Source organism: Mesorhizobium sp. M7A.F.Ca.US.011.01.1.1 (assembly GCF_003998295.1).
GTDB lineage: Bacteria > Pseudomonadota > Alphaproteobacteria > Rhizobiales > Rhizobiaceae > Mesorhizobium.
In genome coordinates this window covers 115344-161398 of sequence record NZ_RZRT01000008.1, presented here as the reverse complement: position 1 = coordinate 161398, position 46055 = coordinate 115344, and the positions used below count along the sequence as shown (strand labels likewise).

The 46055-nt window shown below is 62.3% G+C and carries 45 protein-coding genes and 2 pseudogenes (1 of these 47 only partly in view); 15 read left to right on the top strand and 32 right to left on the bottom strand.

The window, feature by feature from the left end; translation table 11 throughout:
* A pseudogene (locus EOA13_RS12375) lies at nt 1-835 on the top strand (IS630 family transposase); the annotation flags it as partial.
* Between the two features lie 10 nt (nt 836-845).
* On the opposite strand, the pseudogene EOA13_RS39355 reads toward EOA13_RS12375, so the two are convergent.
* Both EOA13_RS39355 and EOA13_RS38645 read right to left on the bottom strand, forming a co-directional pair.
* Nucleotides 846-1469 (bottom strand): annotated as a pseudogene (locus EOA13_RS39355) (hypothetical protein); the annotation flags it as partial.
* Nucleotides 1470-1495: 26 nt separating this feature from the next.
* Nucleotides 1496-1810 (bottom strand): hypothetical protein, encoded by a 315-nt coding sequence (locus EOA13_RS38645; RefSeq protein WP_127293013.1) that lies wholly within the window; start codon nt 1808-1810, stop codon nt 1496-1498.
* 630 nt (nt 1811-2440) lie between these two features.
* On the opposite strand from EOA13_RS38645, the gene EOA13_RS12360 reads away from it, so the two are divergent.
* Complete coding sequence (locus EOA13_RS12360; protein WP_127293011.1) at nt 2441-3787, top strand: FAD-binding oxidoreductase; 1347 nt, start codon at nt 2441-2443, stop codon at nt 3785-3787.
* A 57-nt stretch (nt 3788-3844) separates the two neighbouring features.
* Here the strand turns inward: EOA13_RS12360 and EOA13_RS12355 are convergent, their stop codons facing one another.
* From EOA13_RS12355 to EOA13_RS12305, 11 genes are all read right to left on the bottom strand, one after another.
* Nucleotides 3845-5113, bottom strand: coding sequence for a D-tagatose-bisphosphate aldolase, class II, non-catalytic subunit (locus EOA13_RS12355; RefSeq protein WP_127293009.1), 1269 nt, complete (start codon nt 5111-5113; stop codon nt 3845-3847).
* A complete protein-coding gene (locus EOA13_RS12350; protein ID WP_127293021.1) occupies nt 5113-6099 on the bottom strand; it encodes a sugar kinase in 987 nt (328 codons plus the stop codon). Before EOA13_RS12350 ends, EOA13_RS12355 begins: the two co-directional genes overlap by 1 nt.
* A gap of 37 nt (nt 6100-6136) precedes the next feature.
* On the bottom strand, nt 6137-7234 hold the full coding sequence (locus tag EOA13_RS12345; RefSeq protein WP_348629755.1) for an ROK family protein: 1098 nt from the start codon (nt 7232-7234) through the stop codon (nt 6137-6139).
* A gap of 287 nt (nt 7235-7521) precedes the next feature.
* Entirely contained in the window at nt 7522-8535 is a 1014-nt protein-coding gene (locus EOA13_RS12340) for a substrate-binding domain-containing protein (RefSeq protein ID WP_127293005.1), read from the bottom strand.
* 44 nt (nt 8536-8579) lie between these two features.
* Nucleotides 8580-9548, bottom strand: coding sequence for an ABC transporter permease (locus EOA13_RS12335; RefSeq protein WP_127293003.1), 969 nt, complete (start codon nt 9546-9548; stop codon nt 8580-8582).
* A 31-nt stretch (nt 9549-9579) separates the two neighbouring features.
* Nucleotides 9580-11103: a sugar ABC transporter ATP-binding protein gene (locus tag EOA13_RS12330; RefSeq protein ID WP_127293001.1), complete on the bottom strand. Its 1524-nt coding sequence runs from the start codon at nt 11101-11103 to the stop codon at nt 9580-9582.
* 61 nt (nt 11104-11164) lie between these two features.
* A complete protein-coding gene (locus EOA13_RS12325) occupies nt 11165-12052 on the bottom strand; it encodes a sugar phosphate isomerase/epimerase (RefSeq protein ID WP_127292999.1) in 888 nt (295 codons plus the stop codon).
* Nucleotides 12053-12460: 408 nt separating this feature from the next.
* Nucleotides 12461-13090: an HAD family phosphatase gene (locus EOA13_RS12320; RefSeq protein WP_127292997.1), complete on the bottom strand. Its 630-nt coding sequence runs from the start codon at nt 13088-13090 to the stop codon at nt 12461-12463.
* Nucleotides 13090-14610 carry an FGGY-family carbohydrate kinase gene (locus EOA13_RS12315; RefSeq protein WP_127292995.1) on the bottom strand — a complete coding sequence of 507 codons (1521 nt, stop codon included), beginning with the start codon at nt 14608-14610 and terminating at the stop codon, nt 13090-13092. The genes EOA13_RS12320 and EOA13_RS12315 overlap by 1 nt, the downstream gene beginning before the upstream one ends.
* Before the next feature lie 162 nt (nt 14611-14772).
* Nucleotides 14773-15573 (bottom strand): BtpA/SgcQ family protein, encoded by an 801-nt coding sequence (locus EOA13_RS12310; RefSeq protein ID WP_127292993.1) that lies wholly within the window; start codon nt 15571-15573, stop codon nt 14773-14775.
* 39 nt (nt 15574-15612) lie between these two features.
* Nucleotides 15613-16473 carry a DeoR/GlpR family DNA-binding transcription regulator gene (locus tag EOA13_RS12305; protein ID WP_127292991.1) on the bottom strand — a complete coding sequence of 287 codons (861 nt, stop codon included), beginning with the start codon at nt 16471-16473 and terminating at the stop codon, nt 15613-15615.
* Nucleotides 16474-16638: 165 nt separating this feature from the next.
* Here EOA13_RS12305 and EOA13_RS12300 point away from each other — a divergent pair, with 165 nt between their 5' ends.
* From EOA13_RS12300 to EOA13_RS12275, 6 genes are all read left to right on the top strand, one after another.
* Nucleotides 16639-17439 carry an SDR family NAD(P)-dependent oxidoreductase gene (locus tag EOA13_RS12300; RefSeq protein ID WP_127292989.1) on the top strand — a complete coding sequence of 267 codons (801 nt, stop codon included), beginning with the start codon at nt 16639-16641 and terminating at the stop codon, nt 17437-17439.
* A gap of 174 nt (nt 17440-17613) precedes the next feature.
* Nucleotides 17614-18789 (top strand): ABC transporter ATP-binding protein, encoded by a 1176-nt coding sequence (locus EOA13_RS12295; RefSeq protein WP_127292987.1) that lies wholly within the window; start codon nt 17614-17616, stop codon nt 18787-18789.
* The gene (locus EOA13_RS12290) at nt 18786-19616 is read left to right on the top strand and encodes a carbohydrate ABC transporter permease (protein WP_127292985.1); all 831 of its coding nucleotides are present in this window, start codon (nt 18786-18788) and stop codon (nt 19614-19616) included. Before EOA13_RS12295 ends, EOA13_RS12290 begins: the two co-directional genes overlap by 4 nt.
* Before the next feature lie 95 nt (nt 19617-19711).
* A complete protein-coding gene (locus tag EOA13_RS12285; RefSeq protein ID WP_127292983.1) occupies nt 19712-21007 on the top strand; it encodes a sugar ABC transporter substrate-binding protein in 1296 nt (431 codons plus the stop codon).
* Nucleotides 21008-21113: 106 nt separating this feature from the next.
* On the top strand, nt 21114-22028 hold the full coding sequence (locus EOA13_RS12280) for a sugar ABC transporter permease (protein WP_023809125.1): 915 nt from the start codon (nt 21114-21116) through the stop codon (nt 22026-22028).
* A gap of 59 nt (nt 22029-22087) precedes the next feature.
* Nucleotides 22088-22621 (top strand): hypothetical protein, encoded by a 534-nt coding sequence (locus tag EOA13_RS12275; protein WP_127292981.1) that lies wholly within the window; start codon nt 22088-22090, stop codon nt 22619-22621.
* 15 nt (nt 22622-22636) lie between these two features.
* Here the strand turns inward: EOA13_RS12275 and EOA13_RS12270 are convergent, their stop codons facing one another.
* The 10 genes from EOA13_RS12270 to EOA13_RS12225 all read right to left on the bottom strand — a co-directional run bounded on the left by EOA13_RS12270 (nt 22637) and on the right by EOA13_RS12225 (nt 30798).
* The gene (locus tag EOA13_RS12270) at nt 22637-23230 is read right to left on the bottom strand and encodes a hypothetical protein (RefSeq protein WP_127292979.1); all 594 of its coding nucleotides are present in this window, start codon (nt 23228-23230) and stop codon (nt 22637-22639) included.
* Nucleotides 23227-23817, bottom strand: coding sequence for a L,D-transpeptidase (locus EOA13_RS12265; protein ID WP_127292977.1), 591 nt, complete (start codon nt 23815-23817; stop codon nt 23227-23229). Before EOA13_RS12265 ends, EOA13_RS12270 begins: the two co-directional genes overlap by 4 nt.
* On the bottom strand, nt 23801-24964 hold the full coding sequence (locus EOA13_RS12260) for an AAA family ATPase (RefSeq protein ID WP_127292975.1): 1164 nt from the start codon (nt 24962-24964) through the stop codon (nt 23801-23803). The genes EOA13_RS12265 and EOA13_RS12260 overlap by 17 nt, the downstream gene beginning before the upstream one ends.
* Nucleotides 24961-25602, bottom strand: a complete 642-nt coding sequence (locus EOA13_RS12255) for a TadE/TadG family type IV pilus assembly protein (RefSeq protein ID WP_127292973.1) — start codon at nt 25600-25602, stop codon at nt 24961-24963. The genes EOA13_RS12260 and EOA13_RS12255 overlap by 4 nt, the downstream gene beginning before the upstream one ends.
* Before the next feature lies 1 nt (nt 25603).
* Complete coding sequence (locus tag EOA13_RS12250; protein ID WP_245490365.1) at nt 25604-26176, bottom strand: TadE/TadG family type IV pilus assembly protein; 573 nt, start codon at nt 26174-26176, stop codon at nt 25604-25606.
* Nucleotides 26136-27608, bottom strand: coding sequence for a pilus assembly protein TadG-related protein (locus EOA13_RS12245; RefSeq protein WP_127292971.1), 1473 nt, complete (start codon nt 27606-27608; stop codon nt 26136-26138). Before EOA13_RS12245 ends, EOA13_RS12250 begins: the two co-directional genes overlap by 41 nt.
* 71 nt (nt 27609-27679) lie before the next feature.
* Complete coding sequence (locus EOA13_RS12240) at nt 27680-27952, bottom strand: hypothetical protein (protein WP_245490364.1); 273 nt, start codon at nt 27950-27952, stop codon at nt 27680-27682.
* A 4-nt stretch (nt 27953-27956) separates the two neighbouring features.
* Nucleotides 27957-29402, bottom strand: coding sequence for a type II and III secretion system protein family protein (locus EOA13_RS12235; protein ID WP_127292966.1), 1446 nt, complete (start codon nt 29400-29402; stop codon nt 27957-27959).
* A gap of 54 nt (nt 29403-29456) precedes the next feature.
* Nucleotides 29457-30485 carry a Flp pilus assembly protein CpaB gene (gene cpaB / locus EOA13_RS12230; RefSeq protein WP_127292963.1) on the bottom strand — a complete coding sequence of 343 codons (1029 nt, stop codon included), beginning with the start codon at nt 30483-30485 and terminating at the stop codon, nt 29457-29459.
* Nucleotides 30486-30585: 100 nt separating this feature from the next.
* Nucleotides 30586-30798: a Flp family type IVb pilin gene (locus EOA13_RS12225; RefSeq protein WP_127292960.1), complete on the bottom strand. Its 213-nt coding sequence runs from the start codon at nt 30796-30798 to the stop codon at nt 30586-30588.
* 520 nt (nt 30799-31318) lie between these two features.
* Between EOA13_RS12225 and EOA13_RS12220 the strand changes: the two genes are divergently transcribed.
* From EOA13_RS12220 to EOA13_RS12200, 5 genes are read left to right on the top strand one after another with little or no spacing between them, the layout of a single operon-like run.
* A complete protein-coding gene (locus EOA13_RS12220) occupies nt 31319-32707 on the top strand; it encodes a CpaF family protein (RefSeq protein ID WP_127292957.1) in 1389 nt (462 codons plus the stop codon).
* On the top strand, nt 32707-33678 hold the full coding sequence (locus EOA13_RS12215) for a type II secretion system F family protein (RefSeq protein ID WP_127292954.1): 972 nt from the start codon (nt 32707-32709) through the stop codon (nt 33676-33678). Before EOA13_RS12220 ends, EOA13_RS12215 begins: the two co-directional genes overlap by 1 nt.
* 18 nt (nt 33679-33696) lie before the next feature.
* Nucleotides 33697-34647 carry a type II secretion system F family protein gene (locus EOA13_RS12210; RefSeq protein ID WP_127292951.1) on the top strand — a complete coding sequence of 317 codons (951 nt, stop codon included), beginning with the start codon at nt 33697-33699 and terminating at the stop codon, nt 34645-34647.
* 54 nt (nt 34648-34701) lie between these two features.
* Nucleotides 34702-35241: a tetratricopeptide repeat protein gene (locus EOA13_RS12205; protein ID WP_127292948.1), complete on the top strand. Its 540-nt coding sequence runs from the start codon at nt 34702-34704 to the stop codon at nt 35239-35241.
* Nucleotide 35242: 1 nt separating this feature from the next.
* The gene (locus tag EOA13_RS12200; protein WP_127292946.1) at nt 35243-35782 is read left to right on the top strand and encodes a prepilin peptidase; all 540 of its coding nucleotides are present in this window, start codon (nt 35243-35245) and stop codon (nt 35780-35782) included.
* A gap of 184 nt (nt 35783-35966) precedes the next feature.
* Here EOA13_RS12200 and EOA13_RS12195 read toward each other — a convergent pair whose 3' ends face one another.
* The 6 genes from EOA13_RS12195 to EOA13_RS12170 all read right to left on the bottom strand — a co-directional run bounded on the left by EOA13_RS12195 (nt 35967) and on the right by EOA13_RS12170 (nt 42617).
* Entirely contained in the window at nt 35967-36914 is a 948-nt protein-coding gene (locus EOA13_RS12195; protein WP_024502284.1) for a nucleoside hydrolase, read from the bottom strand.
* Nucleotides 36911-37924, bottom strand: a complete 1014-nt coding sequence (locus tag EOA13_RS12190) for a nucleoside hydrolase (RefSeq protein ID WP_127292944.1) — start codon at nt 37922-37924, stop codon at nt 36911-36913. Before EOA13_RS12190 ends, EOA13_RS12195 begins: the two co-directional genes overlap by 4 nt.
* A gap of 11 nt (nt 37925-37935) precedes the next feature.
* Nucleotides 37936-38922: an ABC transporter permease gene (locus EOA13_RS12185; RefSeq protein ID WP_127292941.1), complete on the bottom strand. Its 987-nt coding sequence runs from the start codon at nt 38920-38922 to the stop codon at nt 37936-37938.
* Nucleotides 38910-39950 (bottom strand): ABC transporter permease, encoded by a 1041-nt coding sequence (locus EOA13_RS12180; RefSeq protein ID WP_127292938.1) that lies wholly within the window; start codon nt 39948-39950, stop codon nt 38910-38912. The genes EOA13_RS12185 and EOA13_RS12180 overlap by 13 nt, the downstream gene beginning before the upstream one ends.
* Nucleotides 39947-41476 carry an ABC transporter ATP-binding protein gene (locus EOA13_RS12175; RefSeq protein ID WP_127292936.1) on the bottom strand — a complete coding sequence of 510 codons (1530 nt, stop codon included), beginning with the start codon at nt 41474-41476 and terminating at the stop codon, nt 39947-39949. Before EOA13_RS12175 ends, EOA13_RS12180 begins: the two co-directional genes overlap by 4 nt.
* A gap of 136 nt (nt 41477-41612) precedes the next feature.
* On the bottom strand, nt 41613-42617 hold the full coding sequence (locus tag EOA13_RS12170) for a BMP family ABC transporter substrate-binding protein (protein ID WP_127267638.1): 1005 nt from the start codon (nt 42615-42617) through the stop codon (nt 41613-41615).
* Nucleotides 42618-42870: 253 nt separating this feature from the next.
* Between EOA13_RS12170 and EOA13_RS12165 the strand changes: the two genes are divergently transcribed.
* Both EOA13_RS12165 and EOA13_RS12160 read left to right on the top strand, forming a co-directional pair.
* The gene (locus EOA13_RS12165) at nt 42871-43455 is read left to right on the top strand and encodes an amino acid synthesis family protein (protein ID WP_127292933.1); all 585 of its coding nucleotides are present in this window, start codon (nt 42871-42873) and stop codon (nt 43453-43455) included.
* Complete coding sequence (locus tag EOA13_RS12160) at nt 43452-44036, top strand: amino acid synthesis family protein (RefSeq protein ID WP_127292931.1); 585 nt, start codon at nt 43452-43454, stop codon at nt 44034-44036. The genes EOA13_RS12165 and EOA13_RS12160 overlap by 4 nt, the downstream gene beginning before the upstream one ends.
* Before the next feature lie 3 nt (nt 44037-44039).
* On the opposite strand, the gene EOA13_RS12155 is transcribed toward EOA13_RS12160, so the two are convergent.
* The 3 genes in view from EOA13_RS12155 to EOA13_RS12145 are tightly spaced (at most 49 nt apart) and all read right to left on the bottom strand, a layout consistent with a single transcriptional unit that may run on beyond the window.
* Nucleotides 44040-45233: an amidohydrolase family protein gene (locus EOA13_RS12155; protein WP_127292928.1), complete on the bottom strand. Its 1194-nt coding sequence runs from the start codon at nt 45231-45233 to the stop codon at nt 44040-44042.
* A gap of 44 nt (nt 45234-45277) precedes the next feature.
* Nucleotides 45278-45817: a MarR family winged helix-turn-helix transcriptional regulator gene (locus tag EOA13_RS12150; protein WP_127292926.1), complete on the bottom strand. Its 540-nt coding sequence runs from the start codon at nt 45815-45817 to the stop codon at nt 45278-45280.
* Between the two features lie 49 nt (nt 45818-45866).
* On the bottom strand, nt 45867-46055 hold the final stretch of the coding sequence (locus tag EOA13_RS12145; RefSeq protein WP_127292922.1) for an isochorismatase family cysteine hydrolase. The gene runs 456 nt beyond the window's last position; the window shows 189 of its 645 coding nt (coding positions 457-645); the start codon falls outside the window, past its right edge — the gene reads right to left on this strand; it ends in the stop codon at nt 45867-45869.

Below are 46055 nucleotides of genomic sequence, written 5' to 3'. Positions count from 1 at the left end.
GCCGGTTGCGCGAAACGAACAGTCTTGCGCCCGGCAAGATGGGTGGGCACAGGCCGAAGAAGATTGCCGGAGAGCATCGGGAGTGGCTGCTGCTGCGCTGCCGGGCCGCCGATTTTACGCTACGCGGACTTGTGGCCGAACTGGCCGAGCGCGGCCTTGCGGTCGATTACCGCTCGGTGTGGGAGTTCGTCCACGCCGAGAAGCTCAGTCACAAAAAAAGACGCTGATCGCGGCTGAGCAGGATCGCCCGGATGTGGCGCGCCGGCGGGCACAGTGGGCAAAGTATCAGGACCGCATCGATGCTTCCCGTCTGGTGTTCATCGACGAGACATGGACCAAAACCAACATGGCCCCGCTCAGGGGATGGGCGCCGCGCGGCGAGAGGATCAAAGCCAAGGTGCCACACGGCCATTGGAAGACAATGACCTTCCTGGCGGCGTTGCGCCATGACCGTGTCGATGCACCATGGCTCATCGACGGACCGATCAACGGCGAGCGTTTCCAGCTCTATGTCGACAAGGTTCTCGTCCCCACCCTCAAGCCAGGCGACATCGTCGTCATGGACAATCTCGGCTCACACAAGGGCAAGGCCGTGCGCCGCGCCATTCGCTCAGCCGGCGCCAGGCTGTTCTTGCTGCCGAAATACTCGCCCGACCTCAATCCTATCGAGAAGCTCTTCGCCAAGCTCAAGCACTGGCTGCGCAAGGCTGCCAAGCGAACAGTCGAAACCGTCTGTGACGCCATCGGCCAAATCCTCGGCACCGTCACGTCAACCGAATGCCGAAATTACTTCACAGAGGCAGGCTATGCCCAACCTAAATTCATCCCGCTCTAACTTGCCCGACGATGGCGTCGACCACCTCGAACGGGAAGCGCTCGCGGTTTTGGATCGATCCGCCATACTTGTCCGTGCGGTGGTTGCTTCCGGAGCGCAGGACCTGGTCGAGCAGATAGCCATTGGCGCCGTGGATCTCGACGCCGTCGAAGCCTGCGTCCTCGACGGCCGATTTGGCGGCGCGGCGAAAATCCTCGACGATGCCAGGCAATTCGTCCCGTTCGAGCGCGCGCGGCTCGGACGTTCGGCAAAAAATGCCGCTGCCGTACGGATTGATCAGGTAGGTCTTGGCGCGGATCGCTGACGGCACGACCGGCTTGCCGCCACCGGGCTGCAGCGAATTGTGCGAGATCCGGCCGACATGCCAGAGCTGCACCACAATCTTTCCTATCCCGGCGACGATCTGGTCGGCGCGCAGGACCGCCACGGCGACCGCCAGCGATGCGGCGGCTGCCACGCCGCAGGCCGCGCCGGCGGCGACAGCAGCTAGTGGCTGGCCGGTCCATTGCAGGCCAAGCACCGCGCCAAAGGCGGCGAGCAGCATGATACCTTCCAGTCCGATGTTGAACACGCCGGCACGTTCGGAGACCAGTTCGCCCAGCGAAGCAAGCATGATCGGCACACTCAACCGCACGGCCGACGCTATGAACAGGCTGATCGTTATCGCGTCGACATCCAAAGCGGTCTCCCCTTTAGAAGTCTGTATCCCTGCACGCAGGCCAGGATGACGATCGGCAGACTGCTGATGATCTCCGACAGGGCCGCCGGTACGCTGAGGTGACTTTGCAGCGCCAGCGTGCCGCTGTTGATGGCGCCGAAATAGATGGCCACCATGACGACGCCCACGGGCTCCAGGCTTCCAAGAAGGGCAATGGCAAGGCCGTCGAAGCCGAGGTTGGTGCTGAAGCCGTCGATCAGCCGGTATTGCACGCCGAGAACTTCCAAGGCGCCCGCAACAGGAATCCCGGCGGTCATCTACGGACCCGGCGAATTGCGGCATGCCCATGCCGTCACGAACAAGTATCCATCGAGCAGCTGAAGACGTACACAAAAGTACTGCTCTCTTTCATCCATAAGTGGTCGAACACGCGGAAATCCTGGAACGGAGCCAACTCTATTTCCTGACGTTCAGGTTGCTTCATGGGGCGGACGAGATCGATACAGTGCTGAACGCGCTCGCGACCGGAACCGGGGCTCATGACCATGGCCAGTCACCGAGGGCTTCGAGATCATCGCCCGCAAGTATGCTGAACAGCTGCTCAAATAGCTGCGACAAATATTCAGGTTGAACTGCGGGTATGTCGTCAGCAACCGGGGCATTCCGTTTCCATGTGCGGGTGCGCTGTTCACCCGTTGCGGAATGTCGCGGTAAAGCGCCTTTCTCGGGCACGGCTTGCAACACTCGCCAGGCCGGCGGTTTCACGACTCATTGTCCAGGGCTCTTCCAGCCCCGCGATCTGTCGCCGTCCTTGTCGGCAAGCAGTAGCTGACGATCAATCTCCTCGCGTGGTATCGACATTTCACGGCGGCCAGATATCGCTGCCCAGATCTCGCTGCCAGCGTGGACCGGATGTCGCCGCAGCATACCAAGAAGGACGGTGCTCTTTGACAATCTTCCCCTTCACCGAAGCCACCTCGATCCAGTTCCAGCAGCCCCTGCCGAAGACTTCGGACGTCGTGATCATCGGCGGCGGGGTCATTGGCGTGAGCACGGCACTGTTCCTGGCGCGACGGAACGTCTCGGTGACGCTGCTGGAAAAGGGCCGCATCGCCGCCGAGCAATCCTCGCGCAATTGGGGCTGGATCCGGCAGCAGGGCCGCGATGCCGACGAACTGCCGATCGTCATCGAAGCGCAACGCCTCTGGCGGCAACTGGCCGAGGAATGTGGCGAGGACATAGGACTGAAGCAGACGGGCGTTACCTACCTTGCGCGGACAGACAAGGAGATGGCCGGTTTCGCGAAGTTTCTCGAGATTGCCAAGGCTCATGGCGTCGACACGCGTCTCCTCGACCAAGGTGAGTTGGCAAGCCTGATCCCGGCCATGTCGCGACCGTTCAAAGGCGCAATGATCACCCCATCGGACATGCGGGCGGAACCTTGGGTCGCGGTGCCCGCGCTTGCTCGCCTGGCGTCCCGCGAAGGTGTGACGATCACCGAGAATTGCGCGGCACGTATGCTCGACATCTCCACGGGACGCATCAGTGGCGTCTGGACCGAGAAAGGGCGCATCGCGACCTCAAGCGTCGTCGTCGCCAGCGGCGCGTGGACGTCGCTCTTCCTGCGCGCCCACGGCATCTCGATTCCGCAGCTCAGCGTCAGGGCGACCGTCGCCGCGACAGCACCGATGCCGGAGATCCACGCCGGTGCCGCCGCGGATGAACGCATCGCTTTCCGGCGCAGGCAGGATGGGGGGTATACGCTCGCATCGGGAGGCAGCAGCCAACTCTACATAGGGCCGGACGCATTTCGCCATGCGGGCAAATATTTCAGCGCCCTGATGGCCAATCCCTTCGGCACGCGCTACCTGCCGGCCGCGCCGCGAGGATACCCGGATGGCTGGTCGACGCCGCGCAGATGGAACGCGGATGAAGAAAGCCCTTTCGAACGGATGCGGGTCCTCAATCCCGCTCCCGAGACGTCGGCGCTCCGCGCCATCGACCGCGGGTTCAGGGAGCTTTTCCCTCAGTTCACGACTGTACCGCTCAAGGCGAGCTGGGCGGGCATGATCGATGCGATGCCTGATGTCGTGCCCATCGTCGATCGCGCTGCTGCGATCCCGGGTCTCGTCATAGCGACCGGGATGAGCGGCCACGGCTTCGGCATAGGACCTGGAATCGGCCGTGTGTTGTCCGACCTCGTCCAAGGCAACGAGACCGGGCACAACCTCTACAGGTTCCGTCAATCCCGTTTCAGCGACGGCAGTCCGATCCGATTGGGGCCATCGCTGTAAGCGTTCCTGCCGCCCGCCAGCCCATCCGCTCTGGCCTTGAAGGACCGGACGAGGATCTCAGGTGCCGCATGCCCGGGCGTAGGCCTCGATGCTCCGCCGGACGTGACCGATCGCGATCTCCTCGACGTCGCAGGCCCGGTCAGCCCATGTGACTGCAGAAGGCAGGTGCTGGAGAAACAGCATCACCGGCACCTTGCGGCCGTTCAACGTATCGAAGAGACGGTTGCAGGCGGCACGGGCTTGCGGGATCGCCCAATAATATCGGATGCGATCGGAATAGGAGTAGTGGCGCAGCGTCCGCTTGTCGGCATCGCTTCCATGATAGTGGCTTGCCCAATTCTTGGGGGTGCCTTGCATCAGCTCTTCCATTGCGTGGTAAAGCGGCCGCTCGCCATAGTCAGGCACCAGGTCGGAAGCGATCAGGTCGAGCGCGTACAGCGCCTCGCGCAGCTTGAAGGTCAGCTCGGGTCCGACCTTGAGGACGGCGAAGCCGTCCTCGACGAGTTCACGCAACGGCCTCTCACCCTGATAGTCCGTCGAATGGGCTTCGAAAATGAGCGACCGCAATCTGTCGAGGGTTGCCGCCAGGTCGCGGGCCTTTGCCCGATCGTAGAAAATCACATTCTGCTTGCCGAACTCCACGCCCGGCTGCACCACAAGCCCGATGACGCGGGAAAATGCGCTTTCAAGCCCGGCTGTATGGAATGCTTGAGCGTGAATGGCATGTGTCTGGCGAGCGGCCTCCGGACTGGTCGGGGTGATCGCATCCAATGTGTGATCGGCGCCACCGGGCGGCGGCACCTCCGTCCCGATGATGTAGACCGGGCTTGCCCCGCCGCTCTGCGCTGCCGCCTGCTCCGCGACGCCCGCCAGCCTGGCCGCGCGCCCGGCCACCGTGTGGTCGTCTAGCGTCGCCGGCTCGCCCGCGCAGCCCATCGAGGCATCGAGGTGGATCTTGCGGAAGCCGGCGCGGACATAGGCATCGACCATCGTCCCGGCCTGCGCCATCGCCTCCTCGGCGGGCCGGTCTTTCCAGGGATTAGGGCCGAGATGATCCCCGCCAAGCACGATTAGCTCTTCCGGGCACTGCTCGACTGCCGCGAGCGCTTCCACCATCGCCGCGAAATCGGCCGGCGTCATACCCGTATAACCACCCAGATGATTGACCTGATTACACGTCGCCTCGATCAGCACGGTGGTGCCGGTTTCCCGGCCATGGCGCAGTGCGGCTTTCAGCACCAGCGGGTGCGCCGAACACACCGAGGTCACCCCGATTTTCTTGCCTTCCCTGTGCAGGGCCGGCACATCTTCGATCGCCACACGCATCAATTTCTTCTCGCCGTTCTTGCCATGAAATCTTCCAGCTCGGCCCGCGTGCCGGCTCCCTCCATGGGGCCGAGGCGTGTGACGTTGCGCGCGCCTGCCGCGTTGGCGAATTCGAGCGCCGTCTGTAGCGCCATGCCCAGCCGCCGGCACGCGACATAGGCTCCGCCGAAACAGTCGCCGGCCCCGGTGGGGTCCGTTTCCTCGACGATCAGGCCGGGGCAATCGGCGCGGGCTCCGGTGCTTTGACGGGCTGACGCGCCATGTTCGCCACGCTTCACGGCGATCTCCTTGACCCCTCGTCTGAACAGCGCCTCGATTGCGCGTTCCTCGCCGTCCATGCCGGCGGCCAGGAACAATTCGTTGCCCGACGGCAGCAGCAAGTCCGCTTCGTCCACCAGGCCGGCGAACTTCTCCTCGGTCTGGCCGTGCGCCAGCAATTCCTTGCGCAGGTTCGGATCGAGCGACATCGTGCCGCCGCGCGCCTTGATCAAGGGGATCGCGCGTTCGGTGATCGCCCAGGCGGCGGGGCTTGCGAACACCGTTCCCATGACGTGGATATGCCCGCAACGTGCGATCAGCGCCTCGACCTGCGGGGTCCATTCCAGCCGGGCGGCGGCGGATTTGGCGATGTTGTAGACGAAATCGCGACTTCCGTCCGTGCGGTAGCGAACAAAGGCGCTGCCCGTCGGATAATCCGCGGAAACAGCGATGGCGGAAGTGTCTACGCCGTCCCGCTTCAGGCGCTCCATGTTGATGACGCCGAAATCGTCGTCGCCCACCACACCCACCATCGCGGCCGCTCCGCCCATACGCGCGCATTGATCGATGAAGATGGCGGGCGCGCCGCTCGGAAAGGGGCCAATGAGGTCGATAGGTTCCCGGAAGCCGGTGCCTGTCTGCCTCGCGACGATCTCTACCAGGATTTCTCCAATCGTTACGGTTGGCCCGAGCGAGTCCGGTGCAAGCGTTTGGGGGAGGTCGTTTATCAAGCTTCCAATCCTGAATGTGGTGTCGTTTGCGGTTTCACGACGCCGAGGCGTCTGGACCGGAAACCGCGTCCTTGTTGAGCATCTGGTTGTCGAGCGACATGAAGCGCTGATGCATCATGCAAGCGGCTCCGAAGGCAGCTCCATAGATGGCGCTCTCGTTGAAAACGATCTCGGGGATGGGAAAGGTCGCGGCCTGGAGCTCGCGGATATACGCATCGACGCGTGCGGCGACCAATGGATACAATTCCGCGACGGACCCGCCCAGCACGATGCGGTTCGGGTCGATCAGCCGCGAGATCTGCACGACTGCAAATGCGAACAAGACAGCCCATTCCTCGGCGAGCTGCACCGCTTGAGGAACACGATCGCGGACGTCACGCAGGAAGAAGTCCAAGTCGGCGTCCGGTTTGTACTGGCGATAGGATGACAGGATGCGGTCGCGCCCGAAGGCCTGCTCCAGATTCCGGTATGCCGGGTTCCTTGTCTTGAGGTGGCCGACTTCGCCGGCCAGGCCATTGCCGCCGCGGAACAACTTGCCGTCGATCACGATTCCACCGCCGACACCGTTCTCGATAACCATGAAGAAGGTTACGCCGCTCGCCGCTTCCGGCTGGCTGTAGGTGATGCCGATGCCGAATGCGTTGCCGTCATTTTCCGCGAATACCGGGATCTCGGCCGGAAGAAGGCCGCGGGCAAGGCCTGTGAGATCGACATTGCGCCACCCCAGGATCGGCGCGACGTGGATGAAACCGTCCTGGTTCATTTGTCCGGGCACCGCGATGCCGATTCCCTGACATCGCGCCAGGCTATCCTTCCGCATCTCAAGAAACGCCTGTTCGATCGCCATGTGGACCGCGGCCTCCGGATCGCTGTCATGTCCTTCGAAGCGCGTCATGGTGCTGCGAACGATCGTGCCCGCGAGATCGATCTCGACGCATGTCATATGTTCGACACCGATCTCTATGCCGGCGAAGAAAACGGCTTCAGGCACGATTTCCACGAGGATACCCGGTCTTCCCGCCCTGGGCTGGCCCGCCGGATTCGTGACATCGTTCTCCGCTACTTCGCGAACGAGTCCGGCCTCGACCAACTCCAGTACGATATTGCCGGCGGACGAGCGGTTGACCCCCATATGCCTGGCGAGATCGGCCCGGCTCAAAGGGCCGAAGCGGTGGAGCGCGTTCAGCGTCGCTACCGAATTGCTCTGGCGGATCCTGCGAGGCGAGCTGCTGGCGAAGGTTGCATGGTTCATGGCGGACTCCGCATGTTCGTTCCCAGCCTATACTTCACCCGAGCTTGTTTTTCCTCCGGCAACGCAAAGTCCTCAAAAGAATGAACGGCCTGATGTCCGAAGCAAGCAATTCCCGCTGCGCCGGACGAAAGGGAGGATGCCGCGAGCGGCATCCCCCTGTTGGAGCGTCAATTGCCGACAAGCACCTTGTCGACATTCTCGGAGGTCACCGCCAGCCACGGCACGTAGTAATGCTGGTCCTTGCCGTCTTTCCAGGCGAGCTTGCCGCCGTTGACGTCCCAGACAGCCGCGCGCGGCTTGTAGCTGTCGCCGACGATCTTGTGCAGCGCGAGGTCGATCGCCCCTTGCGCCTGTCCGTTGGCATCCTGGAGGATGGACATCGACTGTTCGCCGCGTTTGACGGCTTCAAGCGCGTCCTTGATGCCGTCCACGCCGGCGACCGGAACCGTCTTGGGCTCCAGGCCGTGGTTGCGGATGCCCTCGATGGCGCCGACGGCCATCTCGTCGTTTTCGGCCAGGACGCCCTGGATCGCATTGCCATGCGAGGTCAGGAAATTCTCCATCAGCGTGATGGCCTCGGCGCGTGACCAGTTGGCAGTGTTCTGCTCCAGGATGGTCACTCCGGGATTTTCCTTCAGCACCTTCTGGATTCCTTCAAGCCGTTGCACCTGGGCCGATTGGCCCAGCATCCCTTCCAGGATCACGACCTTGGCCTGTGGGCCGGCCTTGTCGATCACGGCCTTGGCCAGCATTTCGCCGGCCTCGACATCGTTGGAATTGATGTAGGCATCGTAGAGTGCGGTGTTGGAAACCATCGTGTTGGAGCCGAACACCGGGATGCCGGCTGCCTTCGCGCGCTCGATCGGTTCATTGCCGGCGTCGATGTCGACCGGGATGAAGATGATCGCGTCGTATTTTTCGGTGATGGCTGTGTCGAACAGGTTCGACTGCGTCAGCACGTCCTGGCGACCGTCGAGAACCGTCAGCGTGGCGGTACCGTCCGCAAGCGCGGGGTGCGCCTTGGCGGCATCGGCCCACAGAACATTGTACTCGGTGTTGAGGCTCTGGACGATCGCCGCGATTTTCAGCGTCTTGGCGTCGGCCGAACTCCCCCCGAACACCATGCCTGCAAGGGCAAGGCCGGCCGCTGCTCCCATCAGGAAGCGTCTTGTCGTTCTCATGTGCATTTCCTCCATGTTGCGTGCGGCCGCGCCGCTTGCGCCTGTTACTCTCTCCCGGCTCGGGAGCGGTCGATCAGCACCGCGAGGACGATGATCGAACCCTTGATGATCTGCTGGTAGTATGAGGACACCCCCATCAGATCGAGACCGTTGCTGATCATGCCGATGATCAGCACGCCCACCAGCGTGTAGCCGATGCGGCCGATGCCTCCGGTGAGGCTTGTTCCGCCAATGACCACCGCCGCGATGGCATCGAGTTCGTAGCCGATGCCCGCCTGTGGCAGGGCGGACGTCGTGCGGGCCGTCAGCATGACACCGGCGAGACCGGCCAGCGCGCCCATGATGACGTAGACCGAAAAGATGATGCCGGTGGTGTTGATGCCGCTCGTCTTTGCACTGCGCGGGTTTCCGCCCACCGCATAGACCCGCCTTCCGTAAATGGAGTAGCGCAGGACGATCGCCGCGACAGCGAAGACGATGGCGAAAATGATCACCGGTACCGGTATGCCGAGCACGAGACCCTGGCCGAGCCAGCGGAATTCGAGGCTGAGATTGGGAATCGGGCGGCCGCCGCTGTAAAGCAGGGTCGCGCCGCGCGCCACGCTCAGCATTCCGAGCGTGGCGACGAAGGCCGGCACCTTGAAGTAGGCGATCAGGCCACCGTTTATGGCACCGCAAAGCGCGCCCGTCGCGACGCCGGCCGCAACCGCCACGAGCGGATTGAATGCATCCGCGCCGGTGACCAGGCTGGCCGCTACCGCACCGGCCAGCGCCAGGAGCGAGCCGATGGACAGATCGATGCCGGCCGTCAGGATCACGAAGGTCATGCCGACAGCCAGCACGCCGTTCATGGAGACCTGCCGCAGCACGTTCAGCAGATTGTTGGTGGACAGGAAGTTCGGTGACGCCAGCGACAACACGACGAACAGCAGGACGAACGAGATGACGATGCCATAGCGGGCGATAAACTTTCCCAGGTTCATGCCGCTCATGCTTTGACTGGCGGATACCATTGGATTCTTCTCCACGACATGGATCGTCTGGCTAGGAAGCCAGATGAACGAGGGTTTCCTGGGTGGCCTCGGGTCCGGCGACCTCGCCTGCAATGCGGCCCCGGCGAAAAACGACGATGCGATCCGCATTGGCGAGGATTTCCGGCACCTCGGACGAGATCATCAGCACGGCGTTTCCCGCCTTCACGAAATTGGCGAGGAAGGCGTAGATCTCGCGCTTGGCGCCTTCGTCCACGCCGCGTGTCGGCTCGTCGCAGATCAAGATCCTGGGGTTGGTGTCGACGCAGCGCGCAAGGACAACCTTCTGCTGGTTGCCGCCGCTCAGGGATTGCACGGGCAGGTCCGGCGACGCCGTCTTGATGGAGAAGCGCTCGATGTGCTCGACCACGCTCCTGGCTTCCGCCGATCCGTTCATGAAGCCCTTGCGCGCATAATGCGGCAGGTTGGCCACGGTGATGTTGTGGGCGACCGACGCGGTCAGCGACAGGCCCGTCCGCTTGCGGTCCTCCGTGACCAGCGAAATGCCGGCACCGATGGAATCGGCGGGCGTCTTGAGATCGATGGGCTTGCCCTCGATCAGCACTTGGCCGGAATCGCGCGGCTCGTTTCCGTAGAGCGCATTCACGAACTCGCTGCGACCGGAGCCGAGAAGCCCGTATATGCCGACGATCTCTCCCGCATGAACGGTCATGTCGATGTCGGCGAACTTTCCCTTCGACGCAAAGCCGCGGGCTTCGAGCAAGGGTTTCTGCGGGCCGGTTTCCTTCGGTTCGCGATGATGGTCCAACAGGTCGCGGCCGACGATCGACCGGATCAGGCCCCTGCGGTCGATTTCGGAAATTGATCCGCCGCCCACGAAACGGCCGTCGCGGAAGACCGTGTAATCGTCCGCGATCTCGAAGATCTCGGTCAGGCGGTGCGAGACATAAATGATGCCTACGCCCTCCGCGGTCAGAGTGCGGATCGCGTCGAACAGCATCTGCGCCTCGCGCTCGCCAATGGCCGAGGTGGGCTCGTCCATGATCAGGATGTCGCTGCGGCGGCTGATTGCCTTGGTGATCTCGACGAGTTGGGCCTGCGCGATCGAAAGATCGCGCAGCCGCGCACCAGCGGGGATGTTGAATTTCAATCGCGCGAGGATCGCCTCCGCGTCGCTTAGCATGCACTTGTCGTCGACGAAGAAGCGGCCGCGCCGCTGTTCGCGGCCGAGATAGAGGTTCTCGGCGACGGTCATGTCCAGGAAGGGGCTAAGCTCCTGGGTGATAATGGCGATACCCGCATCGAGCGCCTCGGCGGGGGAGGAGAAATTCACCTCCCGGCCTTTCACCGCGACGGATCCGGCGTCGCGCCGCAGCATCCCCATCAACACGCCGAGGAAGGTCGACTTCCCGGCACCGTTGCCACCGCACAAGGCATTGACCGTGCCGGCGCGCAACCGAATCCGCCCGTCGACTAGGGCGGGAACGCCTGCAAAGTTCTTCGCGACATTTTCAGCGCTGAGGAGAAGCGGCGCAGCGGCGCCGTTCTCGTTGGTGATAGCTTCGTTCTGCGTCATCTTCCCGTCCTCCTCGGGATGAGATGGCGCGGGCGCTTGTCGGCCCGCAACCTTTTCGCCTTCAGGCAGCCTTGTTGATCTCGGCCCGACGCACGGCTTCTTCCCAACGGCTTTCGATGAAGGCCTTGGCATGCGCGGCGAGCGGATTGTTGTCGGTCCAGGTATCGCGCCAGATGCCGCACACCCGCGACAGGGCTTCATCGACGATGGCGCTGGAGAAGCTCTCGAAGGTGACGTCGCGATTGTGGAAGCCAATGTCCACCAGGGCGGAAAAGATGCTCGCGAAATCGATCGTACCGGTGCCGAGATAGCCGCGGTAGTTCTCGTTGAAGTGGAAATAGCCGAGCTTGTCCCCGGCCAGACGGATCGCTTCGGCCTGGCTCGCCTCCTCGATGTTCATGTGGAACGTGTCGAGATGCAGGAAGACGTCGTCGCGCCCGGTGTCCTTGATGAATTTCAGGCCTTGCGCGGTCGTATTCAAGAGGTTGGACTCGAAGCGGTTCACCACTTCCAGAACGATCTGCACGCCGCTGTCCCTGGCCACCTCGGCGGTCTCGGCGATAGCATCGGCGCTGTTCATCCAGCCGGTTCGCGTGGGCAGCCCGTCATACTTGCCGTGCATCGAATAGAGAATGCCGCCCAACCGGATGCCGCCGATGTCGCGGACCGCCTTGACCGCGTCGGACAAGAGCGCCTTTCCTTTGGCGACCACGGCCTTGTCCTCGCTCGATACATCCGCATCCGCCGACAGGCCCATCGTGACCACGATCTCGATGTCCAACTCCTTGGCTTGTTTCGCCAGGCGGTCGAGGTCAAATTTCTCGGGCCGCAGATAAGCGAACTCGATCAGGCGGTAACCATGCTCCGCCGACTTGGTGAGCGCCATTTCCAGGCCCTCCTGGGTCAGGCCGTTTGTCCAGACAAATGAATGGATACCAAGACGCCGCATTCAGATCCTCCGATGACTAAGTTTGCATGTTAAAGATACAAACTTGATCCTAAATGCCTAAAGTTCAGCTTCGACGCAAGAGGAATTCTGGCATCGGTCGGCGCGAGCCAATCATGCTGGATTAAAAATTCCTCAAAAACAGATGGTTAGGAGGCGTCATGGAGATGCGAGAAAATCTTCTCTGACCCACGCGAGAAGCAGGATATGCAGCTTTTGACAACAAATATAACGCGACTTGCGCAGACTGAGCGGCATGGACCGCTCGCTTGGCGAGACTCAAGGTGAATGCGGAACGAGCAGAACCCGGTCCAACGTTCGTCAGTTCCTGCCAAGGCATCGTCCGGGGCCAGCCGGCTGACGCCCACCGGCTTGCCCAAGCGCGCACCCAGGACGTGGCCGCGCAAACCCTCAGCCGGGAAACAGATCCAGGATCGACGACAGACGGTCGGTACTGAGATCAACGTCACAGAGCAGGCCGCCGCTGGGGAGATAGCCAACCACGAACAGACCGGCGGCTCGTGCTGCCTTAGTGCCGGTGCGGCTGTCTTCCACGGCCACCACCGACCCTGGAGCTACGGCGAGCTGCCGGCAGGCCTCGCGATAGGGCGCGGGGTCGGGCTTGCCGGCCGACACGTCGTCGAGGCTGATTGTGAGACTCATATGATCGAGCACGCCGAGCGCATCGAGATTGGCATTGACGACTTGCCGGCCGGAATTCGAGACGCAGACCTGCGGGACGCCGCGGTCAGCCAGGGTCCGAATCGTCTCGACCGCCTCGGGGATTGGGACGGCGTTCGCCCGGTTCGCGACATAGTGGGCATTGATAGCGGCGAGCCACTCCGCCTGGTCGAGCCCGACTGGGAGACGCGGACGCAGCATTGTCCAGACGTCGCCCATATGGATGCCGCGAAAGGCTTGGTCGGGCAGGTCGTCAAGATCGACGTTCCAGTTGCGGCAGCCGGCGAGGAGGGATTGATGATGCAACGGCTCGCTGTCGATCAGCGTTCCGTCGATGTCCCAGGCGACGGCGCGATACATCACGATGACGATCCCGCTCTGGTCGCGCCAGGAGCCGACAGGCGCGCATAAAGATCGCGATAGCGGCGATAGCCGTCGCGGTAGATGTCAGCCTTGCGCGGATCGGGATCGAGCCGGTCGGCGAAGCTGACGAAACCGGAAACGCCCGACCAGTCGTCGGTTAGGCCGACGCCGATCGCCGCCGTCCAGGCAGCGCCGATGCAAGAGCCGGGGTGCCCGGTCAGTCGTTGGACCGGCTTTTGCAAGACATCCGCGACGATCTGCATCCAGATTCGGCTGCTTGAGCCGCCGTCGGAGACGAGATAGCGCTCGGTCTGGTGGCCCATGTCGTTGAGCACCTCGACATGATGCGCGATGGCATAGGCGTAGGCCTCGAGCAGAGCGCGCCAGACATGGCCGATATCGTGCGAGAGCGTCAGGCCGTCGATCACGCCGCGGGCCGCCGGATCATGGATCGGCGTCTTCTCGCCGAGGAAATAGGGCAGGATGGTGAGGCCATCGGCGCCAGCGGGCCGCGCTGCCGCAAGCCGGTCGAGCCGCTGATGCACCGAAATGCCCTCGGCGCCCGCCGCTTCTGTCTCGCCACCGGCGAAATTGCGCACGAACCAGTTGAGGCCCGAGCCGCCGGTCGACATGCAGCCATTGGGCATGAACAGGCCCGGCACCAGATGGTAATCGAGATACATGCGCGGATCGGGCTTGATCTGATCGGTAGCGATCAGGATATCGATCGAACCACCGAATTTCAGGAGGACATCGCCTGGCTTGGCGACGCCGGCGCCGAGCGCGGAGGCGATCATGTCGGCCGCACCGCCGACAACCGGTGTTCCCGCTATCAGGCCGGTCTCATCCGCGGCCTTCGCCGAGACGGAACCAAGGATTTCATGCGAGGCGATCTTTCGCGGCACGGCCAAGCGCGGTATGTGCGCGAGCGCCACCAGATCGTCATCGATCCGGTGCGTCGAAACGTCGACGAAGCCGGCCTCCAGCGCCCAGTTCTGCTCGACCGCGCGTTCGCCGGTGAGACGCCAGTTGATATAGTCATAGGAGCCGAAAACGGTGGCGATGCGGCTGAACACCTCCGGCTCGTGACGTTCTATCCAGCGCAGCTTTGCGGTGACGAGCTGTTGGTTGATGCCGTTGCCGGCCCTGGCGATGAAAGCCGTCTCATCGCATTCGGTCCGGAGCTCGGCCACTTCGACGCCACAGCGGCCGTCGCTTTGCTGGATGCTCGGTCGCAGCACCTCGCCCCGATCGTTCAGAAGAACCACCGCCGGCAGCATGCCGGTGGTGCCGACCGCCACGATCTCCTCGGCTTTGATGCCGCTGGTCCTGAGCAACTCCTGCACGATGTCCCGGACATTGGTCCACCATTGCGCGGGATCTTCCTCGGCCCAGCCCGCATGCTCGGAATGCAGCGTCACGGGGCGCGAGGCGAGGCCCAGTACCTGATCGGGAAGCCGGATCAGAATGCCGATCGTCGAGGTGGTGCCGATATCGAGACCTAGAACGAACGCCATGTCGAATCCATTGAAATGCTGGGAAGGGCCGGCGGGCGAACCCGTCTGCCTCGTTGTGTCCCGCTGCTCGATACCAGTCGATCATTCCGGACGCCGGCCTGCAACGATCGATATGATCACCGCGAGCCGGCGCGATGGCCGGCATCGCTGTGGAAGCCGCCCTCAGCGCAAAGTGGCGACAACATCCATGAAGCGCTTGACCCGATCGCCGTCGACGGCGTTCCAGGTATTGCCATCGATCTTGAAATGGGTGCCGATCACGACGCCGCTCGCCAGCGAAAGGACATCGCGGACATTGTCGATGTTCACGCCGGTGTTGGCGAAGACCGGCACGTCCTTGATCGTCTCGCAGACGCTGCGCAGGTGGGACTGGTCGGCCGGCTGGCCAGTGATCGGACCGGAAACGAGGATGGCGTCGGCCATCGACGAGAACACCGCGCTCTTGGCGCGCAATTCAATCGGGCGCTGGTCGAGCGAGTGTGCGAACTCTGCATTGATGTTGAAGAGAAGCTTCATGTCGTCGCGGCCAAGATTGTGCCGCAGGCGCGAGGCGGCGGCGCAATCGGGCTCCCACAAGCCCATGTCGGAAGCGAACAGGCCGGTGAAGATTTCGCGCACGAAACGGGCTCCGGTGGCCGCCCCGATCGCGACGCTGGCGGTCGGATCCCAGAGATAATTGACGCCAAACGGCACTTTCAGCTCGGGCTTCACCGCCTGGACGATCGCGGTCATGGCGGCGATGCCTTCCGGCGGCGCCTTGAAGACATAGGGGCGGTCGTTCTCGTTGCCGAACATAATGGCATCGACGCCGCCGCTCTGCAGCTTGCGGATGTCGGTGAGCACGCCATCGATCAGTTTTTCGAGGCCGCCATCGGCATCATAAAGGGGCGTTCCCGGCAGGGCACCGATATGTGCCATCGAGATGACAGCCTTCTTCTTGTCGCCGAAAAATTCAAATACCATCGAGTCGTCTCCTTGGGGATAAAGTGAAAATATTGCGCCTCAGTCGCGCGTCAGTGGCGGCGCGATGCGCAGGTCGACCTTGGCCGCGGCGAGCGCCGCGGCGATCTTGGCCGGCGGCTCGGCATCGGTGATGAGGATATCGATGTCCGACAGTGGCGCTATCCGCACCAGCGACATGCGCAGGAATTTGGCGGAATCGCAGAGCACGATCTTGGTGCCTGAGCGTCTCAGATAGGCGCGCTTCATATCGGTATCATCGAAGGAATAGTCGAAAAGGCCGTCCGCCGTGATGCCGGAGACGCCGATCACGGCGACGTCGAACCACAGCGCCTCGAACTGGGCGATGGCCGCGGGTCCGCCGGTCGACATCTCGTCGGCTCGTACGCGACCGCCGGCAACATAGACTTCGGGCATACCGCCGTTCAGCGCCGCCGCGATCCTGAGGCTGTTGGTGAACACCTTGGCGTGCGGAAGGTTCTTGAGGTGCTCGGCCATCAGATAGGTGGTGGTGCCGACATCCAATGCGATCGTGCGGTATCCCGAAACCAAGGCGGCCGCGGCGGCGGCAATCGCGGCCTTCGGGTCACGGCGCTGGCGCAAGCGCGAATCGAAACTCGGCTCCTCACTGTCCATGGCGACCAGCGGCGGGGTGTCGGCCTCGATCGCGCCGCCATGGATTCGCACCAGCCTGCCCTCGCGTTCCAACTCGACGAGATCGCGGCGGATCGTCATTTCGGAAACGGCAAGTTCGGCCGCGGCCGTAGCGACGGTGAGCGACCCCGTCCGGCGCAGCAAAGCCAGGATGCGTGCCTGCCGATCGTGCGCGAGAAGGCGCTGACGGTCGGCATCGCGTGGTGCGCCAGGCGTGGACGATAGGGGAGAGGCGGTGTCGTCGGCCATCGATGTATCCGGTGGGTAAGCCGCTGACGAAGCGGTCTGCAACTTCAACTCTACCGCATGATCGAACATTTTCAAACAAAAATATGTTTGCAGCGTTCGAATTTATTGGTATGCATCTCGATATCAACAGATCGCATTCCGCCACCAAGCAGAGAGAATACGACCATGCCGGCTGTCTCCGTCATTCCTCCAGTGCTTGCCGAACTCGCGGGCAAGCGTGCCTTTGTGACGGGTGGCGGCGCGGGGATCGGTCGCGCGATCGCGACCGCCCTGACGCGGCAGGGTGTCGCCGTGGCGATCGGCGATCTGGATCCCGACGCGGCGCGCAAGGCGGCCGAGGAGATTGGCGGCGGTGCCGTCGCCGTCACGGTCGATGTTCGCCGTCGCGATTCCGTCGAGGCGGCCTTTGCCGCCGTACTGGAAGCGCTTGGCGGCTGCGACATCCTGATCGCCAATGCCGGCGTGTCCACCATGCAGCATGCGCTGGATCTGACCGACGAGGAGTGGGACTTCAACTTCTCGGTCAATGCGCGCGGGGTGTTCCTCGCAAATCAGATCGCTGGACGGCATTTTGTCAAGCAGGGCACGGGCTGCATCGTCAACACCGCCTCGCTTGCCGCGAAGGTCGGTGCGCCGCTCCTGGCGCATTATTCGGCGTCCAAGTTCGCCGTGCTCGGCTGGACGCAGGCCTTTGCCCGCGAGCTCGCGCCCAAAGGGATACGCGTCAATGCCGTCTGCCCGGGGTTCGTCAAGACCGGCATGCAATCGCGAGAAGTCGAGTGGGAGGCGCATCTGCGGCAAGTCACGCCCGAACGGGTGGTCGCCGACTATATCGCGCAGACGCCGCTCGGCCGGCTCGAGCTGCCGGAGGATGTCGCCGACGTCGTCGTCTTCCTCTGTTCGGATCAAGCCCGCTTCATGACTGGCCAGGGGGTCAACGTGACCGGCGGCGTCTACATGACCTGACGGCTTTTGGCGGCTGTAACCGGATCCTGATGCTGGCACGCGCCATCCAAAAAAGTGAACACATATGATCATAAGGCAGGCTTTCAATGTTATATTTTGTTCTCTAAGATGACCGTTCGCTCGACTCCGGCCTTCGGCGTTCAGCCGGGTCAGACGGGTTCATGAGGAAAGTCTATGGCGTCTATCGAGCTCGATCGCGTTTCCAAGCTCTACGGCAATGGCAATTACGGGGTGCATGAGGTCGATCTCACCATTCCTGACGGTGAATTCGTGATCTTTCTCGGCCCGTCGGGATGCGGCAAGTCGACGACGCTGCGGATGATTGCCGGCCTGGAGAGTATCTCTTCCGGCGATCTCCGCATCGGTGGCAAGAGCGTTGCCAATGTCGCGCCGCGCGACCGCAACGTCGCGGTGGTTTTCCAGAGCTACGCGCTCTATCCGCATATGTCGGTGCGGCAGAATATGGCCTTCGGGCTGAAGATGCGCGGCACCGACGCAGCGGTCATCGATGCCAAGATTGCGGACGCCGCTAACCTGCTCGGGCTGCAGAATCTTCTCGGCCGCAAGCCGGCAGCGCTTTCGGGCGGCCAGCGGCAGCGTGTTGCGCTCGGTCGGGCGATCGTTCGCGAACCGGCGGCCTTCCTGCTTGACGAGCCGCTGTCCAACCTCGACGCGCAGCTGCGTGCCGAAATGCGGCTCGAACTCGTCAAGCTGCACCGGCGCCTTGGCCGCACCATGGTCCATGTCACGCACGACCAGGTCGAGGCCATGACCATGGGCGATCGCATATGCATCATGCGCGATGGTCGCCTGGTCCAGGCCGGCCGGCCGCTTGAAGTCTATGCCGACCCGGTCAACACCTTCGTCGCGCGCTTCCTGGCGACGCCGCCGATGAACCTCATTCCGGCCACGCTTCAGCCCGCACCTGGCGAAGGGCTCTCCGTCGTGACCGACAGTGGTGCCGTGCTTACCGTCCCCGCCCGCCACCGCAACGCCTATGGCGAGCGTGTCGGGCGCCGCGTCATTCTGGGCGTTCGAGCCGAAGATTTCCACGAACGCGCCGACAAGCCGGACTGGCAGAAGATTGCCGTACGAGTCGTGGCCGTCGAGGCTCTCGGCGCCGAGAACGTCCTGATCGGCCAGATCGCGGGTCAGCCCACCGGCAAGGATCATGCCCACCCCGCCGGAGACGACAGGCCGTTGGAGATCGCCGCCCGCCTGAGCCGTTATTTCACGGCGCCCGTCGGCTCGATCGTCGAGCTCTACATCGACCCGTTGCCGATGCACCTGTTTGATCCCGAGACCGAACTGGTCATCGCACGGCCGAGCCTCATGGGGGCCGCTCAATGACCAGCATGGACGGAAGCGAACGGCCTGCCTTTCGCCGCCGCTTCGGCCTGCATTTCGGGCTGATTGTCGTTTGCGCCATCGTGCTGCTGCCGCCGCTCTGGGTGCTGCGGACGAGCTTCGTGCCCGAGCAGCTATCCTACAGCAACGAGCTGATGCCGGCCTTTACGACGGACAATTATTCGGCGCTGCTGTCAGGTCGCTTCGGACAGTCCTACCTCAACAGCCTGATCGTCGCGCTCGGCTCGGTTCTGCTCGTATTGCCTTTCGCCGCCACCACCGGCTATGCCTTCGCCCGCTTCCGTACGGGCGGTCGTTGGGCGCGCTTTGCCGTTCTGGCGACGCAAATGCTGCCGCCCGTGGCGCTGGTGCTGCCGACCTTCACACTGTTCCGCAGCCTGGAGCTCAGCAATTCGCTGACCGGGCTGATCATCGTCTATGCCGCGCTCAACCTGCCTTTCCTGACCTGGATCCTGATGGGCTTCTTCGAAGGCATTCCAGTCGATCTGGAGTGGGCGGCCATGACCGACGGCGCGACCGCCTGGGGCGCCTTCTGGCGCATTGTGCTGCCGGTGTCGATGCCCGGTATCGCCGCCGCCGGCGTCCTCGGCTTCATCCTGGCGTGGAATGAGTTTTTGTTTGCCCTGGTTTTGAGCGGGCCGAAGACGGCGACCATACCGGTTGCGCTCGCCGCGTTGCAGACCTCGAACGGCGTCCAGATCGCCAAGGTTTCTGCCGGCGTCGTCCTTGCCATCCTGCCGCTGGTCGTGGCTTCCCGCTTCATCCAGCGTTTCATCGTCCAGGGCTTGACGTTCGGCAGCGTGAAATAGGCCGGCCGCTCCGAGAGCCGACATGGCTCGCTAGCCGGTTATGAAATCGTGACGGGATCACCGCCGCGTCCAGAGGGAAAGAGGAGTAGAGAGTTATGACTTGGAACAAGCAGACCTTGATCAAAATGCTGATGACGGCGGTGAGCGGGGCAGCGGTTGTCAGCGCATCGCTTCCGGCCAGGGCGGCTGAGCCCATCACCTTGCACGCCTTGATGGAAGACGTGCCGGAAACCAAGATCATCGAAGCGCTGTTGCCCGAATTCGAGAAGCAGACCGGCATCAAGGTCGAGTTCGAGAAGATCGGCTATCCCGACATGCACGACAAGCTGGTGTCCCAGCTGACCGCGCCGCAGAGCTACTACAATGTGCTCGAGGTCGACTTCCTGTGGGCCGGCGAATTTCCGGCGGCCGGCTGGCTGGCCGACCTGAAACCCTTCGTCGAGAAATCCAAATACGATCTGAGCCCCTTCATTCCCTCGACGCTTGACCTGCTCGGCCGAACCAAGGACCAGCTGTTCCTGGTGCCCATGTACAACTACTCGATGGGCCTCCTCTACCGCACGGACCTGATCGGCGACGAGAAGCTCAAGGCCGCCTACAAGACGGCAACCGGCAAGGAACTCGCTTTGCCGACGACCCTCGAAGATTATGTGGCGATTTCCAAATTCATGAAGGCCAATGCAGGCGTCGCCGGAGCCGCGATGCAGGGCCAGCGCGGCGATCCCAACAGCATGGAATTCTCCAACTACCTGTTCTCCGCCGGCGGCAGCTATCTCAATGCCGACGGCAAGGCGAGCCTCGACACGGCAGAGGCCAAGAAGGCGCTCGATCTCTATGTCGACAACATCCAGCACGGCGCCCAGCAGGGTGCCGTGTCGGCGACGCTCGATGACACCATGCGCCTGATGTGCAGCGGTTCGGCCTTCAGCATGGTAACCTATTGGTGGATGCTGCCGCAGATGGACGATGCCGTGAAGTGTCCGACGGTCGCCGGCAAGGTCGCCCTGTCGGTGATGCCGGGTGGCCATGGCGAAAGCGGCGGTTGGGGCTGGGGCATTCCCAAGAACACGTCGCCGGAAGAGCAGGAAGCCGCCTGGACCTTCATCCAGTGGGTGCAGAGCAAGGATGTTTCGGTGAAGCGCGCGCTCGAGGGCCACGCGCCCGTGCGCAGCGACGTCTATGCCGATGCGGCGGTGCTGGCGAAATATCCCTTCTACAAGACCGCCGAGGATGTGGTGGCGACCGGCAAGTCGTTCCCGATCTTCACCTATTCGGCGCAATACGAGGATCTGCTCGGTACCCAGCTCTCGCTGGCGGCTGGCGGCCAGGCGACATCGGACGCAGCGCTGAAGGCGGCTTCCGACGGCCTGCAGGGGCTCCTCGACAAATAGCGGTCCGGCTCGGCAAGGAGATCCGGCGCGGCGGTGTCAGCCGCGCCGGATCTTGACCAGACCCCGGATCTTGACGAGATCAGCAACCGACCAAGGCTCGGCTACGATGCACAATGCGATCAAAAAAGGATGGGCTGCCCGTGGCCGCGAGTGGCGGACCGGCTGGGCCTTTGCGTTGCCCGGCCTGCTGCTGCTGGCGATCGTGATGGGCTTTCCACTGGCCTATGCCTGCATCCTCTCGATCTCCTCGATGACCTTGATCAAGCCGCAGCTTCTGCCGCTTGTCGGGTTCAAGAATTTTGCCTCGATGATCGGCGATGAGCTGTTCTGGAACGCGCTCTGGCTCACCGTGCGCTATTCGGCGGTGACGGTTGTCGGTGAATTCGTGATCGGGCTCGGCATTGCCCTGATGCTCAACCGGACGGTCCGGATGAAGCCGGTCTATTTCGCGGTTCTGACCATTCCCATGGCGATGTCGCCGATCAGCGTCGCCTTGATCTGGCGCATGCTGCTCCAGCCCAATCTCGGCATCGCCAATCATCTGATGGAAACGTTCGGCCTGCCGCGCCTCGACTGGCTCGGCACGCCAGGCATGGCGCTCTGGACGATGGCGGCGATCGACATCTGGCAGCAAATGTCCTTCGTCGTGCTGATCCTCGCCGCGGGGCTCGCCGCTTTGCCGCGCGATCCCTATGAGGCAGCTGAAGTGGATGGCGCACGCGGCTGGCAGCAATTTGTCTACATCACCCTGCCGATGCTTCGGCCGGTCGCGGCGATCACCATCATCATCCAGCTGATCAACGAGTTCCGGACTTACGATCTGCCCTATGTCCTGACCAAGGGCGGGCCGGGCAACGCGACCGAAGTGCTGAGCTTCTTTGCCTATCGCCGTGCCTTTCTCGGCCTTTCGCTCAACGAAGGCGCGGCAGCCGCGTTCGTGCTGCTGCTGATCGTCCTTCTGCTCACCGTGATCTTCTTCGCCGTCCTCGAACGCTCGCAATCGGGAGAGGGTCGGAAGTAGGCTGTTAAGCCTTGAGCAATCTATACGGCCTATCCTGGCTTGCAGATTGTCGAGGGAACATGAAACGCAAGCCGCTTCTGCTTTTCGCCTTTCCGTTTCTCATTCTGGCGCTCCTGGCAGGGGAGCGCATGGCGACCTTGTTGCTGGGCACATACCCAGCCAGCCCCACCGCATGGTGGCTATGGCTTGAACTGCGCCCTCTGTCGACGGTGCTTTGGCAGCAGGTCGATGTCTGGCTGGGCGGCTCCATGGCTGTCGACGCCGTCATTCTCGCCGCGGCAGCGATCGTCTGCTGGGTGGCATGCCACACCAAAAAGTCGGCATTCTCGTTCCTCGCCAACCACGTCGCCTTGATTTTCGCTGGCCTGATGATCGCCGTCGGCAGCCATTCGGAAACGGCGAGCACGATTGCCGAATTCACCTCGCCCAAGGGTCTTCCGTATTCGCTGGCCGTCGATTTCACCTTGAAGAACAGCCTGGTGCTGCTTTTGGGCATCGTGGCCTGTGCCTACTGCCACATCGCCTTCCTCACTGAGGCGCGGGAGCGGTCCGTCCGGGCCATCCGTATCCTGGCGCTGCAGCGCGATCTCTAGAGCAATATATGGCGTCTAGTTGATCCGGCGGTAATAGACCTTGCCGTCGGGCTGCTGGATGCGCTGGTAGTTGGAGCTTGGAGCAGGGGGCGACGCCGACGCGATTCTCTTCCTGGGTGCGGGCGCCTCGATGACGCCGGGTTCGCTCGCGCTCTCGCCGTCGAGGGCTTCGGGCGCTTGCGCCAGCGTGCTGGTGGCGATCTCGGACGGTTGTTCCGCACCCGGCATGGCCTCGCCGCCGGCGACCGGCACATTCTGCCCCAACCGGGCAATGCTGGCATCGATCTCGTTGAAGCTGCCTTGCAACTGGCTGTCCAGTTTCTCGAACCGGCTCTGGAAGCCGTTGTTGACCGTGTCGAGCCGGGCCGCGATCCGCTGCTCGAACGCGCCGAGCTGTTCCAGCCGCGCTTCGACGAAACGCAGGTCGCTCATGCCCCGATAGAGATAGACCGCGGCCGCCATGTTGATCGCGGTGATCAGAAGCGCGCCACCGGCGACGATGACGCCGATCGTCTTTGCCTTGCTGGGTTTCTCGGTGGCAACCGATTCGCGCTGTTCCTGGTTTCCGATATCGATCGCCGGCATGTCCGGTTCGCTGATCATCGTCATTGGACCACCACCTTTGCGCCGACCGCGACGCGTTTGAAGAGATCGATCACATCCGTGTTGGTGAGACGAAAACAGCCCGATGTCCCATCGAAGCCGACACCCGACGGGTCGTTGGTGCCGTGTATGCGGTAGAGCGTGTCGCGCCCGTCCCGCGACAAATAGAGCGCCCTTGCGCCGAGCGGGTTGTAGGGGCCGGCGGGCACCATTTTCGGCAGCTCCGGCTGGCGGGCCCGCATTTCCTGCGGCGGGCGCCACTCCGGCCATTCGGTCTTCGCCCCGACCTTGACGACGCCCGTCCAGCCGAACCCGTCGCGCCCGACGCTGATCTGGTAGCGCAGCGCCTGGCCCTGGCGGGTCACCAGGTAAAGCGCCTTCTCGTCCTTGCGGATGATGATCGTGCCCGGCTGCTCGGCGGTTCTAAAGGCAACGGCCTTGCGCAGGCTGGGCCCCATCGCCGGCAGCGGCGGCCGCTCCGAAAGCGCCGACCGCGCCTCGGCGAAGTCGTGGACGGACAGCGCCAGCGCCACGCCGAGCACGCAGGCGCCGGCGAGCTTTGGGGCGATCCGGTATCTACCGGGCAGCGTCATCGAGCCGCTCTTTGAACATCCGCTTCAGATCCTTGTTGAAGCGCGCCCGCCCATCCACTTCCGATGGTGGGATGGCCCTGTTCAGCGCATCGGTCAGAAGCGCGTTGTCGAGCGCGACCGACTTGATGTGCGGCGCCTTGAAGATCTTTTCGAGTTCGCTGCGCGAAAAATGGTTCCCGAACCATTTGCGCTTGTGCTTGTTGGCGACCAGCGTGATCGAGACCGCATTGCCGCGCAGCTCGCGGATCTTCTTGTAGAGCCGCTTGCCCTGCCGCAGCGAAGCGACGTTGAGTTCGAAGACGATGAAAATCTCGTCGCTCGTCGACAGCACGGAATTGTGCCAGGGCGTCTCAAGATTGGGCAGGTCGATGACGATGTCGTCGAAGCGGTAGGCGACGAGGTCGAGCAGCCGGAAGACGAAATCGCTGCCATGCGGCTCGAACGGCAGTTGCGGCCGCTCGAACGCGTAGAGGGTGAGGCCGGACGGGCGCGACAGCTTGATGACATCCATCAGCTCGACATCGAGCCGCTCCGGCTGGCCGATGATGCCGGCAAGGTCGAACTGGTTGAACAGATTGAGATAGGCGCCGCAATTGGCGCTCTGGAAATCCAGGTCGACGAGACAGGTGGACGCCCCGCGCTCAGCCGATTTCGACGCCAGGAATTCGGCCGCCGACAGCGCCAGCGTCGTGGCGCCGGCGCCGCCGCTGGCGCCGATGAAGGTGATGATCCGGCTCTTCGTTCCCTGGTTGCCGGTGTCGTGGAAGGTCACCGCATTGAGCAGCTCCTTGCCGTCGAGCGGCTTGTGCAGCCAGTCCGAGGCGTTCATGCGCACCAAAACGCGCGTCTGCTCCGAGGTCAACTCGTCGGAAACCGCAATCAGCGGCACGGTCGCCCACAGCGCGCGCGCCTCGACGATGCCGGGCCTGCCGAGCAGCTCGCCATTGCCGAGATCGAGGATGACGATGCCCGGGCGCGTATCGGCCGGCGGCCCCTTGAGGAAGTCGCTCGTCTCGGAAACCTTGACATCATAGATCGCCAGCGCATCGAGCCGCGTCGCCACATCGCGCTTGAAATTCGGATCCGACGAAAACAGCGCAACCTGCTTGCGCTTGGTCGGCGTAACCTTGGTGTTGATGGCATTCATGGCGCGGTACTCTTTAAATCTTCGCCCGTGACCGTGCTTAGCATGGAAGGCATGGCGATGGTGTTGAAGCCGAGCAAGGCGCCGAGAAAGAAGAACTGGAATGTCACGCCCTGCAAATTGACGGTTATTGTTGGCACTGGTCCGCCCGGACGGGTTTGATAACCCAATCCCGTGGCCACATATCGGACGACCACATTGGCGGGCTGAAGCATCGGAAAGAAATGGCACATGCCCGGCCGTTGTCCTGCGACGAGCGGCGGGCAGGTGCCGGTGCCCGTCGCGTCTCCGCGAAAGATCTTGTTGAAATTGGCGGCGGTGAACGTTGCTGTGCATCCGGTGCCGACACAACTGCAAGTGCTGGTGGCGCCATTGCACGTAAAGTCGTAGTTGCCCACAGGGATCGGATTGCCTGGTACTGTCGTCAGTCCCGCCGCCGCGATTTGGGGTGCGATCGGGTCTGAGATCGAAGCCATACGCCCCCCGATTTCCACGGCTTTGGTCGCGGCACCCCATTGATACCAGGCGTAGCCAAAATCCACGAAGCCAAGGGTCAGTATCAGCAGAAGGGTCATGCTGATGGCGGCTTCCACCATCGTCGCGCCTTCTTCCTCCTTCCTGAACCGGGCTAATGCGTGCATTTCACCACCCGATGTAACGTTCTTCGTGGCCGGCAGAGAAGGTGATCGGCCCCAGGCCCAGATAGCTTAGCAAGGACGCGCCGGTGTATGTGAAAGACGTTTCGAGCCGGACCACCCGGACGTTGGTTGTTACACTGTGGTAGTTAGCCAAGCCAGTATTGGGATCGACGGTCACCGGGATGACAAGGTGATTGAGATCGACCGTGACCGCCGCCGGCAGCCAACCCGTGACCCGGCTTGCAACCGTGCAATTTCCACCGCAATTGTATGATCCTGTGGCGGCGATGTTTTTTGCGTAGTTGACGCAGTCGAGCGTTGTGTTGAAAGTCTGATTGCAGCGCGCTGCATAGCGCGCCCCGTCATTGAGGCCAGCTTCGATCAGCAGCTTTTGATGGAGGAGGTTTCCGAACTCGAAAACGCCTGCCGAAAGGCTGATCATCAAGGGCGTAATCAACGTCATTTCGACAAGGATCGCACCTCGCTCCTCGCGACCGAATTTGTGTAAAATGGACCTTAACGCCCTCAGCACCACATCACCTGTAAAGCTGCGGTTCGTCGCGCACGAAATTGTCAAGCGTTCCCTGTCCCCCTGCGGCGATATCGACTAGCTCGACCATGACTGAGGCATCGTCCGATGCCGATAAGACGGGCTCAGTCAGGAAGAAGCTGGCAAACGATTCGACGGGGAGGTTCTCGCTATGGCCTGACAGATCATTGCCCAATGCAGAAAGGGCTTGGCAGTTGAGAATTGCACCATAAATCAGGCGGCGATCGACCGTTGTTACCGGGTTCTGACATTGGGAGGGCGGCGTTCCCCTCTCCCCACCAGTAGAGGCTGTCCCAACGAGGCCTGCCGAAATCTCGTAGCGGTAGACCTCATAGCGTGTCGGCTTTGTCGTGGCCCAACTGGCTGGCTTGGCGGCAGCTCCGAAATTGGTGCTCCAGTATGTGTTCAGATCCCAGTTGCCGTCACCTAACCGAGAGTTGATCTGGCCAGCGTCTCGCGGTAGCCCCTTTGTCCCTGGCGAGTTGAAGGTTAACTGATTGAAGCTGGGGCACTGGTTCGCACTTCCTTGCGTCTTTATTGCTCCTTTTCGCACGTTGGATGCAGGACCATATTCGGGCGTGTTGAAGTGACCGCCAGTCGTCTTAATACCAAACCGGACGTTGAACGCGTCCTGTACTGGGCCTGCGTTCTGGCCGGTCTTAGTGGTGACGTTGTCGCTTCCGTAGCAACCTATCGGATTTGAAGTCGCAATGGTTTGGGCGAGCGCCTGCGCACCGTTGCCGATGCCCTGGGGAGGCTCCAGGAACCCGAAATTTCCCGGTCCGGCTGCCGCACCATTGCCTACTTTGCGAAGTTCGATTAGTCGGCGGCGCAGGTTCGGATCGGCTGCGGCTTGCTGCAGGGTTACGCCGCCCGGTGCGAGTTCGTATGGGTTGCACATAAATACCGGTGTGAAGTGGCATACGGCACTCTTGAACCCCGCCACGGAAACCGCCCCGATATTGAAGCCGTTTGTTGCGCTGCCAACAAAGGTGGCGGGGAATATTGCCGAGAATCCAACCGGCGTGACCGTTACTTCCACGAAGCGTGCGACTGAGGCTTCACCAACCTCGTCGGTGATTACGTTGGCTGAGGTGATCGGGTCGCTGTCGTTGGTGGGAAGCGATCGAAGGTACCGCCTTGTCACGCCGGCCGCCGCCAGCGCTTGCGCGCCTGGAGGGTCGCCAACAGCCTTGTCGCCAAAACGGTAGGTATTGAAAACCAGAGTCGAAAGGGCGCGGTCGCCGCGGATGATCGAATCCGATCTGCCATCAAGCTCCGCAGCGGTCCCCAGCGCAAACGCATCGGCGCCTTTCTGAAGGTCGTTATGCAGGCTGTTGGCACGGGACATATCGATGACCAGCAGCGAAAAACCGATGATCACCGGCAGCATGATGGCAACGAGGATCATCGCTATACCGCGTTGATCGTTCCAGAAGGCACGAATGGTCCCCAACATGACCTTACTCTCTGCTTTCCTGCGCCAGAGCCCCTCGCATGCCCGGCGCCCTCCGCATCCTTCCATTCAGTTCACTGCGTCACACCCGACCCACCGACATTGACCGTGATCGCCGGCGGCGGCGGCGGTGGCGGTGGATATTTGTAGGCCTGGGCAACGGCAGCGGCGCGCGCGCCGTCACCCTCGATCTTGGTATTCCTTGCGTTAGGATTGAGCGGATCGACCGTCTGCAGCATCGAATTGAATTTCTGTGTGTCGCCGGCAGCCAGGGTCACCGAATCGTAGTGATTCAGATAGTCCGCGGCGCAGCCCGACAGCGCACCGACGCACACAATGAGGATCAAGGCGCTATTTCTTGACATAGAGCATCTTGTCCTTCGATTTGAAGTCGAGCATGTGGCCATAGGGGCCGGTGACGCCTTCGCCCAGTTCATATTTGCGGACCATGTCCTTGGTCACTTCCAACTGGCCGAGCACGAAGAACTCCGGATCGTTGGCGGGCCGTGTCTTGTCGAACGGCGTCGCCAGTTGCTCGCCGGGTTTCACCGGCCGCACGATGTGCGGCGTGACGATAACCACCAGTTCGGTCTCTTCCTTCTGGTTGCTCGAACTGCGAAACAGCGTCCCGATAACCGGCACCTGACCTAGCCACGGCACCTGGTTTTGAAGCTTCGTGGTCTTGCTCGACAGAAGTCCGCCGACGGCGAAGCTCTGGCCATCGCGCAGCTCAACGACAGTTTCCAGCTTGCGGTTGGTGAAGATCGGGTCGCCGGCGGTGGTGAAGCCGGTCAGGTCGCTGACTTCCGGCGCTAGCCTCATATGGATCTTGCCGTCGTCGAGTACGACCGGCGTGAACACCAGATTGACGCCGAATTGCTTGTACTCGATGCTTATCTGCCCATCCTTGTCGAGTGTGCGGATAGGCACTTCACCGCCGGCGTTGAAGCTGGCCCGCTCGCCGGAAAGGGTGGTGAGATTGGGGTTCGCCAGGGTGCGCACCACGCCCTTGGCTTCGAGCGCTTCGATGATCAGATCGACCTTGATGTTGCTGTCGATAACGCGGGTGATCAGGGCTGCGAATGGGTTGGAGGTCGACAGGAGGCCGCTGAGCAGACCGCCCGGTCCTAGCACGATATTGTCTTCGTCGGCAGCGGCAATGCCAGTGCCGGTACGGGTCGTGCCGCTCCCGTTCGTGCTCCTGATCGACACGCCGAGGTCGCGGCCGGCATTGCGCTTGGCTTCCAGCACGCGCACTTCGAGGTTGACCTGCTGGCTGTCGTCTACGATCACCGAGTTGATGATGGCGTCGGGACCATATTGCTGGGCCACCTCCACGATCGCTGCCAGCGTGGCGCCATCCTTGACATGACCGCCAAGCCTGACCCTGCCGTTGACCGAGCCGACTTCGATGCGCGACTTTGGCGCCACCTGGCGGATCGCCTGCGCCATGTCGCTGACATCGACGCCGACCTCGATCTGGAGGGCGCCGAGCGAGCGCTTGTCCGTCGAGAACAGGTTGACCGTGGTGGTGCCGGCGCCCTTGCCGATGACATAGAGCGTGCGATCGGTCATCGGCTGGGCATCGGCGATCTTCTCGTCGCCGACGACGATATCACCCAGATTGGCACTCACCTGGATCGTCACCGATTGCGACATCGGCAGGAAGATGCGATGGACGCTGGGGGTCGACACATCGATGAAACGATCGGCCGCATTGGCCGCCAGGCTCGACAGCAACAGCGCCGCCAGACAAGGCAACGCGGCCACAGCTATCCCTAACCAAGAACCCCGCATCCCCGTCTCCCCACTCGCTGCCGATGGCAGCTCCGTTTTATTAGCCGCACCTTATCATGGTTGTCGCGGCACGTCATATGTCTCGAGCTTCACGCCCCGAAAAACGCCTATCGTCGCCCGCGCCGGTGGCGCGGGCTGCACGTACTTGACCACTTCCTTGACTTCAGGAGCCGACACCACAGCCGGCGCCGGCTTGACCTTGCTCAACTGGTCGAGACGGTTTCCCACCTTTTCCACGGCCTGGGTCAACCCGGCTATCTTGTCTTCGGCGCGCTTGCGCTCGGCTGCAGCCGCGGCTTCCGCTGCAGCCTTCCTGTCGAGCTCCGCCTGCCTGGCGGCGACGTCTGCCGGCGTTTCGCCGGTCAGGTCGGAAAGCGTCACCCGTTCGGTCGTCTCGCCCTTGTTGGCGGCGGCCTGGCGCAGCGCCAGCGACAATTGACCGGCGCCTGCCGCCAGTGTCAGCTTTTGCGCATCCCTGGTGCTGGCCTCCAGCGTCACGGACTTCACTACCGTCGGGCTGTCCTTGCTTTCGTCGGCCACCTGGTCGATGGCCAGCACCTTCATGCTCTGCAGCAGCACGTCGACGAAACTCTTGTCCGTGCCATCATCGCCGCGCGCCGTGCGGGTGAGTAGAATATCGACTCGATCGCCCGGGAAAACGAAGCCGGCGACGCCGAGCACGTCATTGACGCGGATGGAAACGGCTTTCATGCCTTCGCCAAGCACCGCCGATAGTGTGGCGCGTTGGCCGGGGCCAGTAATCTTGGTAGCAAGAATCGGCTCATTGACGCCGATCGCTTGCAGTGCCTGCTTGGCACCGTCACCTGCCAACAGGTCTTTGGTTGTCTTGAACGCCCCGGCCGGAACCGCACCCGCAGGCCATGCGACTTCGCGCAATTTGTCTGCGCTCAGCGCATCGCCGAACTTCAGCGGCATTGCCGCAACGACGACTGTGCTGCTCTGGATGGCGCCCGATTGGGCCATGGCACTTCGCTGGCCAGCCAGCCAGATATTGACCAGGACAACCGCCAGGACGCCGAACACGCCGGCGAGCACGATCATGACAAGTGTGTTGGCGCGCATGAGCCTAAACCCCAAAAGGCCAGTAAAAATGAACCGCACTCGCCCAGTGCGACCGGTTCAGGTCCGGGTAGCGAGACCCGGACCTGAGCTTATAGGGCGATCAGCTTCCGCCAGCCGCCGAGCAAGTGCCAGTCGGGTGCGCGTCGAGACCGGTGCAAAGTTCTGTGAATCGACCGTTCACCCAGGCGCCGATGGCGATGACAACCATGATCGATGCAACGGCGATGATGCCGATAAGGATGGAATATTCGACCATGGCAGCGCCGTTTTCGTCGTCGCGGAACTGCCGGGTCATCGTCATGAGTTTCTTCATGTCAATTTCTCCCTTTGGAGGTTTGAACCCGACGAGACAGAGCAAAGGATGAAATCCATACCCAAGCATCCCCCGTCATCTCGATCCTAGGTCCCGAGAAAACGCGGAGTCAAACGAGATTAAGGGTTCCTTAACTTTGATGTACATGATTCGGCGAGGAGGTTACAGCTCTGAATTTCCCAACAGATTGATTCTTTTCATTTTTTAAGCGCCTTAACCATTCGTTCACAATTCGGCCGCGCATGTGGCGAGATTGATGAGACATTAGCAGGATAGCATATTCCTTTATATCTAAGGGCTTAGCGGGTCTTTCGAGCGGCTTAGCGCGGAAAACCAAACGGGCTCGGAAAATGGAATCGACCGCCAGACGCAAACCACATCAAATAAACACGTTTTTACAGGCTCTGGGTCTTAACTATGTGGAAAGTATTGCGGATACGCGAGCAGCCTGGGCGCTTGTGCCTCCCTTGGTTAACGGTTAGTTTCCGCTAATATGAGTCCGAGGGGAGTATAAGGAATTATGCTGGGGCGGTTCATCAAGGGGCCAAGCGAACAGCAGGCAGTGACAAAGGTCGAGCCACCGGCGGTGTCGCCTGTTGCCCAGCCCCTTTCGATCGCCGCTGATAGTGAATCGCATGGCGATGATTTTCTGACGCTCAAAGTCGAGCTCCACAGTCACCTGATCGACCGGTTCAATCTTGCCGCGCTCGAAACGGCATCGAAGGATGAGATCCTTAACGAGATCCGTCCGATCGTGCGAGAATTCGTTCGCGCTCGCGCCGTGCCGCTTAATGCGCGTGAGCTCGACAGGCTGACCAGCGAGACGGCGGACGAGATGCTGGGGCTGGGGCCAATCGAACCATTGCTCAAGGACGACTCAATAACCGACATCCTGATCAACACCCACAAGCGCGTCTTCATCGAGCGGCGCGGCATAATTGAAGAAACTTCCATCCGCTTCCGCGACGAGGCGCATCTGCTGCGCGTCATCAACAAGATCGTTTCGGCCATCGGCAGGCGAGTCGATGAATCTGCGCCGATGGTCGATGCGCGGCTGGAAGACGGTTCGCGCGTCAACATCGCGGTGCGGCCAATTTCGGTGGACGGCCCGCTGGTGTCGATCCGCAAATTCTCGAAAAATCCTTATTCGCTCGAACGCCTGATGGCATTCAATTCGATCAAGCAGCCGATGATCGATCTGCTGCGGATCGCCGTCCAGGCGCGCAAATCGATCCTAGTTTCGGGCGGCACCGGCAGTGGCAAGACAACCCTCCTCAATGCATTGTCGAGCTACATCCCCTCCAAAGAGCGGCTGATCACCATCGAAGATGCGGCGGAACTGCAATTGCAGCAGCCGCATGTCGGCCGACTGGAGACGCGCCCGCCCAATGTCGAGGGCAAGGGCGAGGTGCGCCAGCGCGAATTGCTGAAGAACGCGCTACGCATGCGGCCAGATCGCATCATCGTCGGCGAAGTGCGTGGCGAGGAGGCCTTCGACATGCTGCAGGCGATGAACACCGGGCATGAAGGCTCGATGACCACCATCCATGCCAACACGCCGCGCGATGCGATCTCGCGGCTGGAGCAGATGGTCGGCATGGCCGGCATGCCGATGACGCACGACTCGATCCGGGCGCAGATCGCGTCGGCCATCGACATCATCGTCCAGACACAGCGTCTTTCGGACGGCGGCCGGCGTGTCACCTCCATATCGGAACTGACAGGCATGGAAGGCAATGTCGTCCAGCTCCAGGAAATCTACAACTTCGTGCGGCGCGAGGTGACACCGGAAGGCAAGATCATCGGCGATTTTCGCGCCACCGGCATCCGCCCACGCTTTGCCCCTGAGGCGGCGACGCTTGGCCATCATTTCGCCAAGGACGCCTTCAACCCACAGGTTGCGCTCTGATGCCGACCGGTCAAGCTTTGCTCTATTTTATTTATGTGCTCGCAGCCGCGTCGGCTATTCTTGCCGGCGAGGTTCTGTATCTTTCCTTTGCCAAGAGCCGGTCACGGATTGGGGCGATCAACCATCGGCTGAGGCGGCTGACTGATGACGTTCCGGCCGAACGGACCTTGCAAGGTTTGCTGCGCGAGCGCGGGCTGACGGAGACGGGCGACTTTCTTTTTGGCCTGATCGGGCTGAACAGGCTCTATACCCAATCCGGAATCACTGGAAACCCGCTGTCGTTTGCCACGATGTTTATTCTCGTCGGGCTGGTACTGGCGCTGCTATTGTCGTTCCTTCTCGGCTTCTCGACCTTAGTGTCGCTCCTTGTTTTTCTAACAATCGGATTTGTGCTGCCACTTCTCGTTCTCCGCCGCGCGCGCGCCAAGCGAATCCAGAAATTCGCCAAACAACTCCCCGATGCACTCGACATGATCGTGCGTTCGCTGCGCGCCGGACATCCGGCCTCGGTGGCGGTTGGTCTCGTCGCCCGCGAAATGCTCGATCCGCTCGGTACCGAATTCGGCATCGTCTCAGACGAAATCACCTTTGGCCTCAGCATGGAACAAGCCGTACGAAAACTTTCCCAACGTGTTGGCTTCGAGGGCCTTCATCTCCTTTCGGTTTCGCTGTCGATCCAGGCAAAAACCGGCGGCAATCTGACCGGAATCCTGTCCAATCTTTCGTCGGTGCTGCGCGAAAGGCAGAAACTCAGGAGGAAAATCAAGGCGCTTTCGGCCGAGGGCCGGGTATCTGCATGGATTATCTCACTATTCCCGCTCGTGATGTTCCTGATCCTTCAACTGCTCTCCCCTACCTACTACGGCAACGTTTGGCACGACCCGCTGATCATGCCGGTGTTCCTGATTTTCGGCCTGTGGGCGCTGCTGGGGGATTTCATCATGTATCGAATGGTCAATTTCGATTTCTGACAGGAGCGAGGCATAAATTTGTTTTCGACCATTCTGGATCTGAGCTTCATGGTTTCCGTCGCTGTCTTCCTGGCGGCGGTGGCGCTTTTCTTGTTCGGCGCGCTTGTCTTTTTGCCGGCGCTGCAGACGCGGAAGCTGGTCACACAAAGCCTGATGGCCGAAGGTATTGCCGATCGCCGTTCGCTCGTTGGACAGGAACAACTCGCCAAGATCGCGGCGCAGCGGCCGGTCGATGCGTATTTTCGATCGATCGAGAAGGAGCGGGACGAGCCAAGTGCCCTCGACGCCAAGCTCTTTCGGGCGGGCTTCTATAAGCCGAGCGCTCCGCTCTTCTATACCCTGTCGCGCCTTGGTGCGGTCTGTGTCGGATTTCTCACGGTCTATACGCTCCTGACCCGAGTGCTCCCGCCTTCCATGCCCGGATTCATGGCCTTTGCCGGAGCTGGCTTGTTCGGGCTCGCCTGCATTGTGATTCCGAGCATTATGCTTGATCGCTTCGAGAATGCGCAGAAGGAAATCTATCGTCGCGGCTTTCCCGATTTCATGGACATGATGATCACCTGTGCCGATGCCGGCATGAGCCTGGAGGCGGCGGTCGAGCGCGTTAGCAGCGAACTGGCCGGCACTCACAAATGGCTCGGCATCCAGCTTGCGATCATGAATTTGCAGTTGCGTGCTGGCAAGCCATTGCGGGAAGCGTTGCGTGAACTCGCTGACCGGATCGGGCTTGAGGAGGCGCGAGCCCTGGCAGTGTTGTTCCGACAATCCGAAGAACTGGGCACCAGCCTTACGGATGCCCTGCGCGTTTACAGCGAAGAGATGCGTGGGCAAAGAATTCTGAGTGCAGAGGAACGCGCCAATGCTTTGCCGGTGAAAATGATGATTCCGTTGGGGCTTTGTATCTTCCCTGTGGTTATGATGGTTATCATGCTACCGGTGATCATCCGTATGAGGGGCATTTTCTTCTGATTGCGTGTATGATCTGATTCTAATATGAGGTTTGAGACCCTTGGGGGAATCTGTATGAAGAGGGCTATCGCGGCGGCGTTCTGCCTGTTGACGGTTTTGCTTGCCGGCTGCCAGACGGACGCCACCGACGGTGTCGTTCGCACCAACGAGCCGTCGAAAGGCGACGTAACGGCCTTTGGCGATGCTTTCGACGGGCTGAAGACGGTCAGCGATGTCGAATACTATGCCTCGGACCAGGCTGTCGCCGAAGCCAAGAACCAGTTCCGCGCCGAGAATTACGGCAATGCCGGCGCGCTGTTCTTCAAGGCGACGCAACTGGCCCCCAATGATGGTAACGCCTGGATGGGGCTGGCCGCTTGCACCGACCGGATCCACCGCTTCGACCTGTCCGACCGGGCCTATGCCAGGGCCTTCAAGCTGGTCGGCGCGACGCCTGAATATTACAACAATGTCGGCTACTCCTACCTGCTGCGCGGCAAGCTGCAGGACGCACGCTCGAACTTTCTCAAGGCTTATGAGCTGGCGCCCAACGACCCGACCGTCGCCAACAATCTGAAGCTTTTGTCGTCAAGCGTGCAGAACGTCGAGCGCTAGCATGCTGCTCGTCGAAGCTCTGTTGCTGAAAGCGCTCGCCATCCCTCTGCTGGCAAGGATTGCCTGGCTCGATTTCAAAACGCAGAAGATTTCCAATCGCGACGTGCTGCTGCTGCTCTGCCTGGGCGCTGGGGGCTTGCTGCTGCTCTCGCTCCAGTCCGGATCGTGGTGGGACATGGGGCTCAGCGCTCTCGCCGGACTTCTGCTGTTCGTCGCACTCTTGCCCTTCTGGGTCTTGCGCAAGATCGGCGCCGGCGATGTCAAGCTGCTGGCAGTCGTGCCATTCCTGATCAGCGGCGGCGCCCTCGCAGTGTTTTCGGTGCTGCTTCTGGTTTTCGCCCTGGCCACCGCGGCGATCGTGAAAAACCCGTTCATGCTGCCCGCGGGCGCTTTTCGGCTTGTCGTCCAGCACCTGGACCGCAAGGGCGTGGTGCCATTCGGCGTGCCGATCTCGCTGGCCGCGATCTGTACGCTGGCGTTCCTGATCTACAGGAGTTTGATGGTCGCGAGCAGCTCTGGAATCCTCAACCAGCTCAACTGACCCTGACATCTCACGCGGCTGAATTTGTCAGGGAGATTTGACGGAGCAGCAAACGAAAAACCCGCCTGTGCGGCGGGTCATTGGCGCAAATCTGCACCATAGACGAAAATGTACCATAGCTGAGGGCAGGGAGTCAAGAAAAAATTCCTATCTTGAAACGCTGCCGGCGCTGCTCGCGCTCCGTTCAATCCCGCAGCAGATCGAACATCAGCTTGAAGAAGCGGTCCGCGTCGACCTCATGGGCGATGCGGGCATTGTCCTTTTCACCGCGCTCGCCCCAGTAATCGGCGATGGTCGCGCCGAAGGCGTAGGTGCCGGACAGATCGACGCCGATATGGGCGGGGCGCGTGCGCACCAATGTCGGGTCGATGGCCAGCGCCAGCGCCAGCGGATCGTGCATGGCGCCGCCGACGCCCATCGAGTTGCGGTGCAGCTTCTCGTAGAACAGCAGCCAGTCGTTGACGAGCCGTCCGAGCGGCGTGTCGATGGTGGCGAGTTCGGCATATTGCGGCGCCTCGATCAGCACCTGCATGGTGACGTCGAGGCCGACCATCAGGATCGGCACGCCGCTGTCCAGCACGATCTTCAGCGCCTCGGGGTCGCAGAACGCATTGAACTCGGTCGGCGTGATGATCTCGCTCTTGCGGTAGAACACGCCGCCCATCCAGATCAGCTCCTTGATCTTGGGCAGCACGTCGCGATGCTTGAGGATCATCAGGCCGATATTGCTGAGCGGGCCGGTGGCGACGACCAGGATCGGTTCGGGCGCGGCGCGCAGTCTGTCGGCCAGGAAATCGACGGCGTGCTGGTCAACCGGCTTGATCGTCGCCTGCGGCAGGTAGGGCGAGCCCTCGAGCCCGCTTGGTCCATCTGCGGTGCCGAGCACCAGCGGGCGCGCCAGCGGACGGTGACAGCCCTGCGCGACAGGCACGTCGCCGGCGCCGATATATTCCAGGATGCGCAGTGCATTGGCGGTCGTCTTCTCGACTTCCGCATTGCCGCAGGTCGTGGTGACGCCGATGAGTTCGATCGCCGGCGAGCGATGCGCCATGACCAGCGCAATGGCGTCGTCGTGGCCGGGGTCGCAGTCGAACAGGATAGGAGTTGGCTTGGTCATCATGTCGTCTTTCACGCCGCCCGCTCGTAGCGCGCTATGGTTTTCTTGAAGCCGTCGAGGAAACGCCGGCCGTCCAGGCCGGTGCAGATGCGGGTGGTCTTGGGCCCGCCGCCGGGCAGCAATTGCCGGCCGCGATAGGCGACGGTCTGGCCGCGCGCCAGCCGGCCGTCGAGCACGACGTCGGCGAACAGCGGCTCGGTCATCGTCGCCAGGCCCGGATCGAAAGCCAGCGCCACGGTGATCACGTCGTCCATCGGGAACCCGACGAGGTCGAAGAATTCGCGCCAGATGTCGATGTAGATCGGGAAGCTGTCGGCGATCATCTCAAGGACGGGATTGTCCCTTGCCACGGCCTGCATGTCGGCGATGTCGTCGCGCGTCAGCATCGAATCGGCGACGCGGTTGTCCTCGCAGATGTCGAGCGGCACGAGGATCTTCTCGACATCGGCGTTGAGCACGATGCGCGAAGCCTCCGGATCGGCCCAGATGTTGTACTCCGACAGGGGTGTGATGTTGCCCGGTGTCTGGAAATTGCCGCCGAGCACGATCAGCCGCTTCAGCGCGCCGGTCAATCCCGGCTCCTGCAACAGCGCCATCGCCGCGTTGGTCAGCGGGCCGGTCGTCACCAGCGTGATCTCGCCCGGATTGGCCATGACCGTGCCGATGATGAAATCGACCGCGTGTCCCGACGTGGCCTGCCGCACCGGCGTCGGCGCCGGCGGGTTGAATTTCTTCAGGCGATCGCCGAAACGGGCAACGAGCCGTTTTTCGAAATGCACCGGCGCCTCCATGTCGGCCTTGGCGTTGCCGACGATCGGCCGCCACGCGCCGGCGTGAACCGGGATGTCGTCACGCCCGGCGAGCGTCAGTGTGTTGAGGACGACGTTGGTTACCTGTTCGATCGGGCCGGCCGCACCGGTCACGGTGGTCACCCCCTCGAGCCGGAGCTTCGGATTGACCGCTGCAAACAGCACGGCGAGAATATCGTCGCCGGCCGAATCCACGTCGAGGATTATGCGTTCCATAGAGGCTTCCTTCACTGGGGATTTTTGCCGCCGGCTTCAGTGTTCTTGTCTACCGACAGCAGCTTACGCATCGATTCCAGCGTCTCGGCGATAACCCTTGGACGCGCCCGGTAGGACAGCGCGAACAATGCGATCAGCGCGACGACATAAGGGACCGTGAGAACCAGGTAGGACGGGTAGCCGAACGTCTGCAGGCGCAGCGAAAAAGCATCGGCGAAGCCGAACAGCAGGCAACCGGCCAGCACCTTCAGCGGATCGCCGTTGGAAAAGATCAGGATCGCCACCGCCATGAAACCACGGCCCGACGACATGTTTTCGGTGAACATGGTGATGTAGCCGAGTGACAGATGAGCGCCGGCGAGGCCGGCCAGCAATCCGCACAGCAGCGACGCGATGTAGCGGACGCGGGTGATCGATATGCCGAGCGCCTCGGCGGCTTCCGGCTTTTCGCCGACGACGCGGATATAGAGGCCGAGCCGCGTCCGGTTGTAGCAGACGACCAGCAGCGGCACGGCGATGAAGGCGGCATAGACGAGCGGCGTGAAGCCGGAGATCAGCGGCGCCCACGAGCCCAGAAGATCGCGGGCACCGGGCAGCTGGACTTTCGGCAGGCCGACGATGCCGTGACCGACGATCGAGCCGCGCGTGCCGAAGATCGCTTTCATCAGCGAGATCGTCATGCCGCCGGCCAGGATGTTGAGCGCCAGCCCGACGACCACTTCATTGGCCTTGAAGCTCACCACCAGGACGGCAAAAATCAGGGCGAAGACAAGCGCCGCCGCAACGCCGCAGGCGACGCCCGCCAGCGCGGAACCCGTCCAGATCGAACCAAGGACGGCGAAGAAGGCGCCGACCAGCATCTGCCCCTCGAGGCCGATGTTGAAGATGCCGGCCTTGGTGGTGAACGAGCCGCCAAGCGCGACCAGAAGGATGGGCGCAGTGGTGCGAAGCGTCGCCGCGATCAGCGCGACGTTGATGAGCTTGTCTAGAATTTCCATCGCCGCTCCCCTGCCTGGCTGTCGCCGCGCTTTCTCACCAGCACCTGGGCCGAGACGCTGAGGATGATCAGCGCCTGGATCACGGTGATGATCTCGCGCGACGCGCTGGTATCGACCTCGAGCAGCAGCGATCCGTTGCGCAGGGCGCCGAAGAACAGTGCGGTGAAGATGGTGGCGACCGGCGAGCCATTGGCAAGCAGGGCGGCGATCAGCCCGTCGAAGCCGAAACCGGGGGCAAATCCTTCCATGAAGCGGTGATGGACGCCGAGCGTCTCGACGCCGCCGGCCAGCCCGCCGACGGCCCCCGAAAGCAGCAGGACCAGGAAACCCTGCCGTTTCACGTTGACGCCGCCATATTCGGCGAATTTGGGCGCCGAACCGACCATCGTGACGCTGTAACCCCATTTGGTGTAGCGGAAGACAAGGGCTGCGCCGACCGCCAGCACCAGGCCAATGACCAGGCCCCAGTTCAACCGCGAAAAGGTGAAGATCTCCGGCAGATAGGAAGTCGCCAGGATCGGCGGCGTCTCCGACCAGCCACCCGGCCGCTTGAACAGGAAGATGGTGAAATAGGAGGTGAGCAGCACCGCCACGTAGTTCGACAGGATCGTCGAGACGACCTCGTTGGTGTTGTAGCGGGCGCGGAAATAGGCGGGGATGGCGACCCAGGCCGCGCCTGCCACGACCGCGAGCGCCAGTGCTGCCAGCGTATGGATGCCCGCGGGCAGGGGCATGGCAAAGCCGACCCAGGCGGCGGCGAAGCCGCCGAGGAACAGCTGGCCCTCGATGCCGACGTTGAACATGCCGCCGCGCAGGCCGATGCACGCAGCGACACCGCAGATCAGGATCGGCGTCGTCTGCAGCAAGGTTCCGGCAATCTTCTCCTGGTCACCGAAGGCGCCGCGCAACAGCGTCATGAACACACGCACCGGGCTTTCGCCAACCATGAGGATGATGATCGCGCCCATGAGCAGCGCCACACCGATGGCGATGACCTGGCCGGAAACGGCACGCAAATGGTCTTTCATGATGCGGTCTCCGCGGCAAATTCCGGCGCGGCCACGCCTGCCATCATCATGCCAATGCGCTCCTCGTCGGCCTCGTCGCCGGCGACCTCGCCCATGATCCGCCCGTTGAACATCACCAGGATGCGGTCGGCAAGGGCGGCCAGTTCGTCGAGTTGCACGGAAATCAGTAGGATCGCGCGGCCGGCGGCGCGCTGACGCATGATCTCGTCATGAATGGCCTCCTGGGCGCCGATGTCGACGCCGCGCGTCGGCTGGTCGATCAGCAGGAAATCGGCGCCGTTGGTGAATTCGCGCGCCAGAACGACCTTCTGGATGTTTCCGCCCGAAAGCCGCTTGACCGCATCACCGGCTCCGCGCGCGCGAATATCGAAGCTCTTGATCAGCGTTTCGGCGTTTTGATTTATGGCTTTCCAGTTGAGCATGCCGCCGCGGCTCCATGGTGCGCGATGCTGGCGGCCCATCAGGGTGTTGGCCGCTATCGAAGCGTTGCGATCGACCCCGCGCACCATGCGGTCGCCTGGAACATGGGCGAGGCCTGCCTGGCGGATCGCGGCGGGGGAGAGAGCGGTGAGATTCCGGCCCTTCAGCCACGCCCCGCCATGGCTTGCCGGTCGCAGGCCCGAAAGCACTTCCGCCAGTTCCGTCTGTCCATTGCCGGCCACACCCGCGATCCCCACCACCTCGCCGGAGCGGACCGTGAAACTGGCATCGCGAAGGGCCGGCAGCAGGCGATCGTCGCGCGCCCACAGATCCTTCACTTCGAGCACCACGTCGCCGTGCAGCGACGCACGCGCCCGGCGGTCGAAGCTGACCTCGCGGCCGACCATCATGTGCACCAACTCGTCCTTGCTGAGCTCGGCCGTCGGCCGGGTCGCCACCTTCCTGCCATTGCGCAGCACCGTCACCGTGTCGGACACTTCCATCACCTCTTCCAGGTGATGCGAAATAAAGATCACCGTCATGCCTTCGGCCACGAAGCTGCGCAGCGTCTGGAACAGTTCACGGCTCTCCTGCGGCGTCAGCACCGCGGTCGGTTCGTCGAGGATGATGGTGCGCGCGCCGCGCACCAGCACCTTCAGGATTTCGATGCGTTGCTCTATGCCGACCGAGAGCAGTCCGACGCGCTCGGTCGGATCGACCTGCAAGCCGAAGCGCTTCGACAGGTCGCGCGTGCGCGCAATTTGTGCGGCGTGGTCGATCAGCCCATGGCGACGGATTTCCATACCGAGAAAGACGTTGTCGGCAACCGAGAGCGAGGGAACCAGCTTGAAATGCTGGTGAACCATGCCGAGGCCGGCCTTTATCGCCACGGACGGGTCGGCGATCACGATCTCTTCACCGTTCAGCCGGATCGAGCCTTCGTCCGGCTGCAAGAGGCCGAACAGGATGTTCATCAGCGTCGTCTTGCCGGCACCGTTCTCGCCGATGATGGCGTGGATCTCGCCGCGGCGGACCGCAAGGTCGATGCCGTCATTGGCGACGAATGCGCCAAAACGCTTGGTGATGCCGGTCAACTCGACGGCCATCGCGGGATTGCTGTGGAGGGTCGGCGACCCCGGCGTGTTCGACAACGTGGCTCTCGCAGATTGGACACTGATCCGCCGCGGCAAGCCGCGGCGGATCAGTGTAGCGCTTTCTTGGGAGGGAGGCGCTGTTGTTGGCTTACTTCGCCTTGGCGATCACGATCTTGCCGTCGACGATGCCCTTTTTGATCTCGTCCAGCTTGGCGGTCACGTCAGCGGGGATCTTTGGGGCAATATCATCGCAGACCTTGACCTCGACACCGCCCGAGGCGAGGTCGAAAGTGCGGGTGCCGGCGGTGATCTTGCGGCCCTCGACCTCGTCCTTGATCAGCGTGTAGACGGCGATATCGCCGCGCTTCAGCATGCTGGCGAGGACATTTCCGGGAGCCGAGCCGCACATGTCGATGTCGACACCGATCGAATATTTGTCGACCGCGGCACTTGCCTGCATCACGCCTTCACCCGTCGGGCCGGCGACGTTGTAGACAATGTCGGAGCCCTGGCCGTAAAGCGCCTGGGCAAGTTCGCTTCCCTTGGCCGGGTCGTCGAAGGTTCCGGCGAAGACGGAGTTTACCTTGACGTCGGGCGCGGCATATTTGGCGCCTTGCTCGTAGCCGCCCAGGAAGTTGCGGATCACCGGAATATCGCGGCCGCCGACAAAGCCGATCGCCTTGCCGTCGCCGATCTTGTCGAAGGCGGTGCCCTTGGCTTCGATCATGCCGGCAAGCGCGCCGGCGACGAAGGATCCCTGCTCCTCGGCGAAATTGGCATAGATCATCTTGGGGTTGTCGAGGACGCCATCGATGAACACGAAGCGTTGGTCAGGATATTCTGCGCTGACCTTTTGCAGCGAGTCCACCAGCTCCCAGCCCATCACGAAGATGAGGTCGTATTGTTTGCCCTTGGCAAGATTCTCGAACTGCTGCTGGTAGTCGAGCGCGCGATTGCCGGTGTCGACCAGCTTGAGGTCGATGCCGAAATCGGTCTTGGCCTTGTTGAGGCCGTTGACGATCGAAACGCCAAAACCCTGTGCGAAATATCCCGAGATGGCGGCCACGGAAACCTTGGCCTGTGCGGCAGCCGGTCCGAACGAAATGGCAAGCATCGTGCCGGCCAGAAATAAACTCTTGAGCGCCCTTTTCATGTCATTCCCCTTCAGCTTTTTTCAGCTTTTGAAGCCACGCTTTGACCATCCCCCACATATCGCCGGGACAACGGCGAGTTCGTTGATGGTCATATGAGTTTAGGAGCGGCTTAACAGGCTGTCAATCGTCATCCGATGCAGTTTTCTTGGCCCTTCGCCCACTTGCTCGACGTCTGCGCTTGACAAATGTCGATGGGCATAATTGTTGATACTCTAACGAGTTTTATGAACGATGGGATGAAGGAAGCGAACAATGCCGGCTGTGGTGGTCAGGAAATTTCTGGTTCAGGTCGAAGAGATATTCCATGAGGGCGGACCCCACGCGGCACGCCCGCTCAAGCGGGGCGCGGTCGTCGCGGTCATCGCCAACCCTTTTGCCGGACGCTATGTCGAAGAGATCACCGGCTTCATGGAAGACCTGAAGCCGCTCGGTCTCGATATGGCTCGGCGCCTGATCGACGCCATTGGTGAAGGCGGCCAGGCCATCGAAAGCTATGGCAAGGGTGCCATAGTCGGCGCCGCCGGCGAGCTTGAACATGGCGCGCTCTGGCACAATCCAGGCGGTTACGCGATGCGCGAACTGCTCGGCAATGCCAAGGCGATCGTGCCTTCGACCAAGAAGGTCGGCGGCCCCGGAACGCGCATCGACATCCCGATCACGCACATAAACGCCTCCTATGTGCGCAGCCATTTCGATGCGATCGAGATCGGCATTGCCGATGCGCCGCGCGGCGACGAAATGGCGGTCATCCTGGCGATGACCACCGGCGCACGCGTTCATGCACGGGTCGGCGGCCTTGCCGCCGCCGATATCAAGGGCGAGGACGGATTGCGATGAAGCCGGCAATCCGCCGTATCATCACCATCGTCGAGGAAACCCGGATCGAAGGCGGGCGACCCGTCGATCCGCCGACGCGGCGTGCCGCAGCCATCGCGGTGATCCGCAACCCCTATGCGGGTACCTACGTCGAGGACCTGTCGGCACTGAGCGCCATAGGCGAAGCCTTGGGCGATATCTTGCCCAAGCGCGCCGTCGCTGCTCTGGGCATCGCCGGCGACCGGGTCGAGAGCTTCGGCAAGGCCGCCGCCGTGGGCGCCGACGGCGAGCTCGAACATGCCGCCGCCATCCTTCATCCAAAGCTCGGTGCCCCGTTCCGCGACGTGCTCGGCAAGGGCGCCGCGCTCATTCCTTCATCGAAGAAGCGCGGCGGCCTCGGCGTGCCGCTCGATATTCCGCTCGGTCACAAGGATGCGGCGCGGGTGCGCAGCCATTTCGACGGCATGGAGGTTCGCGTGCCCGACGCACCGCGTGCCGACGAGATCGTCGTCGCTATCGCCGTCACCGATTCCGGCAGACCGCACCCGCGCGTCGGCGGACTGACCAAGGACAAGATTGTCGGGATTGACGGCGTCGGCTGATCGTCAGGCCGCCAGGACTTCCGGCACCCGCTTCGCCGGAGGCGTATTTCTGCTCCGGCCGGTCCGCACCACGCCGTCGATGACGACCATTCCAATGCCTGGAAGATTGCCCAGCGCCACGCTGTCGAGCAGCCCGTCGCCGGCGCCACCGATCGCCTGATCCATGAAGATCAGGTCGGCGGCGCGACCGACCTCGATCAAACCGCGATCGTCCAGTCTGCGGACGCGCGCCGTGTTGCCGCTGGCAAGACAGAACGCCACTTCCGGCGCGATACCCCCCAGCGAAGCCAGCATGGTGAGGATCCGCAGGATGCCGAGTGGCTGCACGCCGGATCCGGCCGGGCTGTCGGTGCCGAGGATGACGCGCGAAAGTTCGCCGCGCTGCCTTGCCAGGTCGAGCACGAACAGTCCGGTGCGCAAATTGCCGTTATGGACGATTTCAAGCGCCCTCGAGCCCTTCTCGCAGATCTGCCGTATTTCCGCGTCGGGCAGGGCGGTTGGCCCGCCATTGACGTGGGCGACGATGTCGGCGTCGACCTCCAGCACGACATCCGCGCCGATGCGGCCGGAGCCGGGCAGGGATGGACCGCCCGTGTGGGTCATCGAGGTCATCCCGTATTTGCGCGCCCAGGCGATCATCTGCCGGCCGGTCGGACCGTCCTTGACGCCGCCAAGCCCGACCTCGCCGACAAGCGTCACGCCGGCCTCGGCGAGACTGCGGAAGTCTTCCTCGGTAAGGCCGGGTTCCAGGATCGGTGCCCCGGCCAGGATCTTCATGCCGTTCGGACGGAAGTTGGAGAAGGTGCGTTGGGCAGCGATCGCCAGCGCCTTCAGCCCGACAAGGTCGCGCGGTCGGCCCGGCGTGTGGACTTCCCCCGCCGAGATCATGGTGGTGACGCCGCCATGCACGGTCGAATCCATCCAGCCGATCTGGTTCTGCCGAGGCGTCCAGTCGCCGGCCACCGGATGGGCGTGGTTGTCGATAAGACCCGGCGCGACCGCGCAGCCCATCGCATCGATGATCGTCGCCGCGCTGCCGCCATCAATGTCGCCTGCCTTGCCAATGCCGGTGATACGTCCATCGCTCACGACGATGGTGTCGGCGTCGATGATCGGTTGTGCGAGATCGCCACTCAGCATGAGACCGATATTGCGGACGACGAGCGTGTTGGCAGACGACTGGAGGTCGGACGACATCGGTTCTCACTTTTGCTGTTATGGAAAAAAGGACTGGACGCGGCTTATTTGCCGCCGTCGCCATTCGATGGGTCGTCGTCGTTGATGCGCTGGAGCAGGCGAAGCAGCGTCGCCTGCTCGGCCGGAGAGAGCGGCGACAGGAATCGCCGCCCGACCTCGACGCTGCGTTCGAGCCGCTCCAGCGTATAGTCGGTCCCTTTGCCGGTCAGCGCGATCATCGTCAGGCGTTGGTCGGTTTCGGAGGCGCTGCGCGTGATCAGCCCGTGTTTGAGCAGTTTGCGCATGACGATGCTGATGGTCGACGGGTCCATCGCCGTCAGCCGGCCGAGATGGTTCTGCGAGACTTCGCCATGCTTGAGGATCGTGGCGAGCGCCGCGAATTGCGTTGGCGAAAGGTCTTCGCCGGCCATGACCTGCTGGAAGCGCAACGTCGCGCGCTGATGCGCCCGGCGGATGACGTGCGCCGGGTGGCGGTCCAGTTCATAGCCGGTCTCGGCGTATTGCTGCAGCACCTGCTCGCGGCTCGGGGGTGCATCGCCGCTCGGCGTTTTCGGCGTCGCGCCTTTTTCGGATTCAGTCGTCACACCGGACTCCTATCGCCGCTGTCTTGGATGTCGCCGGTTCGGAAAAAGCTCAAGCCGCGACCTCCGCTGGTTGAAGCGACGTCCCGTCGCGGAGGGCTGCGACGACATCAGCCGAATCGCTGACCACGCCGAAATGGGTCGCTATGTCGTAGAGCGAGCTTTCCTGCTCGCGTGGTCCCGTCGCCGCGCAGCAATCGCTTGGCACCACCACCTCATAGCCTTGGAAAAAGGCATCATG

Excerpts from the sequence above, each read along its gene's own strand:
- EOA13_RS38645 (WP_127293013.1), bottom strand. The coding sequence starts at position 1,810 with ATGACCGCCGGGATTCCTGTTGCGGGCGCCTTGGAAGTTCTCGGCGTG.
- EOA13_RS12355 (WP_127293009.1), bottom strand. The coding sequence starts at position 5,113 with ATGCGTGTGGCGATCGAAGATGTGCCGGCCCTGCACAGGGAAGGCAAG.
- EOA13_RS12345 (WP_348629755.1), bottom strand. The coding sequence starts at position 7,234 with ATGGGGGTCAACCGCTCGTCCGCCGGCAATATCGTACTGGAGTTGGTC.
- EOA13_RS12340 (WP_127293005.1), bottom strand. The coding sequence starts at position 8,535 with ATGAGAACGACAAGACGCTTCCTGATGGGAGCAGCGGCCGGCCTTGCC.
- EOA13_RS12335 (WP_127293003.1), bottom strand. The coding sequence starts at position 9,548 with ATGGTATCCGCCAGTCAAAGCATGAGCGGCATGAACCTGGGAAAGTTT.
- EOA13_RS12330 (WP_127293001.1), bottom strand. The coding sequence starts at position 11,103 with ATGACGCAGAACGAAGCTATCACCAACGAGAACGGCGCCGCTGCGCCG.
- EOA13_RS12325 (WP_127292999.1), bottom strand. The coding sequence starts at position 12,052 with ATGCGGCGTCTTGGTATCCATTCATTTGTCTGGACAAACGGCCTGACC.
- EOA13_RS12320 (WP_127292997.1), bottom strand. The coding sequence starts at position 13,090 with ATGTATCGCGCCGTCGCCTGGGACATCGACGGAACGCTGATCGACAGC.
- EOA13_RS12315 (WP_127292995.1), bottom strand. The coding sequence starts at position 14,610 with ATGGCGTTCGTTCTAGGTCTCGATATCGGCACCACCTCGACGATCGGC.
- EOA13_RS12310 (WP_127292993.1), bottom strand. The coding sequence starts at position 15,573 with ATGGTATTTGAATTTTTCGGCGACAAGAAGAAGGCTGTCATCTCGATG.
- EOA13_RS12305 (WP_127292991.1), bottom strand. The coding sequence starts at position 16,473 with ATGGCCGACGACACCGCCTCTCCCCTATCGTCCACGCCTGGCGCACCA.
- EOA13_RS12300 (WP_127292989.1), top strand. The coding sequence starts at position 16,639 with ATGCCGGCTGTCTCCGTCATTCCTCCAGTGCTTGCCGAACTCGCGGGC.
- EOA13_RS12295 (WP_127292987.1), top strand. The coding sequence starts at position 17,614 with ATGGCGTCTATCGAGCTCGATCGCGTTTCCAAGCTCTACGGCAATGGC.
- EOA13_RS12290 (WP_127292985.1), top strand. The coding sequence starts at position 18,786 with ATGACCAGCATGGACGGAAGCGAACGGCCTGCCTTTCGCCGCCGCTTC.
- EOA13_RS12285 (WP_127292983.1), top strand. The coding sequence starts at position 19,712 with ATGACTTGGAACAAGCAGACCTTGATCAAAATGCTGATGACGGCGGTG.
- EOA13_RS12280 (WP_023809125.1), top strand. The coding sequence starts at position 21,114 with ATGCACAATGCGATCAAAAAAGGATGGGCTGCCCGTGGCCGCGAGTGG.
- EOA13_RS12275 (WP_127292981.1), top strand. The coding sequence starts at position 22,088 with ATGAAACGCAAGCCGCTTCTGCTTTTCGCCTTTCCGTTTCTCATTCTG.
- EOA13_RS12270 (WP_127292979.1), bottom strand. The coding sequence starts at position 23,230 with ATGACGATGATCAGCGAACCGGACATGCCGGCGATCGATATCGGAAAC.
- EOA13_RS12265 (WP_127292977.1), bottom strand. The coding sequence starts at position 23,817 with ATGACGCTGCCCGGTAGATACCGGATCGCCCCAAAGCTCGCCGGCGCC.
- EOA13_RS12260 (WP_127292975.1), bottom strand. The coding sequence starts at position 24,964 with ATGAATGCCATCAACACCAAGGTTACGCCGACCAAGCGCAAGCAGGTT.
- EOA13_RS12255 (WP_127292973.1), bottom strand. The coding sequence starts at position 25,602 with ATGCACGCATTAGCCCGGTTCAGGAAGGAGGAAGAAGGCGCGACGATG.
- EOA13_RS12245 (WP_127292971.1), bottom strand. The coding sequence starts at position 27,608 with ATGTTGGGGACCATTCGTGCCTTCTGGAACGATCAACGCGGTATAGCG.
- EOA13_RS12235 (WP_127292966.1), bottom strand. The coding sequence starts at position 29,402 with ATGCGGGGTTCTTGGTTAGGGATAGCTGTGGCCGCGTTGCCTTGTCTG.
- cpaB (WP_127292963.1), bottom strand. The coding sequence starts at position 30,485 with ATGCGCGCCAACACACTTGTCATGATCGTGCTCGCCGGCGTGTTCGGC.
- EOA13_RS12225 (WP_127292960.1), bottom strand. The coding sequence starts at position 30,798 with ATGAAGAAACTCATGACGATGACCCGGCAGTTCCGCGACGACGAAAAC.
- EOA13_RS12220 (WP_127292957.1), top strand. The coding sequence starts at position 31,319 with ATGCTGGGGCGGTTCATCAAGGGGCCAAGCGAACAGCAGGCAGTGACA.
- EOA13_RS12215 (WP_127292954.1), top strand. The coding sequence starts at position 32,707 with ATGCCGACCGGTCAAGCTTTGCTCTATTTTATTTATGTGCTCGCAGCC.
- EOA13_RS12205 (WP_127292948.1), top strand. The coding sequence starts at position 34,702 with ATGAAGAGGGCTATCGCGGCGGCGTTCTGCCTGTTGACGGTTTTGCTT.
- EOA13_RS12200 (WP_127292946.1), top strand. The coding sequence starts at position 35,243 with ATGCTGCTCGTCGAAGCTCTGTTGCTGAAAGCGCTCGCCATCCCTCTG.
- EOA13_RS12190 (WP_127292944.1), bottom strand. The coding sequence starts at position 37,924 with ATGGAACGCATAATCCTCGACGTGGATTCGGCCGGCGACGATATTCTC.
- EOA13_RS12185 (WP_127292941.1), bottom strand. The coding sequence starts at position 38,922 with ATGGAAATTCTAGACAAGCTCATCAACGTCGCGCTGATCGCGGCGACG.
- EOA13_RS12180 (WP_127292938.1), bottom strand. The coding sequence starts at position 39,950 with ATGAAAGACCATTTGCGTGCCGTTTCCGGCCAGGTCATCGCCATCGGT.
- EOA13_RS12175 (WP_127292936.1), bottom strand. The coding sequence starts at position 41,476 with ATGGCCGTCGAGTTGACCGGCATCACCAAGCGTTTTGGCGCATTCGTC.
- EOA13_RS12170 (WP_127267638.1), bottom strand. The coding sequence starts at position 42,617 with ATGAAAAGGGCGCTCAAGAGTTTATTTCTGGCCGGCACGATGCTTGCC.
- EOA13_RS12165 (WP_127292933.1), top strand. The coding sequence starts at position 42,871 with ATGCCGGCTGTGGTGGTCAGGAAATTTCTGGTTCAGGTCGAAGAGATA.
- EOA13_RS12160 (WP_127292931.1), top strand. The coding sequence starts at position 43,452 with ATGAAGCCGGCAATCCGCCGTATCATCACCATCGTCGAGGAAACCCGG.
- EOA13_RS12155 (WP_127292928.1), bottom strand. The coding sequence starts at position 45,233 with ATGTCGTCCGACCTCCAGTCGTCTGCCAACACGCTCGTCGTCCGCAAT.